Source organism: Thermoflexus sp. (assembly GCF_034432235.1).
Classification (GTDB): Bacteria; Chloroflexota; Anaerolineae; order Thermoflexales; family Thermoflexaceae; genus Thermoflexus.
Genome location: NZ_DAOUCJ010000029.1, coordinates 56,369 through 104,851 on the forward strand (window position 1 = coordinate 56,369; position 48,483 = coordinate 104,851).

Sequence of the window (48,483 nt, forward strand, 5' to 3'; positions counted from 1 at the left end):
CACCGATGGGACGCGGGTCTTCGTGGGGACCGGGGATGGATGGATGCTGGCCCTGGAAGGGGCGAGCGGCCGGGTCCTCTGGCGGACCCGTCTCCCGGAGGCGGGTCGGGGTGCGGCCCGGATCTGGGCCACCCCGGTCCTTTCGGGGACCATGGTCATCGTGGGGACAATGGATCATCGCCTGCTGGCCCTGGATGGGGAGAGCGGCGCGCTGCGGTGGCCGGCCCCCTTCCAGGCCCGCGGGGCGATCGCAGGCGCGCTGACGCTGGATGGAGACACGCTGTATGCTGGGGCCTTCGATGATCATCTTTACGCCGTGGATCCGGCCACCGGTCAGGAGCGATGGCGGTTTCGGGCCAACCACTGGGTCTGGGATGGGCCGGCGGTCGCCGGGGACCGGTTGATCGTGGGCGATATGAGCGGCCAGGTGTTCGCGCTGGACCGCCAGGGGCGTCCGCTCTGGCCCCAACCGTTCCAGGCGAACGGGCCGGTTCGCGCCCGACCTCTGGTGGTAGGGAACAGGATTTACGTCGCCGATGAGGCCGGCTGGATCCATCTGGTGAATCTGGAGGACGGGGCGAGGATCAAATCGGTCAGCCTGGCTCCGGGGCGCCTCCTGGCCGCTCCTGTGGCGGTTGCGGACCGGATCGTGGTGGCTCCAACCGGTGGGCCGTTCCGCCTGGTGGCGTTCCACCCGGATCTGACGGAGGCCTGGAAGCTGAGCCGCTAAAGGAGGAAATGGCCCTGAAGGAGTTTTCCCTCCCGCGAAGGGCCTGTTGAATCGTAAGGAGGTTCGATGAATCCCATCACGTTGGTGACGAACCTGCTGTTCTTCCAGCCGCTGGTGAATCTCCTCCTGGTGCTCTATGCCGCTCTGGGCCGGAATTTCGTGCTGGCGATCGTGGCCCTGACGGTGCTGATCCGTCTGTTGCTCTATCCGCTGATGGCCCAGCAGCAACGGGCGGCGAAGAAGATGCAGGAGCTGCAGCCCCGGCTCCAGGAGCTCCAGAAGAAATACGCCAAAGATCGGGAGAAGCTGGCCCAGGAGCAGATGAAGCTCTACAAAGAGGCGGGGGTCAACCCCCTCGGCGGCTGCCTTCCCCTGCTCATCCAGTTCCCCATCCTGATCGCCGTTTACCAGGCCATTATCCACGTCCTGGCCCTCAACCCCATGGCCGTCATTGACCTGGCCAAGCTGCTCTACCGATTCAATGGGTTCCCGGCCTTGGCCACGTTGCTTCCGATCCAGAGCCAGTTCCTGCTCTGGGACCTGGGGCGCCCGGAGCGGATTTTCATCCCGGTAGGGGGGATCCTCATCCCCTTGCCGATCATGACCCTGCTGGTGATCCTCACCACCTGGTGGTCCCAGAAGGTCATGACGCCTCCGAGCACGGATCCCCAGGCCCGCATGACCACCCAGCTGATGAACCTGTATATGCCCCTTTTCTTCGGGTGGATCAGCTATAACCTGGCGGTGGGGTTGAGCATTTACTTTATCGTCACGAACCTGATCTCGGTGATCCAGTTCGCCCTCGTCACGCGGGATTGGCGGGGCTTCCTGGCTCGTCGCTTCCCTCGAGGCCGCGAGATGCCAGCTGCTTCTCCTTCCTCGTCCTCGGGCTCCGCCCCTTCTGTGGAGTCCTCCCGACCGCGCCGGAAGACCCGGGGAGGCCGATGAGGGAATGGAAGTGGAAACCGCGCTTTCCCTCCCTCCATGCCGCGCGGCGGCACCGGGAGGGGAAGGGAAAGGAGGGGGAAAGCCTCTGATGCGGCGGGGCTCTTTCGCCCTCTGGAGCTCACGGAACAAACCCAGGCGGGAAGGGTGAGATGGATATGGAACTGGTGGTCAGCGGACCCACAATTGAGGCAGCGATCCAGGCGGGTCTGGCCCAGCTGGGTGTTCCCCGGGAGGCGGTGGAGATCGAAGTGCTGGATCCGGGGAGCCCGGGTTTTCTGGGCATCGGCGCCCGGGAGGCGCGGGTTCGCCTGGTGGTGCGGGAGACCGCCGCGCCGCTTCCAGGTCCAGCGCCGGAGCAGATTGAGGAGGCGGTCGCTCATGCGATCAGCGGCCTTCTCGCCTCCCTGGGGATCCAGGCGACCCTCTCTGTCGCCCCGGAGACGGTCGAGGGGCCGGAGGAGCGGGGGAATTATTCCATCTGGACGGTGCGGATTGAAGGCCCAACCGCGAGCCGTCTGATCGGCCGTCACGGCCGCACCCTGTATGCCTTCCAGACCCTGGCGCGGGCGATCGTCGCCCGGCGTCTGGGGGCTTTCATTCCTCTGGTCGTGGACATCAACGGTTATCGGGCCAAACGCGCGGAGGCCTTGCGCCGCCTGGCTTTGAAGAAAGCGGAGCAGGTGATGGCCACCGGGCGACCGGTGGAGCTGGAGCCCATGCCGGCCGCCGAGCGGCGGGTGATCCATATGGCCCTGAAGGACCATCCGAAGGTGACCACCTACAGCATCGGCGAGGGGGAGGAACGACGGGTGGTGATCGCGATGCGCTGGACCTCGGAGGGAAATGCGTAATTGGGAAGGCTGCGGAAGGAGCGCCGGGTTTGAGGAGGCAGCCGGTCGGGTTCCCCGCCCCATCATTCTCCCGAATCGGAGCGCCCATGGCTTCTGTGGATTATCTGATCATCGGGCATGTCTGTCGGGATCGAACGCCGTTCGGACCGATGTTCGGAGGGACGGCAGCGTATGCCGGTCGGACGGCGCTGGCCCACGGATGGCGGGTGGGGGTCCTGACCAGCACCGGGCCGGATTGGGATCCCCGGCAGGCCCTGGATGGGGCGCTGGTGATGAACCTCCCGGCGGAGCGGACCACGGAGTTCGAAAATCTCTATACCCCCCAGGGTCGGCGGCAGCGCCTTCACGGGGTGGCGGAACGGCTGCTCCCGGCAGCCGTGCCCCTCGAATGGCGTCATCCCCGCGTGGTTCATCTGGCCCCCGTTGCCGGGGAGGTGGATCCTTCCCTGCTGTTTCTGTTCGAAAACGCTCTCCGGGGGATCACACCCCAGGGCTGGATGCGGGCCTGGGATCGGGAGGGCCATGTCTATCCCCGGCCCTGGATGGAGGCCGAGCAGATCCTCCCCTATGCGGATGCGGTGGTCTTCAGCGAGGAGGACATCCAGGGGGATTGGGCCCTCGCTCGTCGCTGGGCCCGCCAGACCTCCATCTTGGTGGTCACCCAGGCGGCCCGCGGGGCCACCCTGTTCCAGGATGGGATTCCCTATTCGATCCCCGCTTATCCGGTGGAGGAGGTCGACCCCACAGGAGCAGGGGATGTGTTCGCGGCGGCCTTTTTCATCCGGCTTTGGGAAACCCGGGATCCCCTCACGGCGGCCCATTATGCCGCCCGAGTAGCGGCGCTCTCCGTCACCCGTCCGGGCCTGGAAGGAACCCCCCGCCCGGAGGAGATCGAGGCCATCCGGCGGGAGCAGGGTGAGCAGGCGCGAAGCCCATGAAGTCTGGGGCGGGATTCCGGCATGCATCTTCGGGTAAAGCTGTGGTTCAGGAAGGATCGCTGGGGAGAGCAATGCCCGTTTACGCCTTTGCGAACCAGAAGGGAGGAGTCGGGAAGACGACCTCTGCGGTGAACCTGGCCGCCTGTCTGGCGGCGGCCGGGCGTTCGGTGTTGCTCATCGATCTGGATCCCCAGGCCAACGCGACGGCCAGTCTGGGGATCGATCGGAAGAGCCTGAGGGGCTCGGTCTATGAGGTGCTGATCGACGGCCTGCCCATGGCGGAACGGGTTTACCCCACCCGATGGGCGAACCTTCAGCTGGCCCCGGCGAGCGCGGATCTGGCTGGGGCCGAGGTGGAACTGGTGCAGACCTCCCGACGGGAGTTCCGCCTCCGCGATGCTCTGGAGGGCGTTCGATCCGCTTATGATTACATCCTGATCGACTGTCCCCCCAGCCTGGGGTTGCTCACGCTGAACGCCATGGTCGCTGCGGATGCGCTGATCGTGCCGGTGCAGTGTGAATATCTGGCTCTGGAAGGCCTCTCCAGGCTTCTTCAAACGATGACGCGGGTGCGCCAGGGGTTCAACCCGCGGCTGCATGTGCGGGGCTTCCTGCTCACGATGTTCGATGCCCGCTCCCGTCTCGCCCAGCAGGTGGTGGAAGAAGTCCGTCAGCACTTCCCCGGCCGGGTCTTCCAGACGATCATCCCTCGGAGCGTCCGCCTGGCAGAGGCTCCGAGCTATGGCCTGCCCATCATCGTCTATGCTCCTCATTCTCCCGGAGCCATCGCCTATACCGCCCTCGCCCACGAGCTGATGCGGGGCGATGGGCTCTCGGTTCCTCTTCGGGAAGGAGGTGCCCATGGCGCGTAAATTCGGGCTCGGGAAGGGGCTGGAAGCCCTGCTTCCGGCGGGCGAGACGGCGGGCCTGCTGGAAGTTCCCATTGAGGCGATCGAGCCCAATCCGCATCAGCCCCGCCGGCAGTTCGACGAGGCGGAGCTGGAGGAGCTGGCCCAATCCATCCGGGAGCATGGGCTGTTGCAGCCGCTCATTGTGACCCAGACCCAGCTGGAGCCACCGCGATACACCCTGATCGCCGGAGAGCGCCGATGGCGGGCGGCCCGGCGCGCGGGCCTGAGCACGGTCCCTGTCGTGGTGCGGGAGGTGGCTCCCCAGCAGATGCTGGAGCTGGCTCTGGTCGAGAACCTGCAGCGGGCTGATCTGAATCCGATTGAGGAGGCGCAGGCGTATCGCTACCTGATCGAGACCTTCGGCCTGACCCACGAGGAGGTGGCCCGACGGGTGGGGCGGAGCCGGGCGGCGATCACCAACGCCCTGCGTCTGCTTCAGCTTCCCCCCGCGATCCAGGCCCATCTGATCGAAGGGCGCATCACGGAAGGCCATGCGCGAGCGCTGCTGATGCTGAGCAACCCGTCCCAGCAGGAGCTGGTGCTCCGCCGGATCCTGGAGGAGGGATTGAGCGTTCGCGCGACCGAGGAACTGGCCCGCCGCCTGCAGGGCCAGCGCCCCCGAGGGCGGAAGGCTCTCCCGCGGCCCCCCGGCCTGGCGGAGATCGAGAGCCGCCTGCGCCAGGCCCTCGGCACCAAGGTTCGTCTCTCCGCTGGCCGTCGGGGCGGACGCCTTGTCATCTATTACTACTCCGAAGAGGAGCTGGAGGCGGTGGTCCAGCGCCTGTTGGGTTCCGTGTAATCGAGAGCGCCCCTCTGGAAGACGATCGGGAAGCCAGGAGGAGAGGAGGCCAGCGATGCCCAATCCGGCCCTCATCCGCGAGAAGGTCCGACAGGCGATCGGCATCCTGAACGAGAAGGGGATCGACGCCTGGTTAACATTCGTCCGGGAGACCGGGCAGACGCGGGATCCGGTGCTGGATCTGATCCTCGACCTGAACGTGACCTGGGTCTCCGCATTTCTCCTCACCGCGAAAGGGGACCGGATCGCCATCGTGGGGCGGTTCGATCGGGAGAACGTGGCGGCGCTGGGGGTCTGGGATCCGGTGATCGGGTATGATGAGAGCATCCGGGAGCCCCTGGTGGAGACGCTTCAGCGCCTGAACCCCCGGGAGATCGCCATTAACTATTCGGAAAACGATCCCGCCGCCGACGGGCTCACCCACGGCATGTGGTGCCTCCTCCACCGGATGCTGAGCGGCACGCCGTTTGTGGGCCGTCTCATCTCCGCCGAAGATCTCATCGGGGCGCTCCGGGGTCGCAAGACCCCGCTGGAGGTGGAGGCCATCCGTCGGGCGGTGGAGACGACCGAGGTCCTGTTCGCGGAGCTCGGATCCTTCCTGCGCCCCGGTCGCTCCGAGCGGGAGATCCAGGCCTTTGTCCACGAGCGGATGCGCGCGATGGGTGTGGAGCCCGCATGGGATCCGGATTACTGCCCCATTGTGGCCATCGGGCCGGATGCCCCTGTCGGGCATGCGATGCCCGGGGACCGTTCGGTGACCACCGGGGTGCTGGTCCACGTGGATATGGGGGTCCGGCAGGATGGCTTCTGCTCGGATATGCAGCGGGTTTGGTATGTGTTGCGGGAAGGGGAAGGGGAGCCCCCATTGGAAGTCCAGCGAGCCTTCCAGGCTGTCCGTGCGGCGATCCAGGCGGGGTTCCAGGCGCTGCGCCCGGGCGTCCAGGGGTGGGAGGTGGACGCTGCCGCGCGCCGCACCCTCACCCAGTGGGGGTATCCGGAGTATCTGCACGCCCTGGGTCATCATATCGGGCGGACCGTCCATGATGGCTCGACCGTCCTAGGGCCCCGGTGGGAGCGCTACGGGCAGACGCCCTATGGGGTTGTCGAAGCCGGGAATGTCTTCACGCTGGAGCTGGGCGTGAAGGTGCCCGGATATGGTTACATCGGGCTGGAGGAGGATGTGCTGGTCACCCCGCGAGGCGCGGAGTGGATCAGCCATCCCCAGGCCGAGCTCTGGGTGATCCGACCGTGAAGGAACCGGGTTACGCGGATCTGGATGATGCGGCCCTTTTAGCGCGGATCGCCGGCGGCGATGAGCAGGCGCTGGCCGCTCTCTACGACCGGCATGGGGCCCGGGCGTTTTCCCTCGCCCTTCGCATCCTGGGCGACCCGGAGACGGCGGAGGAGGTGGTCCTGGATGTGTTCTGGAGCATCTGGCAGCACGCGGGCGCTTTCATGCCGGAGCGGAGCCGTTTTACCACATGGCTTTACGCCATGGTTCGCAACCGGGCCATCGATCAGCTCCGCCGCCGGCGCGCCCGGCCGTCCCGGGTGCATGAAGTCGAGCCGGAATCCATAGAGGCGGCGGCTGCGGATCCGGCGGTGGAAGCCCTGGCGGAGGCGGAAGAGCTGGCCCGGGCTGTCCGCGAGGCGATGGCGGCCCTTCCGGAGGCACAACGCCGGGTGCTGGAGCTGGCCTATTTCCGGGGATGGTCCCATCGGGAGATCGCGGAGTATCTGGGGGAGCCGCTGGGCACGGTGAAAAGCCGCCTGCATCTGGCGCTTCGGAAACTCCATGACTGGCTGGCCGAACGCGGTTTGCTGTCCTGATTGAGAAAGAGATCGCAGGGTCGGGACCTGGGAGGCGCCCTGGCTCCGAGATCGCTCTTCCCCCTCGCGCCGCCGGGGAAATCCGGGCGATCCCTGGTGAAGCGGCCTGCGTATGATTTCATAGGGGATGACCGACGATGAACGTCGATCACGAAGTCTTCCAGGAGGAGCTCGCCGCTTACGCGCTGGGGGCGCTGCCGCCGGAAGAGGCGGCGGCGGTCGCCGCCCATATGGCAGGATGCCCGGCCTGTCGGGAGGCGGTAGCCCGATATCGGGAGGCCGCCACCGCGCTGGCCTACACCGTCCCGTTGCAGCCCCCGCCTCCCCGCCTCAAGGCCCGCCTGATGGCCCGGGTGCGACGGCCCCAACGGGAAAACTGGCGGTGGCTGGGGATGGGCGCCGCGCTGGTCATTGCCACCCTGTTGCTGATCCTGGCGGCCCCCCGGATCTTCGCCCCTCCGCTTTCGGTCACCCCCCGCGTGATCCCTTTGCAGGGTGCCGAGGCGGCCCCCGAAGCAGAAGGGTATCTCATCCTGGAGGATGGCCAGGGTCTGCTGGTCACCAAGGGGCTGGCCGTTCCCCCAGAAGGCCAGGTGTATCAGGTGTGGTTTGTAGATGCGGCGGGGCGGCGGGTCAGCGGCGGCACGTTCCGCACCCATCCCCGCCTCTACGGCGTTTACACGGTGACCGTTCCCCTTAACCTCCCGGCCTACGTCCGTATTGGGGTGACCCTGGAGCCGGAGGGAGGAAGCCCCCAGCCTACCGGCCCCCAGGCGCTCCGGGGTTCCCTTCGTTCGAGCGGCGCCTCGGGCCCCTAGGGAGGAGCGGAAGAGGCCCAGCGCGGCCCCAGGGGGAGCTCCACTATGCGGGATTCTCCATCCGAACCCGATGACCCGGAGATCCCATGCGAGCTGCCGATTGGATCCTGGAGAACGCCCGGATCTACACCCTGGATCCTGGGCAACCGATGGCCGAGGCCCTCGCGGTTGCGGGGGAGGAGATCGAAGCGGTGGGCTCCACGGATGCGGTGCGCTCCTTGAAAGGCCCGCGCACCCGGGTTCTGGACCTGAAGGGCGCGGTGGTGCTCCCGGGTCTGATCGATGCCCATTTGCATCTGGAAGGCTATGCCCGTCGTCGGGTAGGCGTGGATGTGGATACGCCCACCCTGGAGGAGGCGCTGGAGCGCGTGGCCCGTCGAGCCGCTTATACCCCGCCGGGGAGCTGGATCATCGGCCGGGGGTGGCTGCAAGAGCAATGGGGGCGGTTCCCTTCCGCCGATGACCTGGACCGGGTGGCGCCTGCGCATCCGGTGGCCCTCTGGGCTCGCAGCGGGCACGCCCTGTGGGCCAACCGGGAGGCCATGCGCCGGGCCGGCATCACCCGGGAAACCCCCGATCCCCCCGGCGGGCGGATCGCCCGGGATCCAGCGGGGGAGCCCGTGGGCCTCTTCTTCGAGCGGGCGATCGATCTCATCGCCCGGGCGATCCCGGAACCCTCTGGGGAGGAGCTCGCCGAGGCCCTCTATGAGGCGCTCCACGAGCTGGCCGCCATGGGTCTAACGGCGGTTCACAACTTCGATGGTCCCCGCTCCTTTGCGGCCCTGCAGATCCTCCGCGAGCGAGGGGATCTCCCCCTGCGGGTGGTTCAGCATCTTCCCCTGGCGATGCTCGATCAGGCCCTGGCTCTCGGCCTGCGAACCGGTTTCGGAGATCCATGGCTGCGCATCGGGGCGGTGAAAATCTTCGCCGACGGCGCGCTGGGGCCGCGGACCGCCTGGATGCTAACGCCGTATGAGGGAGAGCCGGGGAATCTGGGCATCGCCTTCACGCCCCCGGAGGCCATGCGGGAAGCGGCCCGGCGGGCCACGGCCGGCGGCCTGTGGCTGGCCATTCACGCCATCGGGGATCGGGCCAATCGGGAGGTCCTGGATCTCTATACCGAGCTGCGGGAGCTGGAGAGGCGGCTGGGGATCCCGCCGGAGGCCCGGCGCCATCGCATCGAGCATGCGCAGCTCGTGCACCCGGATGATCTCCCGCGCCTGGGCCCGCTACGGATCATCGCCTCGATGCAGCCCATCCACGCGATCTCCGATCGCCCCATGGCGGAGCGCTACTGGGGGAAACGATGCGCCACCGCCTATGCCTGGCGCAGCTTGAAGGACCATGGGGCCCGGCTGGCCTTCGGCTCCGATGCCCCGGTGGAGCCGCCGAATCCATTCTGGGGGCTGCACGCCGCCGTCGTCCGGGACGGCTGGTATCCCGAGCAGGCCCTCTCCCGAACAGAGGCGTTGGAAGCGTATACGGTGGGCCCAGCCTGGGCCGCCGGGCTGGAGCGCTGGCAGGGCCGCCTGCGGCCCGGGATGTGGGCGGACCTCATCGTGCTCCCGGAGGATCCTTTCCAGATCCCCGCGGAACGGCTTCGTGATCTGGAGGTCCTGGGCACCATGGTGGGCGGGCGCTGGATCTATCAGCGAATGTAACCATAGTCGCCACCACCGCTGCCCGGGTTGTTTCCAGCCGTCGCAGACCGGCGTAGTAGATCAGAAGACCAGGCCCCACCCGATCCCGGCGGGATGGATCCGCACCTCCCCGCCCTGCAGGCTGACCCCGGCTACTGTTGTCAACCCCGAGAAGCGTCAGGAGTAGGGCGGCCAGCTTATGCGCGCCCATCGGCTCCCGGAGGAAGATCCACGAGAGGAAGGCCACCCAGGCGGGGGCGGTATAGAGCAACACGGCCGCCATCGCTCTGCCCCCTGCCTGCACCGCGAACTGGAAGGAAGCGTAAAACAGCGCCACCCCGATGGGCCGAAGCCCAGCATGATGGGAAGATCCCGCCGGGCGACTCGAATCCGGCCGATCCAGAAGGCGTGGGCTCCGAACAGGAAGCCTCCCAACACCGCGCGCCAGAAGGCGACCTCCAGGGGCGTCAGCCCATAGGCGAAGGTCAGCTGGCTGATGGGGCCGATCAATCCCCACAGGAAGTCAGCGGTCAGCATATAGAGATAGCCCCTCATGGCGAAAAGCGCTTCAGGGATTGCATATCGCCCCTCAGCGGGGCATGCGAAGGAAGACGCTGAGGGCGATCAGTTCCATCCCGATGGCGAAGGCGATGACGCCTCCCCGGGAGAGATCGTAGAGCGCCCCCATGGCCGCGCTGCCCAGGAACCAGGCCAGCCCATAGATCCCGTTGAACAGGCCATACGCGGTGCCGCGTTCCTCCCGGGACACCAGGGCGGGGATGGCCGCCCGCATGACGGTTTCCTGGGCCCCGATCACCGCTCCCCAAAGCATCACACCTGTGAACCACAGGATCGGGAAGCCCGAGAAGACCATAGGAGCCACAACGGCGCTGAAAGCCGGGATCGCCATCAGAACTCGGAGGCCGAAGCGATCATAGAGGATCCCGAAAAGCAAGCCGGCGGCCGCATCCACTAACATGGCCGCAGCGAACAGCGCCGGGATCGCCGCATCGGGCAGGAGCCTGGCCTGTTTCAGATGAAACGAGAGCAGCTGGAAGTGGACCAGCCCGGCGACGCTCAGGGCGACGAAGGCCAGATACTGCCGGAAGCGCGGGTCGGCGGTCCCCTGCGGAAGGGTCTTCCCCCGATCCCCGGGGGAGGCCTCCAGCTGGTGCGGGGTCGGATACAGCAGGCGAGCGGCCGTCAGGAGGCCCAGGGTGAGCAGCGCGGGGATCAGCAACATCCCGAAGGCCAGATCATACCGCCCGGATAGCTGAAGGATCAGCGCCATCAGCAGGGGGCCTCCGACTGCTCCGATCTGATCCAGGGCTTCATGGAGGCCAAACCCTTTCCCCGGCCCGACCTCGCTGGCCGCATAGGAGAGCATGGTATCCCGGGCCGGGGTGCGGACCGCCTTTCCCAGCCGCTCGATGAGGATCAGGAAGGCGGCGGCTGGCCAGGTGCGGGCCAGGGCCAGGAGGGGAACCGCGAGCACGCTCATCGCATATCCCGGGATCGTGAACATCCACGGCCGGCGCAGGCGATCCGCCAGGTAACCATAGAGCGGGCGCAGTCCATAGCTGATAAGCTCTCCGATGCCACTGACCATGCCGACCACGATCCCGCTGGCTCCCAGCAAGGCCAGGTATGGTCCGAGGATGCTGCGGGCGCCCTCATAGGTCACATCGGCCATCAGGCTGACCAGCCCGAAGAGCGCGATCAGCCGCAGAGCATGCGAACGGGTCGGAACGGGCATCAGCCGCACCTCCAGAGCATTTGGGGAACAGCCCTCCATGATAATAGCCCAGATCATAGCCCATATCCGGGATGGGCGCATGGAAATCCGGCGGCTCCTCCCCGCCATCGTGCGGCCGCTCCCGGCACGGCGGTAGCGTTTTCTCTCGATCGAGAAGCCATGCGGAGAAGGGCAGCATAAGGGGGAGCAGTCCCATGGTCCGGGCCGGGAATTGACGGGCACCCGTATTCTTAGTAAAATGAAAATGGGTTCATCTCAGGATCCCTTATTGAGCCGATGAGGCTGTGGAAAATTGTCCCCATAGCGGATCTGGATGCAATCAAACGGGGCCACCTTGCCCGAGGTGGCCCCGTTTTATTTTCTGGCGGACCCAATGGATGGGCCGCCCTTTCCGCAACCCGTATCCCGCGGAAGCGAGATCCAGAGCGATCTCCCGGTGAAATCGAAGGACCACCAGCGAATGGATTTTAGGTGGACATCCTTTTTGAGGAGCGATCGCCATGGCGGTGGAACAGATCCGACAGGAGACCCTGAATCCCTTTGAGATCGTTCAGAGGCAGCTGGACGAGGTCGCCCAGGTGATCGGCCTGGAGCCTCACGTGCATGAGATGCTTCGCTGGCCCAAGCTGGAGATTCAGGTGACCTTCCCTGTTCGCATGGACGACGGGTCGATCCGGATCTTCCGGGGCTTTCGTGTGCAATATAACGACGCCCGGGGGCCCGCGAAAGGCGGCATCCGGTATCACCCCCAGGAAACCATCGATACGGTGCGGGCCCTGGCGGCGTGGATGACCTGGAAGACCGCGGTGATGGATCTGCCTCTGGGCGGCGGGAAGGGCGGCGTGGTGTGCGACCCCAAGCATCTCTCCCAGGGGGAGCTGGAGCGGATCAGCCGGGCCTACATCCGGGCCATCGCCCCCTTTATCGGCCCAGAGCGGGATGTGCCCGCGCCGGATGTTTACACGAACCCACAGATCATGGCCTGGATGATGGATGAATACAGCACCATCGTCGGCTACAACGCGCCCGGCGTGATCACGGGCAAGCCCCTGCCCCTGGGGGGAAGCCGGGGACGGGAGGATGCCACCGCCCGGGGCGGGATCTACGTCACCCGGGAGGCGGCGAAGGTGCTCGGCCTCGATTTGAACGGGGCCACCGCGGCCATCCAGGGCTATGGAAACGCTGGCCAGCACGCCCATCGGCTGGGGACGGAGCTCCTGGGCCTGAAGGTGGTGGCCGTCAGCGACTCCCAGGGTGGGGTTTACAATCCGAAGGGTCTGGATTTCAACGCGTTGTCGGCCTGGAAGCGAGAGCATGGCACTGTTGTGGGCTTCCCGGGGGCGGATACCCTCACCAACGAGGAGCTGCTGGAGCTCCCGGTGACGGTCCTGTTCCCCGCTGCTCTGGAGAACCAGATCACCGCGGAGAACGCCCCGCGTATCCGGGCCCGCATCGTGGCGGAGCTGGCGAACGGACCCACCACGCCGGAGGCCGATCACATCCTCTATGAGAATGGAGTTTATGTCATCCCCGACTTCCTGTGCAACGCAGGCGGGGTCACGGTCTCCTACTTCGAAATGGTGCAGAACGCCTACGGCTACTACTGGAGCGAAGCAGAGGTCCATCAACGGCTGGATGAGAAAATGACGGCGGCTTTCCATGCGGTCCATGAGACCGCGCGGCGCTACCGGGTGCATAACCGGCTGGGCGCTTATATCGTAGCGATCGAGCGGGTGGTTGAGGCGATGCGGTTGCGGGGCTGGGTGTAGAAACCCTGGAAGGGGCAGCCCCGCGGGCCTGCCTGAGCGGGCAGGCGAAGGCGGCAGCGGCTTTCCGCTTGCCGCCTTCGCCTTTGTTTGGATTTCCCCTGAAGGCTTTGGGAGAAGGCCAGCTCGCCAGCCCCAGGGTTTCATCCACATCCGTTTAAAGGGGGAACTATGGCGGTGGAACGCTCGGTGGAGGTTTCCTACAGCGCTTTCTACTCGCCCTCGCCGGAGGCCATTCGAAAGGGCCTCCAGGCCTGGAATGCGGCGCTGGCTCAGTTCGATAAGGCAGCCCGCATCCTGGAGGCCTCGGGTCATCCCCTCAAGAGGGGGCTCATCGAATTCTTGCGCCGCCCTAAGCGGGAGCTGATCGTCAATTTCCCTGTTCAGATGGATGACGGTTCGATTCAGATGTTCACCGGCTACCGGGTGCACCACAACGCCGTCCGGGGCCCAACGAAGGGCGGCATCCGTTATCATCCGGACGTCACGCTGGAGGAGGTGCGGGCGCTGGCGATGTGGATGACCTGGAAATGCGCGCTGGTGAACATCCCCTACGGGGGGGCCAAAGGGGGTGTGGCGGTGGATCCCGCGAAGCTTTCCCCCCGGGAGCTGGAGCGCCTCACCCGCCGCTATGCCACCGAGATCAGCCTGCTGATGCATCCGGGTGGGGATGTGCCCGCCCCGGATGTGGGGACCAACCCTCAGATCATGGCATGGATTATGGACACGTATTCCATGCACACCGGATTCACCCAACCGGCTGTGGTTACCGGGAAACCCCTGGAGATCGGGGGGACGGTGGGCCGGGTGGAGGCCACCGGGCGTGGCGTGATGATGGTGGTCGCCGAAGCCCTGAAAGGGAACCAGATCCCCATCGATCAGGCCACCATCGCCGTCCAGGGCTTCGGGAATGTGGGCTCCTATGCCGCCCTCACGGCTCACCAGATGGGGGCCAGGGTCGTGGCCGTCAGCGATGTCCAGGGGGGCCTCTACAACCCCAGGGGACTGGATATCCCCAAATTAATGGATCACGTTCGCCAGCACCGGACGGTGGTCGGGTTCCCCGAGGCCGAGCCCATCACCAACGCGGAGCTCCTGACCATGAAGGTGGATGTGCTCATCCCCGCGGCCATGGAGAACCAGATCACCGCGGACAACGCTCCTTTCGTCCAGGCGCGCATCCTGGCGGAGGGAGCCAACGGGCCCACCACACCGGAGGCGGATGAGATCTTGATCGAGAAGGGCGTCTTCATTGTGCCGGACATCCTGTGCAACGCCGGGGGGGTGATCGCCTCGTATTTCGAGTGGGTGCAGGATCTACAGTCGTTCTTCTGGACGGAGGAGGAGATCAATCAGCGGATGGAGCGGATCCTGAAGCGGGCTTTTTACGAGGTGCTGGCGAAGGAAGAGGAGCTGCGCCGCCATGGGCTGAAGCCGGGGGACTATCGCACGGCTGCCCAGGCGCTGGCGATCTGGCGCGTCGCTCAGGCGACCCTGATTCGAGGCATTTACCCGTAGGGGGAGGCCGCTTCCCTGAGGGTCTGAGGGACCTGGCGGATCCCCTGAGGCAACCCCTCACCCATTGGGTTCCTCTGGAGAGGGCAACCCAGAGCCTATAGAGGAAAGGTTCGGGATGTCCGGAGGGCCGGCCCGTGGGGTTTACGTGCTGTGGCTGGAGGTATCCGGGGAGGTCCAGATCGGCCGGTTGGGGCGCTGGCATCTGGACGGCGGTTATGCCTATGTGGGCTCTGCGCAGGGCCCGGGCGGGCTCCGGCGGCTGCAGCGCCATCGGGAGGTGGCCGAGGGCCGGAACCCCACCCGTCGCTGGCATATCGATTTCCTGCTGGCCGCCGGCACATGGCGCGGGGCGTTCGTGATGGAGGCCGAAGATCCCCGCCTGGAGTGCCGGCTGGCCCGCGCGCTGGCACAGCGGTTGCCCCCCGCGATCCCCCGGTTCGGCAGCAGCGATTGCCGCTGCCCGACCCATCTCTTCGCGGTCCCCGATGTCCCGGGGTTCCACCAGCTGATGTTGGAACTGGGGCTGCATCCGGTTTGATCTGGAGTTCCGCCCGATTTCCCCTTCCCGAAGCGGGGAGGGGGGATTTCTGAGGCTCCCCCTTCCTTCGTAGGGAAGGGGGCCGGGGGGTTCGGTCCGAGGGCTCCGGGATAGGGGATTCGGGGAGATCGCTGGTCATGGGCTTCGCCGATAACATAGGAGCGAGTGGGGATCCTCGCCCTCGGGAAGGAGAGCCGTGCGTGCGCTCACCGCGAAAGGCCCCTGGAGCGCCGGGCTTCGAGCCGCCGGCCGGATCCTGGCCCTCATGCTCTGGATCGTCCCATCTTCGGCCAGAGGGCCGCTCCCCCTGACGCTGGCCCCCCCTCGAGCGCCTGAGACCCTGAACCCTAAGGTGGGCGTGCACACCCGGGTGACTGATGAGGTGGATCCTTCGCGGATTTACCGCACGTTCGCGATGGCCCGGGCCATGGGAGCCGCGTGGGTGGTGGAGTTTTTCCCATGGCCGTATCTGGAACCGGAGCCGGGCCGCTACACCTGGGCGCACAGCGACCTGCGGATCTTCCTGGCCCGACGGGAGGGCCTGAAGGTCATCGCCCGCATGGGGATGGTCCCGACGTGGGCCCGCCCCTGGCGCGCCCCGGCCACCTACCTGGGGGCCGAGGCGGTTTTCCCCTTCGCCCGTTTCGTCGCCGCCTTCGCGGCCCGCTACCGGGATCAGATCGCCGCCCTGGTGATCTGGAACGAGCCCAATCTGTATATCGAATGGGGGGCGCGGCCCTCGGATCCGGGGGGCTTCGTCGCGCTGATGCGGGCGGTGTATCCAGCGGTCAAGCAGGTGGCGCCCGATCTGCCGGTGCTGGCCGGCGGGCCGGCCCCCACCCTGGAGGATTCGCCCCACGCGATGAACGACCTGCGGTTCTTGAGGGAGGTCTATGAGCGGGGGATCGCCGCTTACATCGATGGGTGGGCGATGCATCCGTATGGGTTCGGGAACCCGCCGGAGGAGCCACCGGACCCCCGGCGCCTGAACTTCCGACGGGTGGAGCTGATGCGGGCGATCATGCGGGCCTATGGGGACGATCGGCCGATCTATATCACCGAGACAGGCTGGAACGAATCGCCCGAATACGATCACGGCCTTCCGCCGGAGGTGCGGGCGGATTACACGGTGCGGGCCTATGAATACGCGCGGCGGAACTGGCCGTGGTGCCCGGTGGTGGCGATGTGGGCCCTGCGCTACCCATGGCGGGAGGATCCGGTCCTCGAAGGATACGCCTTCCTCGATCTGGATTTCCGACCCCGGCCCGTCTACGAGGCCGTTCGGCGTTACACCCACGGCGAGCGATCCATCGATACGGATCGATGAATGATTCGGAGGGGATGGCCGACCGTGGATGTGGTAAACTGGCCCCCACATGCAGAGCATCGATGGGAAGGAGGAAACGATGACCCCAGCTCTTCAACGCGTGGCCCTCATCGGGTTCGGGGCGGTGGGGCGCGCCTTCGCCCGGCTGCTCCTGAGAAAACATGAGGAGATCCGCCATCGTTACGATCTCGACATCCGGATCACCGGGATCATCACCGCCCGCCGGGGGGCAGCATGGGATCCGGAGGGGCTGGATCTGGTCGCCGCCCTGGAGGCGGTGGAGCGGGGCGGGGATCTGAGCGCCCTCAGCCGGAGCCCGGCTCCCCGGGAGACCCTGGCCTTCATCGAGCGGTGCCCGGCGGATGTGGTCGTCGAGATCACCGTCCTGGATCCGCGCACCGGACAGCCGGCTACAGACCACGTTCGGGCGGCCTTGCGCTCGGGTCGGCATGTGGTGACCGCCAACAAGGGCCCTCTGGCCTTCGCCTACCGGGAGCTGCGGGAGCTCGCCCGCTCCCGCGGCCGCGCCTTTCTCTTCGAGTCCACGGTCATGGACGGCGCCCCGCTCTTCAGCCTGGTCCGCGAGGGGCTGCCGGCCACCCACATCCTGGGCTTCCGGGCTATCCTCAACAGCACCACCAACTTCATCCTCACCCGGATGGAGGAGGGGATCCCCTTTGAGGAGGCTGTGCGGCAGGCCCAGGCCATCGGGATCGCTGAGGCCGATCCATCGAATGACATCGATGGATGGGACGCAGCGGTCAAGACGTGCGTGCTGGCCAATGTGTGGATGGAGGCGGATCTGCGGCCGGATCAGGTGGAGCGGACCGGCATCCGGGGGATCCGGCCGGAGGATCTCAAGGCGGCGCGAGAGGAGGGACGGCGGATCAAGCTGGTGTGCGCGGTGGAGCGGGGGGAGAACGGGGCGGTGCGGGCCCGGGTGGCCCCGGAGGCGGTCCCGCTGGAGGATCTCCTGGCCCATGTGCGCGGGACCTCTTCGGTGATCACCCTGCGCACGGATACTTTAAAACAGCTCACTCTGATCGAGCATGAGCCCGAACCCGCCCAGACGGCCTTCGGGATCCTGGCTGATCTCATCAACGTCGCGCGGGGCCATTGGGGATAGGGACCGCGGATAGAAATCGGCCCTGGGGGGTGCCTGCGCCTCACGCGCCGGCGGATCGCGCCGATTGGAAATCGGCCTCCATAGGCGCTTCGCGCCGGGCGTCAGCCGGTGCCGACGCGAAGATGCTTTTTGGCCGGCGGAGGCCGGCCGTTGGCCGGAGGCCTCTCACGCCGATGGAAATCGGCCTTCTGAGGCGCTTGCGCGCCGGGCGTCAGCCGGCGCCGACGCGGAAAACCTTTTCGGCCGGCGCAGGCCGGCCACTGGCCAGAGGCCTCTGGAGGTCGAATTCATTCGACGTTCCCGCCTATGACCGCCTCTTCCGCCACACCTGGGCCCGCGCCCCCTCGAACTCTTTCTCCCAGCGCGGGTCCGCCTCCAGGGCGCGGGCCAGCTCCTCCTGAAGGATCCGATCGATCAGCAGGCGATCCGCCCCATAGTGTTCCAGCAGCTCATGGTAGCGGGCCGCCCGGGAGATCCGGATGTAGTCCAGCCACAGCTCGTAAGGGTAAAGCTCCACCCGGGGGTCCACGAAGACTTTCTGCTCGGGCAGGGCCCAGATCAGGTAGCTCCCGTAGCCCATCTCGTTGAACAGGCGCCCCCCGGGATGCGCCCGCAGGTATTCCACCGCATCCACCGGCGTCTCGATCCCGATCAGGGGGCCGATGGCCTGCCCCCGCCACACCTGCCGCCAGTAGGTCTCCGGCAGGGGGATCCGTTCCACCCACCAGGGCTGGACGGCGAGGACGGGCAGGAAGAGCATGGCGGCGAGGAGGGTGTTCAGCCGGCGGGGCGGCGGGCTCGGCCATGGCCATGGCGGCAGCGCCCCGGCCAGCAGCCGTGCCAGGATGGGGGCGGCCACCATCCCGAACCAGATCACATATCGCTGGCCGTTCCAGGCTAACCAGAGGAAAGCCACGATCAGCAGCGCCTCGGTGGGCCTCAGGCGGTGACGGGAGTAAGCGAGGGCGAGGAGCAGGATCAGCACGCTCCCGTAGAACGTGAGGTTGGCGATCCCATGCGGGGTGGGGGAAGCCCACTCCACCACCAGGGTCTGGCTGGGCCGGTCGGTGAGCAGGCGGTGGACGTAATGGAGGATCCCGATCCCCTGGGGGTTGAGCAGCATCGCGGGCAGGGTGAGGATGGCGATGCCTGCGAGCGGGCGCAGCGTTGAGGGCGCGCGCTGCCCGAGGAGCGTCTCCAGCGCCCCGCCGGCCAGGAAGAGGAGGAGCAGTATCGGGCCCAGGATGAAGGCCCCATGGGCATTGACCCAGAAGGCCATCAGAGAGGGAAGCATCAGCAGCGCGGCCCGGCATCGGGATCCCTCCCCGAGGCGGGCGAGGGAGAGATAGAAAAGGACGAAGGGGAGCCAGGACCAGATTTGGGGGCGCAGCACCAGGTTGTTGAGGGACATGCCGGCGGCGAGGGCGAGGACGAAGGCGGCCAGCCGCCAGGATCCGCTCCGATGCCTCGCCTCCCAGCCGATGAGGGCGAAGGCCGCCAGGGCCAGGAGGTTGCGCGCGAAGATGGCGAGGGGGAGCCCCCCGGCGCGAACGAGCAGGGCCAGCAGGACCTCCCCCAGCCAGGCCCCGTAGGTGAAGGGCGCCTCCGCGGGGATCGTCCAGCCGAACATGTTGGTGGCAGGGATGCGCCGCTCATCGAGGATAAGCGCCCCGATCCGCAGATGCCACCAGAAATCGTTGGGCGGCAGCGGCATCAACGAGACCAGCACCCCGAAGGCCGCCAGCACCACCAGGGGCCAGAGGAGATCAACGGGAGCCTTCAGCCGCGCCATGACGTTTCGCATGGAAGATCCCTCCCGTATCGGATCGACGGGTAGAAGCGGGCGGCTTCCCTGCCTCCTGCGCCATCAGGAACCAGAACAGCCATGCTGGTCCTGCCCAGAAATCTGAGGCATGGAAGTGAACAGCAGAACGCCATCGAGGAGCCCGTAGGCAAGGATCAGTCCGAGCCAGCGGATCGGGATCGGCGGCGCCGGGCAGCATATGAAGGCAGGGATCAGCCCCACGAGCGCCAGGGTCAGGTCGAAAGTCCATCCGTAGGCGGCGGTCGCTAAGGAGAGCAGGGTCCCCATGGGAAGCTCCGGGAGGGAAGGGGGGCGATGCCGGGCCCGTTGAAGCCGGAACCTTAGGCCGAAGGCGGCGGGCAACCGGATCGGGCAGGGCGCCGAAGGGCATCAACAGCGGAAGGGCCCACGGGGTTCCAGAGCATAACGGCCTCTTCGACGGGCCGGCCCGCCGCCCGCTCCAGGCGGAGCACCTGGGCCGGATCATACGGGTTGCCGCCGGTGAGGCGCAGCCGGCCAGCCGCCCCGTATTCAACGAAGTCGTCCAGGCGAATGAAGGATGGAGAGGTCAGGATCCGCTCGGAGAGCGCAAAGCGCATGGCGCCCGCAGCGATCAGCAAAGGCCATCGCATGACCCAATAGACCGTTCCCCGCATGATCCGTGCTCCTCCCCGGATCATGGCCATGATTTCAATTCGACCTTATAGCCCTGAGAGATAAGATGGCGGATGAAATCCTTTCTCGCAAAGGCAATGATCGTAATCCCCTTTCTCTGGATTTCGACAAGCTGGTAGAGGTCTTCGAACATTCTGGAGGTCAGCAGGTTATACAAAACTTGTTGGTTGAACTGGAAATCCCTGAGGAACAGTTGCCATCCGTATCCGTCCGTATGATCGTAAGGCAGGAGGAGCTCAGGGGGATCTCGGAAGAGCACCTCCGGGTTGAATGCCACATGACCAGGCACGGAGCCCGGATGCCATCGACGGCTGTGCGCCATCTCCCGATGGTTCAGTCCCATAAGATCCAGCACAGGCCCTTCATAATCGAGACGGAATCGACCGGCCGTGACGATGCCAACCCGTGGCGGTGCAGGGGCGAAGAGAAGATTCATCCGATGGGCCAGCAAGCTTTTCTCTCGTGGGAGGTAAAACTCGAACCGCATTTGCATCTTATGCCATTCAGGCAATGAAACAATTGGTGTGGATGGCGAGATATTCCATCGAGAGAGGCACAAATTCAGCCAATTGTCTGTATTGATGAAGGGGAGAAGCAAGCAGAGGCAAAACGTGAGCACACGAAATCTGTAAGGGATGGGGAGCAGGTTTGCCTGCAGATCCCCAAGGGCGATCAGGAGGAGACCGAGGATCGGCCATATCGGCTGATAGAAGCGTGCCATAGGAAAATGGTCGGCGCCGGTCATCAGAGGGATGGAAACACCCAGCAGTGCCAACCCGGTCATGTGGAAAAGACGGATCAGGGCTCCGGGTGGCTTCTCTCTATCCGAGCCGCGAAGGGCGCTGATCAGGGTAGAAAGGTGGCGAAGGATGGTATGAACACCCCAGAGCAGGGCAGTGAGACCCATCCAGTAGGTAATCCCAAACTTCAGAAAGTAAATCACGCCGCTTCGCAGCGCCTGTGCGGGTGGGACACGCTTGGCGTAGAACGTGTTGGGCAGGAAATCTCCAAACAGGCTAAGCCGCCATACGGTTAGAGCGATCAGGATGGCTCCACCGATCCCCAGCAGGGTGAGGGTCCGGCCCGTATTGATTTTGCGGCCTCGGGCGCGATGGTTGACGATGTCCAGCAGGATGAAGCCCAGCGCCCAGATCATTCCTTCTGGGCGGGACAGGATGAGAAAGGCAACCAATCCGCCTGCGATCCATGTAGGAAGGCCACGCCACAGGGCGATTGCCACGCTGGTCACCCCCAGCGAGAGGAGCACCGTATCCATCAGGCTGATGGTATTCCAGATCACAAAGCTGGGGATGCTCAGGATCCATATTCCGATAAAAAGGGTGGCGGGGGAAAGCCACCCCTTCTCGGTCCCTATGGTCCCAATCACCAGCCCCAGCAAGATTGCCGTCAGGGTGCAGGCCACAAGGAGCACCCCGCTTTCCATCGGGATCCCGAACAGGTATGTTCCCAGCATGGGAAGCAGCCATAGGGGCGATGTAAATCCCTCCACCGGCTGCTCGCCGGGGTTGTAAACGAGGCCGTAGCCCTCCACCGCATGCTTGGCGTAGACGGCGAAAATATAAGCATCGTCGATCCCAGGACCAGGAACATTCAGGCAGGCAAGGGCTATCTTTGTCGCAACTCCGATCGCAATAGCGGAGGCGAGGAAAGCGAGGCTCCATGGAAGGATTGCCCCTGGTATGGCTGGCGTTTCTTTTAGCGATTGTGGGTTGCTCGGCGTCGATTGAAGATATGCCCTGCGGAGCATCCGGTGATCTCCTATCGGGATTGAGCGTTCAAGGTGTCTGGCTGGAGCTTCGTTTGATACCCGGCGGCAGCGAGGGCTGGCAGCGTCCATTGTATCCCCCAGCCGAGGTAGCGGACCATCAGGGCGGTGAGGGGCGCCCCGGGGAAAAAGGCCAGCCAGACCAGGGCGAAGGCGGCCCGCAGGGCCGGGCGGGCGGCAGGGGCATGCTCCCAGAGCAGAAGGGCCGGGAGCAGGAGGATGGCCCAGTCGTAGATCATGGCGTGGGGCGTTAGATACAGGGTAAGGGCCACCGCGGCCGCGAACCGCCGGGCATCCGCGCGATGGCGGCGCCAGAACCGGAGAACGACCCCGGTCGCGAGGAGGGCAGAGAGGAGCGCGAGGGCGTCCGTTAGGCGGGGATGCCCCGGCAGCAGCAGCCGCCAGAACCCCCGCGGGCTGTGCAGATGCCACAGCGGGAACTCCTTCCAGGACGGAAGATCCGGGTAAAGGTTCAGGGCGAAACGCCCATAGGCGGCTGTCGCTTCCGGCAACAGCGCCCCGGAGAGGGTCAGCAGTGCAGCCCCGGTCAGGCCCAGCCCGAACAGGGCCCGCCATCCGCGAGGGCCTTCCATCCCCCAGAGAAGCAGAAGCCCCAGGAGCAGGTGGGGCTTATACAGCAGCAGGCCGGAGAGGGCCCCGGCGGCCAGCGATCGGTTCCGCCGCCACATGATCCAGACCCCGGTGAGGAGGGCCAAGCTGAGGAGCCCGTTCTGCCCGAAGCTGACGGAGGCGAACACCGGGAGGAAGGTGAGGGACCACCCCATGGCCTTCCCGAAGGCGCTGGGGGGGCTGAGGGCCCGGAGGCTGAGGGCGAGCAGCAGGAGCTGCATGGCGCTCCAGAGGGCGAAGCTGACCGGGTAAGGGAGAAGGGAAAGGGGCACGAAGAGAAGGGCGAGGAAGGGCGGGTTCAGGAAGGCATGGTAGGCGGGAAGGGAAGGCCCGAGGATCGCCCGCTCGGCGGCGAGCTGGGCCTCCGGGTCATAGAGGCGGGCCGCTTGCCCGTGGCGGATCATCCACCCGGCGGCGTAGAACTCCAGGTAATCCGTCCCGATCACCTGGCCCGCGAGGTCCAGGCCCCCCGAGCCCCCGAGCAGGCTCAGAAGCCATCCCCCCCACAGGGCGGCCCCGGCGATCCACGCGTATCGCATGCGGGCAGGGGTCAGAAGCCGGGTCATCGGGGACGATCCTCCCACGGGCGGAGTGACAGAACGCCCTCCCGGGCCATCGCGATCCCTACCCCGAGGGGAAGCAGTGCCGGGAGGGCCAGGCGGGTGAGGGCGCCGAGGGCGGAAAAGACGAGCGCGCCCAGGTAAACCCCGATGGCCGTCCGGAGCAGCCGGCGGGAAGGGCCTCTGGCCGCCCAGAGCGTCATGGCGGGCGCAAGCAGCATCAGATCATGCAGCAGCGCATACGGAAAGGCCAGAAGCGGGTAAAGGATAGCCAGCACCCAGGCGGGAGCCTGTCGTTCCCAGGGCTGGTTTCGCAGAGAAGCGGCGATATGGGCGAGCCCCAACCCCAGCAGCAGGAGCCCGAGGGCGGAAGCCGCTTGCAGGGCCAGGCGGGCGCTGGGCGGCAGAAGGGTGGCGAGCAGGCCATACGGGGTGATGAGGGCGAAAGCCGGGAAGCCCTTCACCCACGGAAACGATAGCACAAGGGAACTTTGGGCCAGGTATTTCCCATAAAGCGGACCCCCTCCGGTCAGGAGGCTGAGCCCGAGCCACAGGAGGGTCGTCGCCCCGAAAGCGGCCAGAGCCCGCCATTCTTTCCAGGCCATCCAGAGGATGAGAAACCCGAGGACGAACTGGGGCTTGTAAAGCATCAGCCCGGCGATCAAGCCGGCCAGGCCGGGCCGTCGGGCCCGGCTGTTGATCAGCAGCCAGGTGACCAGCCAGAGGGTAAGACCATGGTTTTGTCCCACCCGCCAGCCGGCCATAAAAGGGAAAAAAGAGAGCAAAAGGACGGAGATGGGCGGGAAGGAGCGAGCGGCCTGGCGGATCTCCTCCGGGAGGAGTCTTCGAAGCCCCGTAGCGGCGTGCAGCGTCCACGCCAGGGTGAGCCCGTTCCACAGGGCAAAGGCGATGGGCAGGGGCAGGAGCGTGAGCAGGCTGCAGGCCATGGCGACATAAGGCGGGCTGATGAACGGGTTCAGGCCCGGATACGGGGTGGGCGCGATCAGGGCGGCCTGGATCCCGGCCTGGGCCTCCGGATCATACAGGCGTGCCGGGTGGTGACGATAAAGGAGTCCTGCCCCATAGAGGGTGATGAAATCACTGCCCAGGATCGGGCCCAGCCCTCCCTGCCAGCCCCGGCGCGTGAGGATCTCTCCGATCCACACCCCCCACAGGGCGGCGCCGATCAGCCACGGATACACGCGCAGGCGTCTTCGGTTCACCGGGTCATCTCCCCGGTGGCGTTCTGGATTTCCATGCAGGTCAGGCGCAGGATCTCCACGTCCTCATCGGCATACACCGGGTGGGCGCAGCGAGGGGCGAAACGGATTCGAAGGAAGTCCTCACTGCGCTGCACCCAGCCCTCCGGGTCGTGGTTCAATAGCCATTTTAGGATGCCATGATGGATCCAGAGGGGGGTGATCCCCATGGCCTCCAGGCGACGGGCTACCGCCTCGGGATCGAAACCCGCGGCCCATACGCTGCGCGCCCAGGTGAAGTGATCGGCCTCCGGGAAGCAGCCGTCTGGACAGTAGTAGTGGCGCGTGTCGCCGATCAGCAGGATCCGTTCCTCCGGCTTTAGATGGGATTGGACCCACTCCATCCCCCGGTAGCCGCTGAGAGCTCGGCGCAGGAAATCCGCCCGGCTTTCCATCCCCAGGGCTACGGCCCACGGACGGGAAATGAGCATGTTGAGCTCCCCTGCTGCCACGAGGAGGGCCAGCAGAGCCAGCAATCCCCGGGTCATCGCCCACGTGCTGAGGCGATGCCATCGATTCTGGCTTGAGCATGCGGATAGCGCGGCGGCGATCCCGATGCCCCAGAGCGCCAGCGCAGAAAGCGAATTCCCGGCGGCCCGAGAGCCCACAAGAAGGCGCGCGCCCCCACAAGCCCGATCACCTCCACGGGCAACCACCGCGTAAACAGCATGCTGATCAGCAACCCCAGAGGTGCCATCCAGGACAAGCTTACAGAATCTATTCGCTCGGGTGCAAATAGCGCCCACACAAAAAATATGGCCCTGCCCAGCCCGGTTGCTTTCTTTGAATTTGTATATTCTTGATATAGGTAACTCCTGAAATTAACCCCTGTATCGTTCGATCTTAGCCATGCTGGAAATAGAGGGGTTCCAAACCAGAGGGCGTTCTTTAAATACCCGGGGGCGGCCAGGATCAGCGGTAGGATCAGAGAGGATATTAGCCTCCTCACCCGACCTGGGATGCCCATGGGGAAACCCCGCCAGATCCAGAAGGCGACCCCTGTGGCCAGAATGGGCAGTGAGGAGAACTTGGATCCAATGGCCAGCCCTGTCCAGATCCCCGCGGCCATGAGCCATCCCGGTTCCTGGCCCTTCGAGGCCCGGAGCAGGGCGCTGAGAGCCATCAGTTCCAGACAGGCGGCGGCGACGTCGGCCAGGGCAGCGGGCATGAGCCGGAAGGTCAGGGCGGGCATGGTCAGCATGAACGCGGGGGCTACCCAGGCCCATTCCTCCGCATATGGCCGGGCCAGACCCAGGGTGAGGCCCAGGAAAGCGAGGCCGAAGGTCCAGTGCAGGAGCTGGGGGGCGATGTCATCGCCCAGGGCCAGGGGGATGGCATACAGCATGCTGGTCCCAAAGGCGTAGTTAGCTGGCCAGTTGTGGAAATCCGGGTAGATCCGGCCGGCTTCCAGGAACCGCCGGGGCGCTTCCAGGTGATACCACAGGGCATCATACGCGGTGGGCGAGGTCAGTGCGATCAGGAAGCGAAATCCCAGCAGGGTGGCCATCAGCCAGCCTGCCCATCGCGCCGTCCGTGAGGACCCCATGAGGGAAGCGGGCGCGCTTTGGAGCGCTCGGATCGCTTGCCAGGCGCTTGCTGCCATATCCGGAGCAAGCCAGAAGGCCATGCCCAGGATCAGCCCGGCGATAACCGGCCGGTGAAACAGCCCCAGCCATCCCAGCGCATATGCTGGATATCCGATGAGGATCAACCCGGTGGGCGCGCTCCAGAGCAACCGCTCTCCATCAGACAATCTGGACAGCCGCAGCCATCGGAGCACTCGCTCTCCCAGCGCAGCCCCCAGCAGGGTGAGATATCCCCAGAGCAGGAGCGTGAAAGCGGTGTCGGCCAGCGCAGGCAGACCCGTGAGGGTGGATGGGGTCGGGGGAAGAGGACGGTGGAGGCCCCACACGACCAGGGTGATCCCTAAGAGCATGAGCAATATGGAAGTCTGAAGGCGGAGTCCGAGAACGAGCTTCATTGCTCCCCTCCCAACCGGTTACGCTGTTGAAGCTCCCGAGCAGCCCGGAAGAACAGTCCGAGGAGCAGCAGTCGCGTGGAGCCCAGGAGGAGGGATACAGTCATGTAAGGTGCGCTGATCGCCGTGATGGCGCCGTAACTGAGGGCGATGGTGAGCGGGATGATCGTAATCCTCAGCATCCATCGAGTCATCGGTCGAAGCCGATTCCCGTAGAGGGCAAGAGCCGTGATGGGGGCAAACAAATAGATATGATAGTTGATCCATGAGATCGGCCAGATGAGCAGCCCCAGGCTAAGCCAGAGACCACCCTCGACCAGTGACGGCTGCCCGCGTTGTTGCCGGGCCCATGCTCCAGCGAGGCTCAGCAGGAACGCAGCTCCTAGGATGGACAGCGGACGTGGGGAGAGAACGAACGCTGGATACAGAAGGCCATGGAACTGGACCCCCTTTTCATCCTGTATGGGAGGCCCTGCGAACGCCCATAGCCATGCCAGGAGCGAGTTGTTCGCCGGCATGAACATCTCCAGGGCCATCTGGTAATTCGTGAGATGTCGGAGCAGGAAACCCTCGCCCGTCGGCCCGACCCACAGGGTTCCCCAGAGTATGCTCGTGAATATCCCGATGGCGAGGCCCTCCACAAGAGGCCGTCCTGAGTTCCTCAACCACGGCACGGTTGCGAATATAGGGAAGCCTTTCAAGGCCGTCGCCCATCCGATCCAGAATCCTCCCCAACGCGGCCGGCCTCGTAGCAGCGCAATCCATCCGGCGTTCATCAGCGCCCATGTCAGGACATCGATGTTCCCCAGAAGCAGCACATGCCACATCGCCGGCCACATTCCGAGGGCAAATAGCACCGGAGCCGGCGAAACGCCCAGCGTCCGCGCGATCCGCCATCCTGTCCACCCGATGAGCATGAGGCTGATGGCGAGCCATATAGCATATGCGACATGCATGGGGAAAAGGGCCAGAACCCGGAAGAGAGGCAAGACGATGGGTTGATATAGCAACAAGGGAGCCGTGCGCTCCAAGCTGGGCGGCAATCGGAGTCCCAGGGTCGATCCGATCCGGATAGGCCATGATGGATCCGTGAAGGACCCTCCTTGCTGAAGAAAGCGGGCCAGAAAGTCATGCTGAAAGAAATCCACCGCTTGATAGGGGAACTCGCTGAGTTTGTAGCCCGCCAGGATGGCCTCCCAGCCGATGATAAGGCAGAGCAGGAACAGAAATGCCCATCGTCCCCATGGAATGCTGGTCTTCATGGATGTCTCCCGCCTGAAAAGAACGGTCGAATTGCCCATCCATACAGGACGAGATGAAGGATCATATATATCCGCCCGGCCAGGAAGCTGACCACCCCGCCCTCTGGCAGTGGAACCCGGAGGGCGTCCAGGAGGATCACCAGAAAGGGCAGGGTGGCGGGGATCAAGCTCCACGAGAGCCAGAGGCCCCGGGGAATCATCTCCCCGTGGATCGCGCGCAGAAGAGAGGGCATCAGGATCATGGCCGTATGCGGATGGGCATGCCACGAAGTGGTGAACGTAGCCGTCCAGGTCGCCAGCATGAGGCGATCATCCTCCCAGGCCTCTTTCTTCCCAGCCTTCCGCCAGGCGATCAGCACGGGGATTGCAGTCAGGATCATCGCCGCGCCGATCCCGGGCCAGAGGATCCAGGCCGGCAGGGTTCCCTGGAGCCATACGCCAAGGGCCCGCCAGTTCATCATGGTTTCCGCCCCCACCACGGCGGGGGCGAGAGCCGGATGAGGCCGGGCGAACCCGCTGATCCATCCCCACCATTCCCACAACCCCTGCGGGCCGCTCAGCCCGAGGGAGAGGGCCAGGATCAGGCATGCGGAGACCCCGAAGCCCGCGAGGGCAGCCCACTGGCCCGCCAGGGCAAGGCCGGGCAGCAGCAGGATCAGGGTCTGCGGCTTGAGGAGGAGCCATCCCAGCCAGAGGCCGCTTCGCAGATCGGCACGGGCTTCCCGGTGGATCTGAAATCGGGCGAGGCCGAGCAGCAGCCAGGCATTGACCTGACCCCACAGCAAGTTCATTAGGCTCGGATAGGAGAGGAGCATCACGGCCAGAAGCTTGTGGCGTTCAGGACCGGGGAAGGCCCGCAAAAAGGGGCGCAGGGCCAGGAGAGCAAGGAGCAGGCTGATCCCCGACCATGTGGCGAAGGCCATGGCTGGGGGCAGGGCAGTGAGGGGAAGGGCTAAAAGGACGAAGGCCGGCAGGAACACCATGGGGATGAACATGCACGGAGCCTCGGAACCGGCCATCCGGCAGAGGGCCTCCTGGTAGGGAAACGTGCGATCCGGGTCATAGATAGCGGCGAACCCGTTCTCCCGCGCTGCCTGAGCGGCAGCGTAGAGGGCCCGGAAATCGGCGCCGATGACTGGGAAAAGGCCGGCCAGGCGAAAGGCCCCAAGGAGATAAAGCGCTTCCAGGAGAGCCAAGGCGAAAATCAGCAGGTTGAGCGCTCTGTCCTTCCGACTGGTCACAGCGATCCTCCGCTGCCGATTATATAGTGCTCCGACATTCAGCCAATGCCCAGACTCCTATGCGGAGCAATGGGTCCGAAGTTCCCTAGAAGAGGAGGCAGTCGTTCCCGCCCGGTGGGAGTCGGATCACATATGGGCTACTGCATGTTGCCTCTTGATCTCAACCAGCAACCGGTGACGATCAATGCGATGGTCCCGAGGGTAACGCTCATGCTCGACCCGATGGTGAACCGTTCCGCCAGCCACAGACCGGGGAATGCGATCGCGATCCCTTCAAAGGCCTGCCTCATCATGGGTCGGGCCCCGGATGGAATCCGCAGGAAGCGATACACCAGAACCCCGGGCAAGGCGATCAGCAGGCCATCCTGGGGGTTCGCATGGGGGGAAAGGAAAAGGCCCATGGCGAAGGTGAGACCGAAACGGAGATCGAAATCCGGCTCCCCTGGGCGCCATGGGCTTCGCCAGAGCATGAGGGTGGCGAAGGCCCCAATAGCCAGACCGAGGGCCGAAAGCCCGTTCACCCACGCCCCCTTATCCCCCCCAATGGGGGGGTAAAGCCGGGCGAGGAGGCCTTTCAGGTTGATCATGACCTCGGGATCGATCCCATGTCGCCCGAAGGCTGCGGCCGCCTCTCTCAGCATCCGCAGGTAATCGATCCAGATCCCACTGCCCAGAATTGCCGCCGAGGCCGTGGCGAGCCCCAGGCCCGAAGCCAGGAAGACCGCCAGGGCTTTCCAGCGCCGCCCCGCGATCAGCAGCAGGGCCGGGAACAGCGCCGCCTGAGGATGCGCGCTCGCCAGAGCCAGGAAGAACCCTGCCCATCCCTCCCCGCCCTCCCGCAACGTCCGGTAGAACGCCCAGAGGGCCGCCAGGGTCCATATGGAGAACGTTCCGAGGAGCAGCGAGAGCAGGAAACCCGGAAGGGCCGCCACAGCGCTCACCGTGAGGGCACAGGCCGCTGCGCCCCACGGCCGGGCCCACCGGCTCAGATCCCACAGGAAACCCGCCCAGAGCAGCAGATTGAAAAGAGCCCAGATGGCAAAAGCTTTTTCCAGCGACATGGCGGCCAGCGGGCTCAGGGCAATGGCGACGAAAGGAGGACGATTATAGGGGAGAAGGCCGTTATAGAGGTGGCGCCCGCCGAGAATCTCCTGCTGACGTTGGGCCTGGGCCTCCCGGTGATATAGCGTGGCCCCCTGGCCTTCCCACACCATACGGGCGCCGGTGTAGTGCGCCGTGAAATCCGCCCGCCATATCTCCCCCCGCCCAAAGGCCATCAGGACCAGCCCGATGTATCCCAGGGCGAGGCCCAGGTGCACGGCCAGAACCAGCCGGGATATCGGTGGGATCTCGTTCAAGGTCCATGGACGCGTTATGGAACCCATGCTTCGAGCACATAAGGAATGATCGCGAAAAAGAGCGCCGGCATCTGAAGAGCTGGAAGGATACTCAGCCAGCGAGAGCGGATGCGCCCCAGGGCCAGGAAGGCCGGGAAGGCGATCCAGAGGTGGCGGGGCAATCCCATATAGGGATGGACGGGCCCGGTGTGGTAACTGAAGGCGGCGAGGGCGACCGCCAGGGTGTAAAGTCGTTCCCCCCCATCCATCCACCGCCAGGCCCGGAGGGTGAGGGCCACGAACCACGCGGCCAGGATCAGGTTGAGGACCAGATCGACATCGGGCTCCCGAACGAGTTTCCCCAGCGCCCGCCCCATGGCCTCCCACGGCCAGAGGAAGGCCTGGTGGGTGACCACCTGATTCGCGTGGGGCGAGAGGAGCAGGGCGTAGAGATACGCGTTGAACCCGTGTCCCGTCAGGGAAAGGCCATCGATCGCGGCGATCCGAACCAGGGACCATCCCCCCAGGGCCAGCAGGGGGAGGAGCAGAAACCCCGTATCCCGGAGGCGGCCCCCGACCTCCCGGAGGGACCACGCGAGGGGGAGGAGAAGGAAGATCCCCTGAGGGCGTGTGAGGGTCGCCAGGGCGGCGAGAAGGCCGGCGAGTCCCCAGCGCCGCTCCTGGGCCGCGCCGATGCTCCCGATGGCGAGAAGCAGAAAGAGGGCCTCGGAATAGGGGGCGAAGAGCACGAAGCCGGTCGGGAACAGCATAAAGGCCAGCGTCGCCCGTCGCGCCCGGGCGGGCTCCATTCCCCGACGGGCCGCGCTCTCGAAGAGCAGGACCGCTCCCAGGCCGGCGGCAAGGCTGATCAGCGTGAGGGCCACCATCGGGGGGAGGCCGAGCCGGACCAGCGGCATGGCCAGCAGCGGGTAAAGGGGGTAGAACTGCGTGGTGCCGTCCCCCGCGCGATAACCCCCCGTCGCGATCCGGGCATACCAGTGGGCGTCCCACCGGGCCCATGGCGCGATCAGGACCCGCTCGAGCCAGAGGGGGAAGGGGGCGACGGGCGGCCAGGCCGGCAGCGCGCGCTCCAGGGGAGTCAGCGGCCGCAGCGGGGAGAGCCACGCCGCCTCGATGCGCGTCAGGATCAGCACCAGCGCCCAGATGCCGATCATGGAAATGTCCCCTCGGTCTCCGCGACGTCCCGGCGCCCCTATTTCGGCGGCCGCCGATACCGACGGCGCAAGCTCTCGATGGGGGCGCCCCGCACCTCGATGTGAACCCCCTGGCCGATCCCCGCCCAGATCCCCAGGGCGAGATGCTCGATCTCCTCCGGGTCGAAGCCCATCAGCCGGGCGCCTATCACATCCACAGCCAGCGGGTCCTTCCCGACGGCCAGCACGCCGTGGGGCACCGGCGTCCCGAACAGCGGGCCATCCCCTTCCATCCCCACGATGCCATCGATCACGCTCACCACCGGCGGCAGCGCCTGCTTCAACCCCAGGATGCTGGGGGTGATGCCGTTGACGTGCAGCATGTTCTTCGGCCAGCCGTAGCGGATCCCCGGAACGACCCCGAACAGGTTCTTCAGGCTCAGGGTAACGCCGGCCCAGTGATGGGTCTTGAGTTTGGCGACGGAGATGATCAGGTCAGCCTCGACGACATGTCGGGGGAGCCATAGCCGCGATCGGCCCGGGAACCAGCCGTCCCGTGGAGGGACCGGCTGCGGGTCGTCATAGTTGAGATCGATGAAGGGAACACCCCGTCGGGCCAGGACATCCGCCAGGCCGCTCTGGGTCACGACCGGCCCGGCGTCCCGCCGGAACCCTGGTCCCTCGCCCACCACGATCTCCGCTGCCCCGCGGGCGCGCAGTCCATCGATCACCGCTCCGACCACCTCCGGGGCGGTGACCAGGGGCCGTCCCTCGATCCACTCGATGAGGTTCGGCTTCACCAGCACCCGCTTCCCGGCCACATCGGGCATGCCCGCCTCGTCCCACAGCGCTATCAGGGCATCCCGCAGCAGCGCCTCATCGTAAGAGAGAGAAGCCCCCAGGGCCACCGTCGCCGGCGGCTCCACCCGCCGCCGCCAGCCCCGCAGCAGCCAGGTCAGGAACTGCCGCAGGCCCACCGGCCGGGTCCGGCGCTCGGCGAAGGCCAGCCCGCCCCCGATGCCGGCGATGAGCATCAGGCGCAGGAAGGCCCGTCGGGTCAGCCGCGGCGCAGCCATGGCCAGCCTCCCTGTAGCGCCAGCACGGTCAGCGCCGTCACATAGGGGTTTCCCTCCCAGCTCCCGTCTGGACCTTGCCGGGCGAAGAGATGTTGCAGGACCTCATGATCCTCGACCCCCAGCGCCGTGAGCGCCATGTGCCCAAGGGCCAGCGCCATGGTTCCCCCATCCCGATGCATCTCCGCGCGGAGCGCTTCCACATCTTCGGATCGGATTGCATCGGGCGCGATGGCTTGCAGGGCGAGAAGAACCCACGCCGTGGGGTGCGGGCGGGGCGGGAGGTAAGCCCCGAGCATGAACGGATTGCCGAAATTCCATCCCCCTCCCTGACAGCGCCGATCGATCAGGTAACGGATCGCCTCCTCCACGCGATCCCGGTGCGCCTCGATGCTCGAAGCCGCATGCATGGCCAGCAGGGCCAGCGCCGTGGGCTCCACCCAGGAAGCCTCGCCAGGCCGCCAGGGCCACCCGCGCAACGAGGGATCGATCCGCAGCATGCGGCGCACCTCGGCGGTCAGCTCATCGGCATGGATCCGGATGCTCGGAACATCTCGCAGCCACTGGATCCCCCGGGCGATCAGAGGGAGGCGGGGATCCAGGCGGGCCAGCGCGAGGACCGCCCAGGCGGTGCCCCAGTCGCTTTCAGATTCGTCGGGATCCATTCCCCATCCTCCATCCGGCCGCTGGGCCCGTTCCAGCCATGCCCGAGCCGGTGAGAGAGAAGGGCTTTCTGGAACATCCGCCAGGGCGAGGAGGACAGCCCCAGTGGGTTCGACCAGGGAACGACCGCGCGGGTGGTAGCCCCATCCCCCATCGACGTTCTGGGTGCCTTCCAGGAATCGATAGGCGGCTGCGAGGCGCATGGAATGTGCCGTGCTCCCCTGCTTTTCTGGAGCGGAAAAGAGGATCTTCAGACCCATAGGCTTTCTTGCCAACAATAATCCAAGCGGTCTTCTCTAAGCAAGATGAGAAGGAGGATGAGAGCAGAACGTCAAGCACGGTCCAGGGTGTTGGGTAGTCTCCCTCAATTTATCCTATGCCGGATCAAGGCGATTGGAGGGTGCAGATAGAACACACGCCAAGGGATTTTTGGAGTGTTAAAGAGCTGCGAATGACTCCTGTGGATCCTGCGATCATCAACACAAAATAGGGAGACTACCGGATGTGGAATCTACAAAAAGCGCCGGGGTCCTATCGGGCGGTTCCCAACAGGACCCCGGCGAGGCTAGAGGGAGAAGGGAGCTTACGATCCCTGCAGGGCGCTGGCGATCTGGGAGAACACCGTGCTGACCCGGGTGCCCAGCAAGCTGAGGATGACGATGACCACGACGGCGATGAGCACCAGGATCAGGGCATACTCCACCAGCCCCTGCCCCTTCTCCCGCAGCCACAGCCACGCCTGCAGCAACCGAACCATCGCACACCTCCGTGAGGTTAAATTTTTCTGACTATAGAATAGCGGAAAACAACTCGCTGGGCATAGGACTTTGGTCCTGGGATAGGGGTTCGGTGGATTGAGGATGGGCTGATCTCCCTCGAAGCGCTCCAGTCGGATCTTTCAGGGAGTTGGAGCCAGGGCCGGGCTTTACGATCCCTGCATCGTGCTGGCGATCTGGGAGAACACCTGGCTGACCTGAGTGCCCAGCAAGCTGAGGATGATGATGACCACGACGGCGATGAGCGCCAGGATCAGGGCATACTCCACCAGCCCCTGCCCCTTCTCCCGCAACCCCAGCCACGCCTGCAGCCACCGAACCATCGCGCACCTCCTGTGCTCAATGGGGATCTCTATTCACCATACCGTGTAGAAGAAAAGGTTAATCTGGGACTTTAGTAATAGGGTTATAGGTTTAAAAATGTTAACTATATGCGCGATATGTTATAAGATTATTACCAGTAAAGGGATGGAGAAGCGGAATCCGGGGGATGGGGGTTCGTGGGGGCGGCTCGTGATCCGGCCGTTTCCGGCGGGATGATGGGGTTGGGGAGAGATCGGCTGGGCCATGAGTCCGTCGGTCCGCTCCTTCGATATCGGAGTGTCCGGGGATTGGAGGCCGTCGGCGGCGTCTCTCAACCCTGAACCGCTTTCCTCCCTTTCACAGCCTGGGTTGTGGGAGGAAGGGAGAAGATCGGCCATCCGCTCTGGTTTACAATTACGCAGTGGGTCTTCCGGGTGGGACCCTAAGGGTCGGCCCCGGAGCCTCTCGGGCTCCCCGGGGAGGGACCCTTCCGCCATCCGGAAAGAGCGCCCAGCGGTCTCCGTCCTGTGGGTATGGCCATGGCGATCGCAAAGTTCCGGCGACCGGTCGTGATCGGAATCGCGGGAGGGACGGGCTCCGGCAAAACTACCGTGGCCGAGGCCATCGTGCGGCGCATCGGCCCGGAGTATATCGCCCTGATCCAGCAGGATAGCTACTATAAGGATCAGAGCCACCTTCCCATGGAAGAGCGGGCCCAGATCAACTATGATCACCCGGACAGCCTGGATACGGACCTCCTGATCCAGCACCTGAAGGAGCTGCTCAATGGGCGCCCCGTGGAGGTCCCGATTTACGATTTCACGACCTACACGCGAACGCCCTACACCCGGCGGGTGGAGCCCCGCCCCGTGATCCTGGTGGAGGGGATCCTGGTGTTCGTGGAGAAGGCGCTGCGGGACCTGTTCGATATCAAGATTTACGTGGATGCCGACCCGGATATCCGGTTCATCCGGCGGCTTCAACGGGATATCGCCGAGCGCGGGCGCACCATGGAATCGGTGATCCGGCAGTATCTTTCCACGGTCCGTCCCATGCATCTGGAGTTCGTCGAGCCCAGCAAGCGCTATGCGGATATCATCATCCCAGAGGGGGGCTTCAATACGGTGGCCCTCGATATGATCGTGGCCCGCATCCGGTCGATGCTCCAGGAGGCGGAGGGATGACCCCCATCGTCGTGGATGTCTCCCCCGCGGTCCACCATCGGGCCGGTCTGGGCCGTTATGCCGCCGAGTTGGTGAAGGCGCTGGCCCCCCTGCTGCCCGGCGATCTCGCCATCTTCTACCACGACGCGGGTCGTGCGGATCTCTTCCCGCCCCTGGACGTCCTCCCGGCTCGCCCTTGCCCGCTGCCGGCGAAGCCATGGCGTCTCCGGGTGATGCTGGCGGATTTTTTCCATCGCCCGATGGACGCCCTCATCGGCCCGGCGCGCCTCTTCCACGCGACGGATCATCTCCTCCCGCCGTTCCGTGCGCTCCCCGCGGTGTTCACATTGCACGACCTGATTTTCCGGCTGTATCCGGAAACCCACATGCCGCTGAACCGCTGGTTTCTCACGCTGATGATGCCCCGCTTCCTCCGGCGCGCTGACGCCATCATCGCCGTCTCCGAGTGCACCCGGCGGGATGCCATCCGCTGGTATCGCGTTCCGGAGGATCGGATCATGGTGATCTACGAAGGGGTGGATCCCCGTTTCCGCCCGGCGCCGCCGGAGGCCATCGCGGCCGTCCGAGCCCGATATGATCTGCCGGATCGCTTTATCCTCTACGTGGGGACGATCGAGCCCCGGAAGAACCTCCCGACGCTGTTCGCTGCTTATCGGATCATGCTGGAACGCTGGCCGGATCTGGGCCTGGTGGTGGGGGGGAAGCGCGGGTGGCTCACGAGGGGCACCTTCCGGGCCCTGCGGGATCTGGGGCTGGAGGGACGGGTTCGCTTCCTGGGCTATGTGCCGGATGAGGATCTCCCGGCTCTGTATTCCGCGGCCGCGGTTTTCGCCTTCCCTTCCCTGTATGAGGGCTTCGGCCTTCCGCCGCTGGAGGCGATGGCCTGCGGGACGCCCGTGGTGGTCTCGGATGCCTCATCGCTTCCGGAGATCGTGGGGGAAGCGGGCCTCCGGGTGCCCCCGGATCGCCCGGACGACTGGGCGGCCGCCCTGGCCACCGTGCTTTCCGATGCGACGCTTCGGGCGCGTCTTCGGGAAAGGGGCCTTCAACAGGCGGCCCGGTTCCGCTGGGCGGAGGCGGCGGAACGGACCGTGGAGGTCTATGAACGGGTGCTCCGATCCCGACGGACGGTGGAGGCTCTCCACGGGGGAGGGGCGCGAGTCCACGGACAATGGGCGCAAGGAGGATCTCGATGACCTGGTTTCAAGCGCTGATCCTGGGGATCATACAGGGGTTAACCGAATATCTTCCCGTCAGCAGCTCTGCCCATCTGGTCCTGGTGCCGTGGCTGCTGGGCTGGCGGAGCGACGAGCGGCTGGTCTTCCCCTTCGACGTGCTCGTGCATTGGGGCACCCTGGTCCCGGTTCTGATCTATTTCCGCCATGATCTGTGGGCGATCCTGGCAGGCGGATGGGCGGGCCTTCGCAAAGGCGTCCCGTTCGCCACCCCGGAGGGCCGCCTGGGCGGATGGATCCTCCTGGCCACGGTTCCGGCTGAGATTCTGGGGTTGCTCCTCAAACGATCGATCGAGGCGGTTTTCCTCCAGCCGGTCCTGGTTGGGGCTCTGTTGTTCGGCACGGCCGGGCTGTTGTGGCTGGGGGAGCGTTTGGGGCGGAGGGAACGGGATTTAGGGCGGATGACCGTGGGGGATGCGCTGGTGATCGGGTTCGCCCAGGCGCTTGCCCTGCTGCCGGGGATCTCTCGATCAGGGGCCACCATGGCCGCCGGGCTGGGGCGGGGGTTCCTTCGCCCGGAGGCCGCGCGGTTCAGTTTCCTGCTCAGCATACCCGCCCTCCTGGGAGCTGGCCTGGTGGCGCTGGGGGATCTTTACCGGATCGGGCTTCCCCCCGAGGCGATGACCCCCATCCTGATCGGTTTTCTCAGCGCGGCGCTTTCCGGTTACCTGGCGATCTGGGGACTGATGAAAATGGTCCGACGGCGATCGCTCCGACCGTTTGCCGTCTACTGTGCGGGCATAGGGGCTCTAACCCTGATGCTCTCCCTTCTTCGGGGATAGTCCGGCTGCTGGAATGAGAGATCTCCATAGCGTCTGGAGGGGGAGCAGGCCGCTCTGGATCGCCGCCTTCCGTCACCCGTGATGGAGCTTCGAAGGGTTTTTTCTTCCCGCTCTCATCGGTTTGACAAACCTGCCCGCCTGTGATAGGTTGGGAAACCGCGTGCCATTCATTCCGCTCACCTCCTGGGGGTCCGCGATGGCCCGGACGCGCACCGAGCGAATGATCGAGCGCTTGAAGGAGCTCCAGGCCAGCACGCCGGATATCGAGGCCTCTGCAGTGGTCAGCCTCGATGGATTGATTATGGCCTCTGCGCTCCCTGCCGATGTGGAAGAAGACCGTGTGTCGGCCATGTCGGCTGCCATGCTTTCCCTGGGCGAGCGGATCGCCAGCGAGCTGGGCCGCGGGGCGCTGGATCAGGTTTACATCCGCGGGGAGCGCGGCTATGTCGTGCTGATGGCCGTGGGCGAGGAAGCGGTGCTCACCGTGCTGGCCCGACCCCAGGCCAAGCTGGGGTTGCTGTTCCTGGATATGCGCCGGGCCGCGGAGGATCTGGCCCGGATCCTGGCTTCCTGAGCCCTGGACATCCGGAAGGCCCATGGGAGGGGCCCACGGCCCGAGGACGTTTCCCTTATCATCAATGAATCCCATTTTTCCGATGGGGAGGCAATGCCTTGAGCCAGCGGAAAAGCGGCCTGTATTATCCCAACAAGATCGCGCGGATTTTCCTGGAGGCGCTGGAGGAGGTGATGGGGAAGAACGGCCTGAACGCGGTTCTGAACCTGGCCCGTCTTCCTCATCTCATCGATAACTACCCGCCGGACAATCTGGAGCGGGGATTCGATTTCGCGGATTTCGCGGCCATCAATCAGGCGCTGGAAGAGATGTATGGCCCCCGTGGGGGCAGAGGGCTGGCCCTGCGGGGCGGGCGCGCCTCCTTCGCCCGGGGCCTTCAGGGCTTTGGGGCCCTGGCGGGCGTCAGCGACCTGGCCTTCCGTGTGCTGCCCCTCCAGGCCAAGTTGAAAATCGGCCTTCCGGCGATGGCCGGCATTTTCACCCAGTTCAGCGATCAGAAGAGCTATGTCACCGAGGAGGCCGACCGTTTCATCTATGTGATCGAGCGGTGTCCGGTGTGCTGGGGGCGCAAAACCGATCGCCCGGTCTGTTATGCGGCCATCGGCCTGCTTCAGGAGGGCCTGCGCTGGGTCAGCGGGGGGAAGGAGTTCCGGGTGGAGGAGATCTCCTGTATCGCGATGGGGGATGCCACCTGCTCGTTCGCGATTTACAAGGAGCCGATCGGCTGAGAGGAGCTACGGCGGGGCATGACGCTTCTCGGCGCGGGGGTGAGGATGAGCAGAGCCGCCACCATGCTGATCGTCGAGGATGAGCCGGAGACCGCCAGCCTGCTGGAGACGTATTTCCGGGCCCAGGGCTATCACGTGTTCACCGCTGCCTCCGGGGAGGAAGCGCTGTCGATGGCCCAGGCGCATCCGATCGATCTCATTGTGCTGGACATCCGGCTGCCGGATATCGATGGCTTTGAGGTCTTCCGGCAGCTGCGCGCCCATCGACGCACCCGGGAGATCCCGGTGATCTTCCTGACGGAGAGGCGGGAGCGGGAGAGCCGGCTGACGGGCCTGGAGATGGGCGCCCACGATTACATCCCGAAACCCTTCAGCCTTCAGGAGCTGCGGGCGCGCGTTCAGAACATCCTCCGCCGATCCCGGGCGGAGCCAGCCATCGACAGCCTCACCGGGCTGCCGGGCCGTCCGCTGATCCTGGATTATCTGAGGGAGCAGCTAGGACGATCCGACTGGGGAGCTTTGTTGATCGGCCTGCACGGGCTGGAGGCCTTCGGAGAGCGCTATGGGTTTGTGGCCCGGGATGACGCCATCCGCGCGGTGGGGCTCTTGCTGAGCGGGATCAATCATGAAAACGGGGATGCTTTCTTCCTTGGCCATGTAGGGGAAGGATGGTTCATCCTTATCGGGAGCCGCCATCAGGTCAGCGCCGTGGCCCCGCAGGCGATCGCCCGCCTCAAGAGCGCGTTGCCGTATTTCTACCCGCTGCAGGATATGGAAGAGAAACCCGCAGACCTCCCCCTCCTGGAGGTTGCCACGGCGAAGGTGGAGGGGACGGAAGGGCCCTTCCCCGATCCAGAGGCGGTGATCCGACACCTGCTGAAGGAGCGAGCACCGCTCCCTTAGGATAAACGCCGCCGGTGGGCAGTGCATGGCTTTCCCTGCGCATGGCCACCCGGGGAGGCCCTCGCCCCCTCGAACTTCCAGGTGGGCCCGTGTTGCGCCTTAAAGCCTCATTGGCCGATCCCGGCGGATGCCCTCGGAACCCAGGCAGGCGGATTCTGAAGGGGAATAGCTCTCCCTTGCCCTTGCGATCCTCAAGGGGATACTGTCTGGAATCTTACGCAAAGCACTTCTTGTGATAATAACGCATCCGGTTCCGCATCCCATCCTTAACCGGGAGCAGCTCGCTCAGCCGGATAGGCTGGCCACAACGGTAGCAGATCCGCCGCGTGATCACGTCAACGATCGGCTCGACCTTCTTTTCTTCCTGCTGGGTTTTCTTGGTGGCCTTCGCCATCGGCGTTTCCTCCGAAGGAAACAGGGTGGAGGACCCTTGGGGAACCCCTTCATCCCGTTCAGGCAGGGTGAAAATATGCCACGGGCTTTCCCCTTTGTCAAGCCGGAAGCGCGGATCCGGATCCTCTCGCCGCATCTGGATGACGCGGCGCTCTCTTGCGGGGGGACCCTTTATCGGTTGCGCCGGGAGGGCCACCCGGTGGAGGTGATCACCGTCTTCGCCGGGGATCCGGTTCTCCCGTTGCCCCCTTTCGCGCAGGCGCTGCATGAGTGCTGGGGAAGCGGGGAGGCGGCGATGGCCATGCGGCGGGCGGAGGATCGAGACGCCATGGCCCTCCTTCAGGCGATCCCGATCCACTGGCTGTTCCCGGATACCATCTACCGCCGGGATGCTCAGGGCCAGCCCCTCTGCCGGGGCCGGGAGGATCTGTTCCGCGCCCCGCATCCGGACGAGGCGATATGGATCGGACGCATTCAGGAAGCGCTGGCCGCCCTTTCATGGAATGCGGGGGATCTGCTGCTCGCCCCTCTGGCCCTGGGCGGTCACGTCGATCATCGCCTGGTCCGGATGGCTGTGGAAAGCTGGGAGCGCCCAGGGGTTCTGCGGGGGTTTTATGAGGATTTCCCCTACGCGGAGTGGGAGGGATTCTCCGGCCTTCCTGGAGCATCGTTCCATAGCGTGGAGCTGACGGAAGAAGATCTGGAGGTTAAAGCGCGGGCGATTCGGGCGTATCGCTCCCAGTGGCCCATCTTCTTCGCGGCCGAGGAAGAGATCCTGGCGCGCATCCGGACCTATGCGTTGCGGGTCGGGAAGGGCACCCCGGCGGAGCGCTTCTGGTTCCCGATGGGCTTCCCGCCCGTCGATCTATCCGGGGTCGCCTGAGCCTGGGACTTCCTTCTCCTATCGATCCGCCTGGGCCGGTGGCGAGGGGAGGGGGGTGCGTGGGAGGCCATAGTAGGCCTCCAGGATCTGGCGGGCCAGGGGAGCCGCGACGGCCGAGCCCTGGCCGCCGTGTTCCACCACCACTACGACCACCAGCTCCGGCTGGCTTGCCGGCGCATAGCATGCAAACCACGCGTGGGGCGGCCGCCCAGGGGTCGCCTCCGCCGTTCCGGTCTTCCCAGCGATCGGAAACGGCATCCCCCGAAAGACCCAGGTTGCGGTTCCCCGTGGGTGGGTGGTGACGCCGAGGAGGCCCTGGCGGATCACAGCCAGCGCCTCCTCCGAGATCGGCAGTCGCCCCTGCGCCTCTGGAGGGAAGGTCTCCTCGGGTTGCCCGGGCGCCGGGCCGATTCGAAGCACCAGCCGGGGCCGGTAGAGGATCCCCCCATTGGCCACCGCCGCCAGCATCCGCGCGATCTGGAGGGGAGTAACCAGGAGATCGCTCTGGCCGATGGCCATGTTCACCGCGTCCCCCACCGACCAGGGACGGCCGCCCTGTTGAGCGCGCCAGGCCGCATCCGGAACCAGTCCAGCCTCCTCCGACACGCCCCGAATGCCCGTCGGCGCTCCCAGCCCAAAGGCCCGCGCCATCCGCGGGACGATATCGGGATCCTGCTGGTAAAGGGCAAACCCGATCTGATAGAACGCGACATTGCAGGAGACGGTTAACGCCGTGGGAAGGTCCACCAGGCCGTGCCCGCTCCGAAGCCAGCACCACTTCCGGTAGCCCGGCCCCAGGCCGTCCCAGTATCCCGGATCCTGGAAGGTGCTGCCCGCGGTGAACCCGTGGGTGAGGGCGGCCGCCATCATCACGATCTTGAAGATCGAGCCCGGGGGATACAGGCCCTGGGTGGCCCGATTCAAAAACGCGCCGGGCGGGGGAGGCGGGCTGTTCGGCTCGAGCAGGGCGTTGGGATCGAAACCTGGACTGCTGACGAGGGCCAGGAGATCCCCATTCCGGGGATCCATCACCACGACGGCCCCCGTTCGATCCCCGAAGATCTCCTCCACCTGGGCCTGAAAGCCCCGTTTCAGGGTGGTGGTGATGGAGCGGCCGGGGACGAAGGGGCGCTCGGCGATGAGCCGGGGGGCGGCGTTCCCGGCTTTCGCCGGCTGGATGAGCAGGCGACCCCCATGGATCCCCGCGAGATAGGGCTCTCCCCACGCCTCTAGCCCCATCCGTCCGACCCATTCGTCCCCTCGATATCCCCGGCGCCGCCAGGCATCCAGCTCTTCGGCCGGGATCTTCCCCACGATCCCGACCGTCTGCGGGGCGACGCCGGCGTAGATCCGGCCGCTCCGGGGACGCAGCACCACCCCGGGCGTCGCCTCCAGATCCGGGGCGAAGGGCGCCAGGCGATCCGCGGGCAACGTTAGGATCGGCATATACCAGTCCGGACGGCCGGAGGCATAGCGGGATCGGATGGTTTCCGCCGGAAGCCCAGTCGCCCGGGCGAGCCGTTGCAGCAGGAGCCCCTCGTCGGTGATCTGCCCGGGCACCACGCCGATCTCCACCCACTCCCCCTGCACGGCCAGGCTCTGGCCCTCGCGGTCATAAAGATTCGCCCGCTCCGGGATGATGTATTCCACCTGGAATCGCTCTCCCTCCTCCAGCGCGGGCCAGAGCAGCGCATCCCGCCATATGAGCCGCCACCCCCCGGGGAGCAGCCGGAGCGCCAGGATCCCTTCCGCCTCCAGATCGCCGAACAGGGCCGTCTTCCAGCGGATCCGATAGCGGGCCTGAGCGGTTTCCCCATCCTGGATCAGGGCAAGGGGCTCGATCTCCACGGCCTGGACGCCGACCGTGTTCAGTGTATCCCGCCACAGGGCGCGAAGCTCTTCCCGGGACAGGGCGGCCTGAGAAGCCGGAGTCAGAAGAGCCCACAGGGCGTCCGGATCCTCGCGCCGCATCGCCTCCAGCGCGGCCGTGACGATCCCGGCCGGAGAGGGCAGGGGGGTGGGCGTGGGAGGCGCCGGCGTGGGAGTCCGATCCGACCGCAGAACAGCCCGGCACGCGCTCAGCCATCCGCCCAGCGCCGCGGGAAGCAACCGTATGAGAAAAGCTCGACGGGTCCATCCGTTCATCGCCGGAAGTGAGGCAGCGGGCCTATCCGGAGTGCGAAAGCCTTCCTCCGCGGAGAGGAAGGCGATGGATCCCTACATGGGTGGATCGTTCATTGAAAGCGGAAGGCCCGGCGGCTGCCGCAGGCGTTCCGGGGAGATCGAGAGGGAAAGCCCGGCCCGCAGCGCCAGGACCTTGATCGCCCGCCACAGCCCATGGCGGGTCAGCGGTTCTCCCCGGTGATTCAGCAGCAGCGCCCGGATCACCGGGTCGCGGATCAGCACCGGGCGGCCGGCGTCCAGATAGCGCTGGAGGCAGCGGGCGACGATTTCCGGCAGCTCGAGCCAGCGAGGGCCGCCGCGCCCGGGGATCCGCAGGCGTCCCCACGTCAGGTCCACATCCTCCACCGTCAGGGCAACGGCCTGCCCGGCCCGCAATCCCAGGTGACCGATGAGGGCCACGATCAGACGATCCCGCAACCCGAGAGGGGTCTCCGGGAGCGTCTCGGCCGTCTCCCACAGGCGTTGACGTTGATCCACCGAAAGAGGGAGACGGATTCCCCGTCGGGGGGAGTGCCATCGAAGGAGGATGGCCGGGTTCTCCTGGATCACCCCTTCGGTTTCCAGGAAGCGAAAAAACGCCCGAAGGGCGGCGACCTTCTGATTCCACGTGCTGGGGGACCATCCGCGCCGGGCCGTGGCGTCCTGGAGGAAGGCTTCCAGGAGCGGGGCGCGCGCCTCCGCCCACTGCGAGATCCCATGGCTGTTCAGGAAGCGGGCGAGGGAGGAAAGGGTGTAGCGATAGGCCTTCAGGGTGGAGGCGGAGACGGCCTCCGCCACCACCCACGCATCCAGGAAACGGAGGATCCAGAACTCCAGCGTCTCCTGGGAGGGATCCATGGTCCGGGTCCTTCCCGCTGCCATCATGGCGCATCGATGGATTTGGGAGCGTGGAGGAGGCAGGATGGAAGCCGCTGTTCTGTCCTTCCCCCATCTTTCCCGTCAGCGGCCTTCCCGGTCCCGGAACGCGCTCGCGGGAGGATGGGGAAGCCTGATGGCCGCACGGCTTTCAGGCGGGACGGCGATGGGTTCCCCACTCCGGCCCGGGGGGTCGATCCATCGGCTCGGAGCCGAGATCCTGGGCCCGCCCGCTCTCCCCCCGGGGGCCGATCAGCGGGATCAGTTGCATCAGGGCCTCCTCATCGTATTGCCGGTTCCCACATACATCACAGATGTAAGCGGGCATGTTCGGCACCACGATGAAGAGATCCCCGTGATAGCCGGCGTAAGTGATCCGGCGTGGCCGCATGTAACCGATCCGGCAGTTCGGGCACGGCCACATAGGAGCCTCCGTGAGCGCTGGGCTCATGCCTTCGGGCTATCGTCCCCCTCTGGGGGGAAGACGGACGGCAGCGCCTCCAGGATCGCGACGGTGGCGCTGGTCCCCAGGCGGCTGGCTCCCGCTTCCAGCATCGCGATGGCCTGCTCCGCCGTCCGGATGCCCCCCGCGGCCTTCACACCGATGGTGGGCCCTACCGCTCGGCGGAGCAAGGCGACATCCTCCACCGTGGCGCCGCCCGGCCCAAAGCCAGTGGAGGTCTTCACGAAATCCGCGCCCGCCTCCACCGTCAGGCGAGCAGCCAGGACTTTTTCCTCTGCGGTAAGCAGCGCGGTCTCCAGGATCACCTTGCAGAGGGCGCCGGCCGCATGGCACACCGCAGCCACCGCTTGCACGTCCGCCCGGACGGCGTCGATCTCCCCCGCTTTAAGCAGGCCGATGGGGAGGACCATATCGATCTCCCGGGCGCCCTGGCTGAGGGCCAGGGTCGCCTCGGCGACCTTGATCGCCGTGAGGCTGGCGCCCAGAGGGAATCCCACCACCGTCGCCACCTTCACCGGGGTTCCGGCCAGCCGGGCGGCGGCCCGCGCCACGTAAATCGGATTCACACATACCGCCGCGCAGCCGTAGCGCAGGGCTTCCTCGCACAGCCGATCGATGTCGCCCGGGGTGGCCTCCGGGCGGAGCAGCGTGTGATCGATCCGCGCCGCCAGCGCCTCCCGGGTCCAGGCCGTGCGGACGTTCACGGCGTCTCTCCCTGGAAAGGGTTCCGGATCAATCCCCATCGGGAAGGGGGCCAGTAGATCAGCCAGGCCTTCCCGATGATGGCCGACCGGGGAAGGGTTCCCCAGTTATGAGAATCATTCGAGGCGTTCCGGTTGTCGCCCAGGACGAAATACTCATCCGGCCCGAGGGTCACCGGCCCATAGGTGTAAACCATCGGGCCCCGGATGTAGGGCTCCTCCAGGGGACGGCCGTCGATGAACACCTTGCCGTCCCGGATGGCTACGGTCTCCCCGGGGAGGCCGATGACGCGCTTGATGAAATCCCGGGAAGGGTCGTGGGGGAAGCGGAAAACCACCACATCCCCTCGGCGGGGCTGGCCGAACCAGTAGCTGATTTTGCTGATCAGCACGTATTCCCCATCGTGCAGATTCGGCTCCATGCTGGAGCCTTCGATGCGGAAACGGGCGGTGGCGGTGTTCACCAGCGCCATAGCCACCAGCACGATCAGCGCGGTCTCGATCAATTCGCGCAGGAAAGCCAACAGAGGGTGGGCGCTCCGCTCCCGGACCGGTTCCGGCGGAAGCTCTGTGTGTTCGATGGGAAGTCCCATGGGATGCTCATCCATGCCCTTTCCTCCCTCCGGCGCATTATACGACGGCTTTCCTCGTCCTGCACAATCCAGGTTATAACGGTAGCGCAACGGCGGCTGGGTTCAGGGATGCGTTCCAAATACGCGCCGCCCCGAGCCTCCAGGAGGCAAAGGGAAAGTCCCTGGGGGCCGGGAGGCCAAGGAGCATCGTCGGATGGAGCCCTTTCCGGATCGCTTTGTCGAACGCATGCAGGCCTGGCTGGGGCCGGAGGCGGAGATCTTTCTCCAGGCGCTGGCTGGTCCCTATCGTGCCGGCCTTCGCGTGAATACATTAAAGATCGACCCGGCGGCGTTCCAGGCCCGCTCTCCCTTCCCCCTTTCGCCGGTCCCCTGGTGTCCGGAGGGCTTTGTCATCGAGGACCCGGAGGCCCGGCCGGGTCTCCATCCCTATCATGCGGCCGGGCTGTATTACCTCCAGGATCCCTCGGCGATGGCGGCGGCGGTCCTGCTGGATCCTCAGCCGGGGGAGTGGGTGCTGGATCTGGCGGCGGCCCCCGGCGGGAAGACCACCCACATCGCCGCGCGGATGCGCAACACGGGGGTCCTCGTGGCCAACGAGATCCAGCCCCGGCGGGCCTCGATCCTGGCGCTGAACGTTGAGCGCCTGGGGGTCATCCCCGCCATCCTGACCAATGAGTCCCCTCAGCGCCTGGCCGATCGGTGGGAAGGGCTGTTTGATCGCGTGCTGGTGGATGCGCCCTGTTCCGGCGAGGGGATGTTCGCCCGGGATCCGGAGGCGATCCGGGCCTGGAGCGTGGATCGGGTGCGCCGCTCGGCTGCCCTTCAGAAGGCGATCCTGTTCGAGGCCGCCCGGATGGTGCGTCCCGGGGGCTGGCTGCTCTATGCGACCTGCACCTTCGCCCCGGAGGAGAACGAAGGGGTGGTGGATGCGTTTCTGAAAGCGCATCCGGATTTCGATTTGGTGGATCCGCCGCGCCATCCGGCCTTCGATCGGGGACGGCCGGAGTGGATCGCAGGGGGCGATCCCCGGCTGGCCCGGGCGGTGCGGCTGTGGCCCCATCGCGGCCCAGGCCATGGGCACTTCTATGCCCTTTTCCGGCGCGCCGGGGAGGAACGCCCTTATCGGCCGAAGCCTGAAGGCGATCTCCCGGGCCGCGCCCGGCGGGCTCTCAAGGCGTTCTGGGAGGCCACCATCGCCCGACCGCTTCCAGACAGCGGGTTGATCCTGCAGGGAGATCAGATCTACTGGACGCCCATGGCCTCCGCGTTATGGCGAGGGCTTCGGGTGCTACGGCCCGGGTGGTGGTTGGGCCGGTTGCGAAAAGACCGGTTCGAGCCGGACCATGCTCTGGCGATGGCCCTGCGTCCCGAGGAGGTTCATCAGGCCATGGATCTGCCCCTGGAGGATCCTCGGGTCGCTGCCTATCTGCAGGGGCATCCGCTGGAGGGGCCGTGGGAGGAGGGATGGGTGCTGATCGCCCTGGAGGGGTTTCCGCTGGGCTGGGCCCGCGCCGAGCGAGGGCGTCTCAAGAACTTGTATCCCCGACACCTGCGGGCGATCGGATGGTGGGAGGTGGAAGCCCGCTAAGGAGATCCCACCTCCTCCACCGAGACCCCGATGGCCTCCAGCCAGGCTTTCAGGGCATGGGCATGATCGGCTCGCACCATCAGGGTGTGGGCGTCCAGCGGGCGGATCCACGGGGCCAGCTCCGGCTCATTCCCCAGCGCCTCCAGGATCTCCGGGCGATCCATCCGGAGCAGTAGGACATGTTCCCAGCGCGCGCGGGGCGGATGCTCGCTCCACGTCAGGAGGCGGGCCAGCAGCCAGGCCGGCAGGGGGCCGCGGTGAACCCGCTGCAGCCGTTGCAGGATCTGGGGAAGGGTCAGGCCGGCCGCCCGCCCGGCGCGCAGAGAAGCCTCGGTGATTCGAAATCCCTCCGGAATGCGTTCGGTGAACGGCTCGAGCAACCGCTCCACCCCAGGGTGCGGGAACGGGCCGGTCCAGCGGAGGATCCCCGGAGGCTCGGCGATCACCTGATGGCGCAGATCCTCCGGTCGGAACCCGGTCACCCAGGGGCGGATCCCCTGGAGACGCCACTGGGCTTCCAGATCCGGGAGCGGCTCTTCCGTCCACCCGATGGAATCCCTTAGCGGGCGGAGGCCAGGCCCCCCGGGGAGCGGTTCGCCCATGGTCCGGATCACGGTCACCCGCCGGTAGATCCGGATCTGGTGAAACCGTCGGTGCCAGTCCTCCAGGGACCGCCGGACGTTGGAAGGCAGGGGCTCGCCGCTGATCCCTTCCAGGAAGCGGATGATCCGCGGGATGTCCCATCCCTGCTGAAGTCCGCGGTAGATGGTCTCGCGGGAGATCTGATACACGGATATGGGATCCCCGGGGCTGGGATCCGCAAAGGTCTCCAGCGCTGCGAGAATGGATTCCGGCACCGGCTCGAAGACCAGGATGCGGAAATCGGGCTGGACGATCAGGCGACCCCCTTCCTCGGGGAGGGAGACCGGCTCCCCCACGCCCAGCATCCATGCGCCGAAGGGCGTAAGGCGCACGGCTTCCCATCGGCCGTCTGTATTCCCCCGATCCAGAAGGCCCAGCCAGTGCAGCGGCCACAGGGTTTCCGCCACCAGCCAGGCCTTCAGCCGGGCGGCCATCTCCCGGCCCGCCGGGGAAAGGGGTTCCGGCAGACGGACCGGCCGCTCCGGGAAGATCGCTGCGAGCAGGCGAGGAAGGGGAATCCAGGATCCGGGCTCCTGACGCAGAGCCTGTTCCACGCGAGCGCGCAGGGAACCCGGAGAGAGCATCCCGTTGTTGAGGAGATCCTCGGGGTCTTCGCCTTTCCATACACGGAAGGCGGCCAGGGCCCGATCAAGAGCCCCCTGCTCCCAAAACGGATGCCGCAGATCCAGCATCAGGGTCGCTCCATGCGTTCGGAGCACCCCCATTCGCTCCAGCAGTTGCTGAAGGAAAGCGAGATAAATGGATCCCTGAGCAGGAT

General features: G+C 65.9%; 49 protein-coding genes (1 of these 49 running past the window's edge). 23 read left to right on the forward strand and 26 right to left on the reverse strand.

Annotated features, from left to right (window positions below; all coding sequences use genetic code 11):
- The 10 genes from VAE54_RS03295 to VAE54_RS03340 form a co-directional block, all read left to right on the forward strand.
- On the forward strand, positions 1-730 hold the 3' portion of the coding sequence (locus VAE54_RS03295; RefSeq protein WP_322800506.1) for a PQQ-binding-like beta-propeller repeat protein. 404 nt of this gene lie to the left of the window's left edge; the window shows 730 of its 1,134 coding nt (coding positions 405-1,134); its start codon lies beyond the left edge, outside the window; its stop codon occupies positions 728-730.
- A 66-nt stretch (positions 731-796) separates the two neighbouring features.
- Positions 797-1,678 (forward strand): YidC/Oxa1 family membrane protein insertase, encoded by an 882-nt coding sequence (locus tag VAE54_RS03300; protein WP_322800507.1) that lies wholly within the window; start codon positions 797-799, stop codon positions 1,676-1,678.
- A 149-nt stretch (positions 1,679-1,827) separates the two neighbouring features.
- Positions 1,828-2,529 (forward strand): RNA-binding cell elongation regulator Jag/EloR, encoded by a 702-nt coding sequence (gene jag, locus VAE54_RS03305; RefSeq protein WP_322800508.1) that lies wholly within the window; start codon positions 1,828-1,830, stop codon positions 2,527-2,529.
- Between the two features lie 86 nt (positions 2,530-2,615).
- Positions 2,616-3,467 carry a PfkB family carbohydrate kinase gene (locus VAE54_RS03310; protein WP_322800509.1) on the forward strand — a complete coding sequence of 284 codons (852 nt, stop codon included), beginning with the start codon at positions 2,616-2,618 and terminating at the stop codon, positions 3,465-3,467.
- 71 nt (positions 3,468-3,538) lie between these two features.
- A complete protein-coding gene (locus VAE54_RS03315) occupies positions 3,539-4,339 on the forward strand; it encodes a ParA family protein (protein WP_322800510.1) in 801 nt (266 codons plus the stop codon).
- Entirely contained in the window at positions 4,329-5,177 is an 849-nt protein-coding gene (locus tag VAE54_RS03320; RefSeq protein WP_322800511.1) for a ParB/RepB/Spo0J family partition protein, read from the forward strand. Before VAE54_RS03315 ends, VAE54_RS03320 begins: the two co-directional genes overlap by 11 nt.
- Before the next feature lie 55 nt (positions 5,178-5,232).
- Positions 5,233-6,429 carry a Xaa-Pro peptidase family protein gene (locus VAE54_RS03325; RefSeq protein ID WP_322800512.1) on the forward strand — a complete coding sequence of 399 codons (1,197 nt, stop codon included), beginning with the start codon at positions 5,233-5,235 and terminating at the stop codon, positions 6,427-6,429.
- A complete protein-coding gene (locus VAE54_RS03330) occupies positions 6,426-7,007 on the forward strand; it encodes an RNA polymerase sigma factor (RefSeq protein WP_322800513.1) in 582 nt (193 codons plus the stop codon). Before VAE54_RS03325 ends, VAE54_RS03330 begins: the two co-directional genes overlap by 4 nt.
- 137 nt (positions 7,008-7,144) lie before the next feature.
- Entirely contained in the window at positions 7,145-7,825 is a 681-nt protein-coding gene (locus VAE54_RS03335) for an anti-sigma factor domain-containing protein (RefSeq protein ID WP_322800514.1), read from the forward strand.
- Positions 7,826-7,911: 86 nt separating this feature from the next.
- Positions 7,912-9,486: an amidohydrolase gene (locus tag VAE54_RS03340; protein ID WP_322800515.1), complete on the forward strand. Its 1,575-nt coding sequence runs from the start codon at positions 7,912-7,914 to the stop codon at positions 9,484-9,486.
- Here VAE54_RS03340 and VAE54_RS14520 read toward each other — a convergent pair.
- The 3 genes from VAE54_RS14520 to VAE54_RS03350 are packed head-to-tail and all read right to left on the reverse strand — an operon-like array spanning position 9,380 to position 11,221.
- Positions 9,380-9,748: an EamA family transporter gene (locus VAE54_RS14520; RefSeq protein WP_416223765.1), complete on the reverse strand. Its 369-nt coding sequence runs from the start codon at positions 9,746-9,748 to the stop codon at positions 9,380-9,382. The genes VAE54_RS03340 and VAE54_RS14520 overlap by 107 nt on opposite strands.
- Positions 9,643-10,020, reverse strand: a complete 378-nt coding sequence (locus tag VAE54_RS03345; RefSeq protein ID WP_322800516.1) for an EamA family transporter — start codon at positions 10,018-10,020, stop codon at positions 9,643-9,645. Before VAE54_RS03345 ends, VAE54_RS14520 begins: the two co-directional genes overlap by 106 nt.
- Positions 10,021-10,054: 34 nt before the next feature.
- Complete coding sequence (locus VAE54_RS03350) at positions 10,055-11,221, reverse strand: MFS transporter (protein WP_322800517.1); 1,167 nt, start codon at positions 11,219-11,221, stop codon at positions 10,055-10,057.
- A 500-nt stretch (positions 11,222-11,721) separates the two neighbouring features.
- On the opposite strand from VAE54_RS03350, the gene VAE54_RS03355 reads away from it, so the two are divergent.
- From VAE54_RS03355 to VAE54_RS03375, 5 genes are all read left to right on the forward strand, one after another.
- Complete coding sequence (locus VAE54_RS03355) at positions 11,722-12,990, forward strand: Glu/Leu/Phe/Val dehydrogenase (RefSeq protein ID WP_322800518.1); 1,269 nt, start codon at positions 11,722-11,724, stop codon at positions 12,988-12,990.
- A gap of 168 nt (positions 12,991-13,158) precedes the next feature.
- A complete protein-coding gene (locus VAE54_RS03360) occupies positions 13,159-14,505 on the forward strand; it encodes a Glu/Leu/Phe/Val dehydrogenase (RefSeq protein ID WP_322800519.1) in 1,347 nt (448 codons plus the stop codon).
- A 115-nt stretch (positions 14,506-14,620) separates the two neighbouring features.
- Complete coding sequence (locus VAE54_RS03365; RefSeq protein WP_322800520.1) at positions 14,621-15,043, forward strand: GIY-YIG nuclease family protein; 423 nt, start codon at positions 14,621-14,623, stop codon at positions 15,041-15,043.
- A 196-nt stretch (positions 15,044-15,239) separates the two neighbouring features.
- Complete coding sequence (locus VAE54_RS03370) at positions 15,240-16,370, forward strand: hypothetical protein (protein ID WP_322800521.1); 1,131 nt, start codon at positions 15,240-15,242, stop codon at positions 16,368-16,370.
- A 79-nt stretch (positions 16,371-16,449) separates the two neighbouring features.
- Positions 16,450-17,496, forward strand: coding sequence for a homoserine dehydrogenase (locus tag VAE54_RS03375; RefSeq protein WP_322800522.1), 1,047 nt, complete (start codon positions 16,450-16,452; stop codon positions 17,494-17,496).
- Positions 17,497-17,800: 304 nt separating this feature from the next.
- Here VAE54_RS03375 and VAE54_RS03380 read toward each other — a convergent pair whose 3' ends face one another.
- From VAE54_RS03380 to VAE54_RS03455, 16 genes are all read right to left on the reverse strand, one after another.
- Complete coding sequence (locus tag VAE54_RS03380; RefSeq protein ID WP_322800523.1) at positions 17,801-19,300, reverse strand: hypothetical protein; 1,500 nt, start codon at positions 19,298-19,300, stop codon at positions 17,801-17,803.
- A gap of 63 nt (positions 19,301-19,363) precedes the next feature.
- Positions 19,364-19,588 (reverse strand): hypothetical protein, encoded by a 225-nt coding sequence (locus VAE54_RS03385; RefSeq protein WP_322800524.1) that lies wholly within the window; start codon positions 19,586-19,588, stop codon positions 19,364-19,366.
- A gap of 53 nt (positions 19,589-19,641) precedes the next feature.
- A complete protein-coding gene (locus VAE54_RS03390; RefSeq protein WP_322800525.1) occupies positions 19,642-19,956 on the reverse strand; it encodes a hypothetical protein in 315 nt (104 codons plus the stop codon).
- Positions 19,957-19,976: 20 nt separating this feature from the next.
- Positions 19,977-21,215 (reverse strand): hypothetical protein, encoded by a 1,239-nt coding sequence (locus tag VAE54_RS03395; RefSeq protein ID WP_322800526.1) that lies wholly within the window; start codon positions 21,213-21,215, stop codon positions 19,977-19,979.
- A gap of 539 nt (positions 21,216-21,754) precedes the next feature.
- Positions 21,755-22,957 carry a glycosyltransferase family 87 protein gene (locus tag VAE54_RS03400; RefSeq protein ID WP_322800527.1) on the reverse strand — a complete coding sequence of 401 codons (1,203 nt, stop codon included), beginning with the start codon at positions 22,955-22,957 and terminating at the stop codon, positions 21,755-21,757.
- Positions 22,954-24,174, reverse strand: a complete 1,221-nt coding sequence (locus VAE54_RS03405; RefSeq protein ID WP_322800528.1) for a glycosyltransferase family 87 protein — start codon at positions 24,172-24,174, stop codon at positions 22,954-22,956. Before VAE54_RS03405 ends, VAE54_RS03400 begins: the two co-directional genes overlap by 4 nt.
- Positions 24,171-24,698, reverse strand: a complete 528-nt coding sequence (locus VAE54_RS03410) for a hypothetical protein (RefSeq protein ID WP_322800529.1) — start codon at positions 24,696-24,698, stop codon at positions 24,171-24,173. The genes VAE54_RS03405 and VAE54_RS03410 overlap by 4 nt, the downstream gene beginning before the upstream one ends.
- Positions 24,695-26,191 carry a hypothetical protein gene (locus tag VAE54_RS03415; RefSeq protein WP_322800530.1) on the reverse strand — a complete coding sequence of 499 codons (1,497 nt, stop codon included), beginning with the start codon at positions 26,189-26,191 and terminating at the stop codon, positions 24,695-24,697. Before VAE54_RS03415 ends, VAE54_RS03410 begins: the two co-directional genes overlap by 4 nt.
- Positions 26,188-27,450: a glycosyltransferase family 87 protein gene (locus VAE54_RS03420; protein WP_322800531.1), complete on the reverse strand. Its 1,263-nt coding sequence runs from the start codon at positions 27,448-27,450 to the stop codon at positions 26,188-26,190. Before VAE54_RS03420 ends, VAE54_RS03415 begins: the two co-directional genes overlap by 4 nt.
- A complete protein-coding gene (locus VAE54_RS03425; RefSeq protein WP_322800532.1) occupies positions 27,447-28,691 on the reverse strand; it encodes a glycosyltransferase 87 family protein in 1,245 nt (414 codons plus the stop codon). The genes VAE54_RS03420 and VAE54_RS03425 overlap by 4 nt, the downstream gene beginning before the upstream one ends.
- A gap of 137 nt (positions 28,692-28,828) precedes the next feature.
- The gene (locus VAE54_RS03430) at positions 28,829-30,076 is read right to left on the reverse strand and encodes a glycosyltransferase family 87 protein (RefSeq protein WP_322800533.1); all 1,248 of its coding nucleotides are present in this window, start codon (positions 30,074-30,076) and stop codon (positions 28,829-28,831) included.
- Positions 30,064-31,203 carry a mannosyltransferase family protein gene (locus tag VAE54_RS03435; protein ID WP_322800534.1) on the reverse strand — a complete coding sequence of 380 codons (1,140 nt, stop codon included), beginning with the start codon at positions 31,201-31,203 and terminating at the stop codon, positions 30,064-30,066. Before VAE54_RS03435 ends, VAE54_RS03430 begins: the two co-directional genes overlap by 13 nt.
- A 38-nt stretch (positions 31,204-31,241) precedes the next feature.
- Complete coding sequence (locus VAE54_RS03440; protein WP_322800535.1) at positions 31,242-32,258, reverse strand: DUF362 domain-containing protein; 1,017 nt, start codon at positions 32,256-32,258, stop codon at positions 31,242-31,244.
- Positions 32,240-33,178: a prenyltransferase/squalene oxidase repeat-containing protein gene (locus VAE54_RS03445; protein WP_322800536.1), complete on the reverse strand. Its 939-nt coding sequence runs from the start codon at positions 33,176-33,178 to the stop codon at positions 32,240-32,242. Before VAE54_RS03445 ends, VAE54_RS03440 begins: the two co-directional genes overlap by 19 nt.
- A gap of 323 nt (positions 33,179-33,501) precedes the next feature.
- Positions 33,502-33,675, reverse strand: coding sequence for a Flp family type IVb pilin (locus tag VAE54_RS03450; protein WP_322800537.1), 174 nt, complete (start codon positions 33,673-33,675; stop codon positions 33,502-33,504).
- A gap of 168 nt (positions 33,676-33,843) precedes the next feature.
- Complete coding sequence (locus VAE54_RS03455) at positions 33,844-34,017, reverse strand: Flp family type IVb pilin (protein WP_322800538.1); 174 nt, start codon at positions 34,015-34,017, stop codon at positions 33,844-33,846.
- 519 nt (positions 34,018-34,536) lie between these two features.
- On the opposite strand from VAE54_RS03455, the gene udk reads away from it, so the two are divergent.
- From udk to VAE54_RS03485, 6 genes are all read left to right on the forward strand, one after another.
- On the forward strand, positions 34,537-35,181 hold the full coding sequence (gene udk, locus VAE54_RS03460; RefSeq protein WP_322800539.1) for a uridine kinase: 645 nt from the start codon (positions 34,537-34,539) through the stop codon (positions 35,179-35,181).
- Positions 35,178-36,377 (forward strand): glycosyltransferase family 1 protein, encoded by a 1,200-nt coding sequence (locus VAE54_RS03465; protein WP_322800540.1) that lies wholly within the window; start codon positions 35,178-35,180, stop codon positions 36,375-36,377. The genes udk and VAE54_RS03465 overlap by 4 nt, the downstream gene beginning before the upstream one ends.
- A complete protein-coding gene (locus VAE54_RS03470) occupies positions 36,374-37,198 on the forward strand; it encodes an undecaprenyl-diphosphate phosphatase (protein ID WP_322800541.1) in 825 nt (274 codons plus the stop codon). The genes VAE54_RS03465 and VAE54_RS03470 overlap by 4 nt, the downstream gene beginning before the upstream one ends.
- A gap of 196 nt (positions 37,199-37,394) precedes the next feature.
- Positions 37,395-37,772 (forward strand): roadblock/LC7 domain-containing protein, encoded by a 378-nt coding sequence (locus VAE54_RS03475; protein ID WP_322800542.1) that lies wholly within the window; start codon positions 37,395-37,397, stop codon positions 37,770-37,772.
- Between the two features lie 98 nt (positions 37,773-37,870).
- Positions 37,871-38,500 (forward strand): 4-vinyl reductase, encoded by a 630-nt coding sequence (locus VAE54_RS03480; RefSeq protein ID WP_322800543.1) that lies wholly within the window; start codon positions 37,871-37,873, stop codon positions 38,498-38,500.
- 45 nt (positions 38,501-38,545) lie between these two features.
- Positions 38,546-39,403: a response regulator gene (locus tag VAE54_RS03485; protein WP_322800544.1), complete on the forward strand. Its 858-nt coding sequence runs from the start codon at positions 38,546-38,548 to the stop codon at positions 39,401-39,403.
- Positions 39,404-39,617: 214 nt separating this feature from the next.
- Here VAE54_RS03485 and VAE54_RS03490 read toward each other — a convergent pair whose 3' ends face one another.
- Complete coding sequence (locus VAE54_RS03490; protein ID WP_322800545.1) at positions 39,618-39,797, reverse strand: hypothetical protein; 180 nt, start codon at positions 39,795-39,797, stop codon at positions 39,618-39,620.
- 75 nt (positions 39,798-39,872) lie between these two features.
- On the opposite strand from VAE54_RS03490, the gene VAE54_RS03495 reads away from it, so the two are divergent.
- A complete protein-coding gene (locus tag VAE54_RS03495; protein ID WP_322800546.1) occupies positions 39,873-40,679 on the forward strand; it encodes a PIG-L deacetylase family protein in 807 nt (268 codons plus the stop codon).
- 18 nt (positions 40,680-40,697) lie between these two features.
- On the opposite strand, the gene VAE54_RS03500 is transcribed toward VAE54_RS03495, so the two are convergent.
- The 5 genes from VAE54_RS03500 to lepB all read right to left on the reverse strand — a co-directional run bounded on the left by VAE54_RS03500 (position 40,698) and on the right by lepB (position 45,490).
- The gene (locus tag VAE54_RS03500) at positions 40,698-42,824 is read right to left on the reverse strand and encodes a penicillin-binding transpeptidase domain-containing protein (protein ID WP_322800547.1); all 2,127 of its coding nucleotides are present in this window, start codon (positions 42,822-42,824) and stop codon (positions 40,698-40,700) included.
- Between the two features lie 72 nt (positions 42,825-42,896).
- The gene (locus VAE54_RS03505; protein WP_322800548.1) at positions 42,897-43,700 is read right to left on the reverse strand and encodes a tyrosine-type recombinase/integrase; all 804 of its coding nucleotides are present in this window, start codon (positions 43,698-43,700) and stop codon (positions 42,897-42,899) included.
- Between the two features lie 169 nt (positions 43,701-43,869).
- Complete coding sequence (locus tag VAE54_RS03510; RefSeq protein ID WP_322800549.1) at positions 43,870-44,142, reverse strand: YgiT-type zinc finger protein; 273 nt, start codon at positions 44,140-44,142, stop codon at positions 43,870-43,872.
- Positions 44,143-44,165: 23 nt separating this feature from the next.
- Positions 44,166-44,885: a deoxyribose-phosphate aldolase gene (gene deoC, locus VAE54_RS03515; protein ID WP_322800550.1), complete on the reverse strand. Its 720-nt coding sequence runs from the start codon at positions 44,883-44,885 to the stop codon at positions 44,166-44,168.
- Positions 44,882-45,490, reverse strand: a complete 609-nt coding sequence (lepB, locus tag VAE54_RS03520) for a signal peptidase I (RefSeq protein ID WP_322800551.1) — start codon at positions 45,488-45,490, stop codon at positions 44,882-44,884. The genes deoC and lepB overlap by 4 nt, the downstream gene beginning before the upstream one ends.
- Positions 45,491-45,668: 178 nt before the next feature.
- Between lepB and VAE54_RS03525 the strand changes: the two genes are divergently transcribed.
- Positions 45,669-47,063: an RsmB/NOP family class I SAM-dependent RNA methyltransferase gene (locus VAE54_RS03525; protein WP_322800552.1), complete on the forward strand. Its 1,395-nt coding sequence runs from the start codon at positions 45,669-45,671 to the stop codon at positions 47,061-47,063.
- Here VAE54_RS03525 and VAE54_RS03530 read toward each other — a convergent pair.
- Positions 47,060-48,483 (reverse strand): helicase-associated domain-containing protein (locus VAE54_RS03530; RefSeq protein ID WP_322800553.1); only part of this gene is annotated, 1,424 nt, incomplete at its 5' end. The genes VAE54_RS03525 and VAE54_RS03530 overlap by 4 nt on opposite strands.

Coding starts and splice junctions, on each gene's coding strand:
- VAE54_RS03380 (WP_322800523.1), bottom strand. CDS start 19,300: ATGCGAAACGTCATGGCGCGGCTGAAGGCTCCCGTTGATCTCCTCTGG.
- VAE54_RS03325 (WP_322800512.1), top strand. CDS start 5,233: ATGCCCAATCCGGCCCTCATCCGCGAGAAGGTCCGACAGGCGATCGGC.
- lepB (WP_322800551.1), bottom strand. CDS start 45,490: ATGGATGAGCATCCCATGGGACTTCCCATCGAACACACAGAGCTTCCG.
- VAE54_RS03505 (WP_322800548.1), bottom strand. CDS start 43,700: ATGGATCCCTCCCAGGAGACGCTGGAGTTCTGGATCCTCCGTTTCCTG.
- VAE54_RS03465 (WP_322800540.1), top strand. CDS start 35,178: ATGACCCCCATCGTCGTGGATGTCTCCCCCGCGGTCCACCATCGGGCC.
- VAE54_RS03365 (WP_322800520.1), top strand. CDS start 14,621: ATGTCCGGAGGGCCGGCCCGTGGGGTTTACGTGCTGTGGCTGGAGGTA.
- VAE54_RS03335 (WP_322800514.1), top strand. CDS start 7,145: ATGAACGTCGATCACGAAGTCTTCCAGGAGGAGCTCGCCGCTTACGCG.
- VAE54_RS03360 (WP_322800519.1), top strand. CDS start 13,159: ATGGCGGTGGAACGCTCGGTGGAGGTTTCCTACAGCGCTTTCTACTCG.
- VAE54_RS03350 (WP_322800517.1), bottom strand. CDS start 11,221: ATGCCCGTTCCGACCCGTTCGCATGCTCTGCGGCTGATCGCGCTCTTC.
- jag (WP_322800508.1), top strand. CDS start 1,828: ATGGATATGGAACTGGTGGTCAGCGGACCCACAATTGAGGCAGCGATC.
- VAE54_RS03315 (WP_322800510.1), top strand. CDS start 3,539: ATGCCCGTTTACGCCTTTGCGAACCAGAAGGGAGGAGTCGGGAAGACG.
- VAE54_RS03410 (WP_322800529.1), bottom strand. CDS start 24,698: ATGACCCGGGGATTGCTGGCTCTGCTGGCCCTCCTCGTGGCAGCAGGG.
- VAE54_RS03490 (WP_322800545.1), bottom strand. CDS start 39,797: ATGGCGAAGGCCACCAAGAAAACCCAGCAGGAAGAAAAGAAGGTCGAG.
- VAE54_RS03470 (WP_322800541.1), top strand. CDS start 36,374: ATGACCTGGTTTCAAGCGCTGATCCTGGGGATCATACAGGGGTTAACC.
- VAE54_RS03430 (WP_322800533.1), bottom strand. CDS start 30,076: ATGGGTTCCATAACGCGTCCATGGACCTTGAACGAGATCCCACCGATA.
- VAE54_RS03500 (WP_322800547.1), bottom strand. CDS start 42,824: ATGAACGGATGGACCCGTCGAGCTTTTCTCATACGGTTGCTTCCCGCG.
- VAE54_RS03435 (WP_322800534.1), bottom strand. CDS start 31,203: ATGATCGGCATCTGGGCGCTGGTGCTGATCCTGACGCGCATCGAGGCG.
- VAE54_RS03340 (WP_322800515.1), top strand. CDS start 7,912: ATGCGAGCTGCCGATTGGATCCTGGAGAACGCCCGGATCTACACCCTG.
- VAE54_RS03375 (WP_322800522.1), top strand. CDS start 16,450: ATGACCCCAGCTCTTCAACGCGTGGCCCTCATCGGGTTCGGGGCGGTG.
- VAE54_RS03385 (WP_322800524.1), bottom strand. CDS start 19,588: ATGGGGACCCTGCTCTCCTTAGCGACCGCCGCCTACGGATGGACTTTC.
- VAE54_RS14520 (WP_416223765.1), bottom strand. CDS start 9,748: ATGGCGGCCGTGTTGCTCTATACCGCCCCCGCCTGGGTGGCCTTCCTC.
- VAE54_RS03320 (WP_322800511.1), top strand. CDS start 4,329: ATGGCGCGTAAATTCGGGCTCGGGAAGGGGCTGGAAGCCCTGCTTCCG.
- VAE54_RS03510 (WP_322800549.1), bottom strand. CDS start 44,142: ATGTGGCCGTGCCCGAACTGCCGGATCGGTTACATGCGGCCACGCCGG.
- VAE54_RS03400 (WP_322800527.1), bottom strand. CDS start 22,957: ATGACCCGGCTTCTGACCCCTGCCCGCATGCGATACGCGTGGATCGCC.
- VAE54_RS03445 (WP_322800536.1), bottom strand. CDS start 33,178: ATGGGTCTGAAGATCCTCTTTTCCGCTCCAGAAAAGCAGGGGAGCACG.
- udk (WP_322800539.1), top strand. CDS start 34,537: ATGGCGATCGCAAAGTTCCGGCGACCGGTCGTGATCGGAATCGCGGGA.
- VAE54_RS03345 (WP_322800516.1), bottom strand. CDS start 10,020: ATGAGGGGCTATCTCTATATGCTGACCGCTGACTTCCTGTGGGGATTG.
- VAE54_RS03390 (WP_322800525.1), bottom strand. CDS start 19,956: ATGCGGGGAACGGTCTATTGGGTCATGCGATGGCCTTTGCTGATCGCT.
- VAE54_RS03475 (WP_322800542.1), top strand. CDS start 37,395: ATGGCCCGGACGCGCACCGAGCGAATGATCGAGCGCTTGAAGGAGCTC.
- VAE54_RS03485 (WP_322800544.1), top strand. CDS start 38,546: ATGAGCAGAGCCGCCACCATGCTGATCGTCGAGGATGAGCCGGAGACC.
- VAE54_RS03495 (WP_322800546.1), top strand. CDS start 39,873: ATGCCACGGGCTTTCCCCTTTGTCAAGCCGGAAGCGCGGATCCGGATC.
- VAE54_RS03300 (WP_322800507.1), top strand. CDS start 797: ATGAATCCCATCACGTTGGTGACGAACCTGCTGTTCTTCCAGCCGCTG.
- VAE54_RS03525 (WP_322800552.1), top strand. CDS start 45,669: ATGGAGCCCTTTCCGGATCGCTTTGTCGAACGCATGCAGGCCTGGCTG.
- VAE54_RS03415 (WP_322800530.1), bottom strand. CDS start 26,191: ATGAAGCTCGTTCTCGGACTCCGCCTTCAGACTTCCATATTGCTCATG.
- VAE54_RS03310 (WP_322800509.1), top strand. CDS start 2,616: ATGGCTTCTGTGGATTATCTGATCATCGGGCATGTCTGTCGGGATCGA.
- VAE54_RS03455 (WP_322800538.1), bottom strand. CDS start 34,017: ATGGTTCGGTGGCTGCAGGCGTGGCTGGGGTTGCGGGAGAAGGGGCAG.
- VAE54_RS03450 (WP_322800537.1), bottom strand. CDS start 33,675: ATGGTTCGGTTGCTGCAGGCGTGGCTGTGGCTGCGGGAGAAGGGGCAG.
- VAE54_RS03420 (WP_322800531.1), bottom strand. CDS start 27,450: ATGAAGACCAGCATTCCATGGGGACGATGGGCATTTCTGTTCCTGCTC.
- VAE54_RS03355 (WP_322800518.1), top strand. CDS start 11,722: ATGGCGGTGGAACAGATCCGACAGGAGACCCTGAATCCCTTTGAGATC.
- VAE54_RS03440 (WP_322800535.1), bottom strand. CDS start 32,258: ATGGCTGCGCCGCGGCTGACCCGACGGGCCTTCCTGCGCCTGATGCTC.